This is a genomic window from Acinetobacter sp. NRRL B-65365, from assembly GCF_001605865.1.
Classification (GTDB): domain Bacteria; phylum Pseudomonadota; class Gammaproteobacteria; order Pseudomonadales; family Moraxellaceae; genus Acinetobacter; species Acinetobacter vivianii.
This window is the reverse complement of the sequence record NZ_LRPD01000004.1, coordinates 115343-168085: the sequence shown is the minus strand read 5'-3', so window position 1 is coordinate 168085 and position 52743 is coordinate 115343. Positions and strand designations below refer to the sequence as shown.

Here is a 52743-nt window from a genome sequence, read left to right as displayed (position 1 = left end):
AAACTAGTTACAATACCGACTCAATTAACTAATCCGTTAATCACTCATTTGGAAAAAGCCTTGGCATTACATAAGACCAAAGCAAGTATCCATAAACAGTTTGCTGGCGACAATAGCAAGAGTGAACCACCTGATCCCTTCCCGAACTCAGAAGTGAAACCTCTTAGCGCTGATGGTAGTGTGGCACTTGCCATGTGAGAGTAAGTCATCGCCAGCTTTTAAATCTAAACACCCCTAACCTTACGGTTAGGGGTGTTTTTTTGCGCGTAGAAAAATAAGATTTGAAGCTTTATTCTTGATTCAGTTCTTTCAAAATAGCTTCATTAAACTGCGGGATATCATCTGGACACCGTGAGGTGATAAGAGGCCAGTCATTGGTATTACAACGATGTACGGCTTCATTTACCCAGTGTGCACCTGCATTTTCTAGATCTAAACGGATACTTTTATAGGAAGTCAGATTTTTATCCTTAATCCGTTCTGCATTTATCAGTGCCCAAGGCGCATGGCAGATTGCAGCAATAGGCTTGTTCTGATCAGTGAAATATTGAATGATGGCATGCGCGTTTTTATTTAGGCGCAATGTATCGGCATTTACCGTACCACCTGGAATAATCAAAATATCGTAGTCTTCTACAGAAACCTGATCTAATGAGGCTTGTGGGGAGTAACTTGGCCCTAATGCCTTATCACTTTTCACCGTTTGCACAGCGTCAAATGTTTCTGCGGCATGGATGACTTCAATGCCTTTTCCTTTTAAAAACTCAAGTGGTTGAATCAATTCATCATGTTCAACGCCTACATTTGATGTGATGATCAATGCTTTTTTAACCATTGTTACGACCTCAAAATCATTTTTATTTTAGGTTAACAAGCTAAAAACATGAAAAATGTAGGGCTTTCTGGAGCAGATTGTATCTTGTGGGATACGATGTCAAGTTCTGTTACATGCTTTAAATAGGCAAAAAAGAAGCCCCATCATCCTGACGGGGCTTCTTCGTATTCAGCTTATGTCGTTAATATCCTATTAACGACCACTTCCTGTGTGTCTTATTATTCTCAATGAGACTTCCTGTCTCTCTATGCTTTGTATATTAAAGATAAAGCAGAGTAGAGAATAGAGGTGAATGTAGCTTGTCTATGTACGCTTAGGCTTACGTCTACACAACATTATATTTCTGTAATTTGCTGATAAGTGCAGCCAAGCCTTTGACCTCAAACTCATTGGCTTCAAACGTTTCTTCTTTATTACGTTTAAAAATATCACGGATTTCAAGAACAGCATTGCTGTCAACCAAGCCGATATAGGTCGCGACCTGACGGAGTTGATCAATTGAGCGAGAGCCATTGGTGGCACCGTAGCCTACGTAAGCAGCAGGCTTGCCTTGCCATTCCTTAGCCACGTAGTCCAATGCATTTTTGAGTGCTGGGCTGTAGCCATGATTATATTCAGGACTAATAAAGATAAATGCATCGGCTGCCGCAATTTTATCAGCCCATTGTTGTTGCTTCGGTTGGTCATAAACACCTGTCGCTGGCGGATGAGCGCCTGCAAATATCGGTAATGCCCATTCTTGCAGATCCACGATTTCTGTTTGAATATCAGCTAATGAAAGTTCATTGATGGCTTGATTGACCCAATTGGCGATTTTAATTGCAGTTCGACCTTCACGGATGCTGCCGACGATAATATAAATGAGCATATTTGTATTCCTATGTATTATTGCTTTGAATCAAAAATGAATGTCTTTTAATGATCTTATACTTTTATTCAGGGTTAAAAAAAAGCTCTCATTTGAGAGCTTTTGTGTTACATCAATTTAATGCCTTGCTGTCCAGCAGGGGTGACCTTAAAGATTTCCACTTCAAAGGTAATATTTTTACCTGCCAGTGGATGATTAAAATCGATTTCAGTGGTGTCATCATTAACCGATTTTACAATTCCAAATAAGGTTGCTTTGGCTTTATCTTCAAATTCGATCATATGACCAACGATTGGACGTTGTTCAAACTTAACCGTATCGAAGATCTGGATATTTTCAGCATTCCAAGGCCCAAAAGCATCTTCAGGTGGTAAATGTACGGTACGACGATCGCCGGCACGTAAACCAAATAAAGCTTTTTCAAAGCCTGGTAACAGATTACCATCGCCAATGACCAGACTTACTGGTTCTTCACGACTACGTGTGTTATCGATTTCAACACCATTTTCGATTGAAACCGAAAAGTGTAAGTCGACTTTTGAGCCGTCCTGAATACGAATTTCTTCGTTTGGGTGGATAATTTCGTTCATCTTATACATCCGCATTTTGGTTACGTTTCTTCTCTAAGAAGAAAGTATCGATCAGCAGCAAGATCGTTCCCAAAGTAATGGCACTATCTGCAAGGTTAAATGCTGGGAAATGGCTGTTCTGGTAATAGACATGGATAAAATCGACCACATAACCTAAGCTGACACGATCAATCAGGTTGCCAATTGCTCCACCGAGAATCAACGCAATCGCCATAGGCAAAACGATCATTTTCTTTGGCATACGCATGAGCCAGAACACAAAAATAACCGACACAATGCCTGCTAGAGACGTAAAAAGATAACGTTGCCAGCCACCCGCATCAGATAAAAAGCTAAATGCTGCGCCATGATTGTGAAGTAATGTCCAGTTTAAAAAAGGCAGAACTGGAACAGGATCAGCATAATTTAAATGTGAACTTGCAATCCATTTGGTCCATTGATCCAGCACAATGGCAAGGACAGAAAGTCCAAGCCACATTAAGTTGTGCGGGTAAAACTGGAATAAGCCTTTTTTTGCGGGGCTTGTTTGCACAGAATTATGCATATTTTCTCACTTCGCCACTGCCAGTGACATTGATAATACAACGAGCGCATAAACCAGCATGACCAACGTGTGTATTTACATCTGGCAGCACATGCCAGCAGCGTACACATTTTTCACCATCCGCAGCTGAAACCTGAACACGTAACCCTGCAAGGTCAGTGCTTTCACCTTGTTCAGCATAAGGATGCACAATGACTTGAGAGGTGATCAAGACAAAGCGTAATTCATCAGCCAATTGGTTCAACAATTTCTGTAATGCTTCATCTGCCCAAAGTTCAACTTTTGCAGATAAGTTACTACCAATCAGTTTAGCGTTACGTGCTGCTTCAATCTGTTTATTTACTGCTGATTTTACGCTAATCAATGTTTGCCAATCTGCTTCAGACAGTAAGTTTGCTGTTGATGCCGTTGGAATGTCATACCATTCAGCAGTAAACACATATTTTTCAGTTTGTTCTGGAATTAATGGCCATGCTTCTTGCGCGGTAAAGCTGAGAATTGGTGCCATCCAGCGGACAAAGGCCTGAACGATATGGTACAGCGCTGTTTGCGCAGAATGACGTGCTTGTGAATCTGCCTTGGTGGTGTATTGACGATCTTTGATGATGTCGAGATAGAAACCACCCAAATCATTGATACAGAAGTTGGTGAGGGCATTGGTCACAATATGGAAGTTCATCTCTTCATAGGCTTGCTGAATAGTTTTTTGAACCTCAGCAGCACGTTGAAGGATGTATTGATCCAATGCAATCAACTGGTCCACTGGCAGCGCATCTGTTGATGGTTTGAAGCCATTTAGGTTTGCCAGCAAGAAACGCAAGGTATTACGGATACGACGGTAACCATCTGAAGCACGGCTAAAGATTTCTTTACCAGCTGTCATTTCATAACGGTAGTCCGCAGAAGCGATCCAGAAGCGTAAGCCATCTGCACCCATATCTTTAATAATGTCTTGTGGGGTAATGATATTACCTAATGATTTAGACATTTTACGGCCTTTCTCATCGACCACAAAACCGTGGGTGAGCAAGCCTTTATATGGCGCACGTTCATTGATTGCAATTGATGTCAGCAATGAAGACTGGAACCAGCCACGGTGTTGATCTGAACCTTCAAGATACAAGTCAGCAGGATCTTGCAGGTCTTCACGTTCACGTAGCACAGCATAGTGTGTTGTGCCAGAGTCAAACCAGACATCAAGCGTGTCACGGATTGCATTGTAGTTCTCGGCATCTGCACCAATGAAGTCACTTGCTTCACGGTTATACCAGCCATCGATCCCTTCTTGCTCGATCAACTTAGCCACTTCTTCAATCAGTTCAGGCGTGCGAGGATGCAATTCATTGGTATCTTTATGAACGAAGAATGGGATTGGCACACCCCATGTACGTTGACGTGAGATACACCAGTCAGGACGACCTTCAATCATGGACTGAATACGGCTTTGACCCCAATCAGGCACAAATTCGATGTCATTTTCAATCGCGTTTAATGCATTTTGGCGTAGACCATTGGCATCCATGCTGATAAACCATTGTGGTGTCGCACGGAAGATAATTGGTGTTTTATGACGCCAGCAATGCGGATAGCTATGCTTGATTGGCTGATGCGCCCATAAACGGCCCACTGCACCCAATGCTTCGATAATTTGTGGGTTGGCTTTATAGATGTGCTCGCCTGCAAAAATTGGCGCAGTTGGTAAATAAACACCATTGCCGCCTACAGGATTTTCAACTTTTAATTGATAGAGCAAGCCAACTTTATAGTCGTCTACACCGTGGCCCGGTGCGGTATGTACTGCACCTGTACCACTGGTTGCAATCACGTGCTCGCCTAAAATCACAGGCACTTGACGATCAGTTAAAAGCGGATGTTGCAAAAGAAGATTTTCGATTGCAGCACCTTTGAAATCAGCAAGTACAACTGGGTTTTCAAGCTTATAACGCTCGATTGCTGATTCCACCAGATCTTTGGCAAGAATAAAGTTTTGCGTACCACGGTCAGTCGTAACCTGTACCAGTTGATAGTCGATTTCAGCATGTAATGCTACGGCTTGGTTTGCAGGCAAAGTCCACGGTGTCGTGGTCCAGATCACGATATCAGTCGCATCTTTAACCTCGACATTCAAACGTGTGCTGAGATCTTTCAGATCAACCACGGTGAAGCCGACATCAATGGCATCTGATTTTTTATCTTCGTATTCAACTTCAGCTTCAGCCAGAGAAGAACCACAGTCCATACACCAGTTTACTGGTTTTAAACCCGGCTCAATATGACCTGCTTTGGCAATAGCACCGAGTGCACGTACGATATCTGCTTCTTGTTTGAAATTCATGGTGAGGTATGGATTGTCCCAGTCACCAAACACGCCCATACGTACAAAGTCTTTTTTCTGTAATTCGACTTGAGTGTATGCATATTCACGGCATGCTTTACGGAAGGTAGATGCATCAACTTTGACGCCAACTTTACCGACTTTTTCTTCTACTTTAAGTTCGATTGGTAGACCGTGACAGTCCCAACCTGGCACATATGGTGCGTCAAAGCCATCTAAAACGCGGCTTTTAATAATGATGTCTTTTAAAACCTTATTAACAGCATGACCTAAATGGATTTGACCATTGGCATACGGAGGGCCGTCATGAAGTACATATTTTTTCTTGCCAATACGCGATGCACGAATCTGCTGATAAATGTTGTCGGCATACCACTCTTCTAACCATTTGGCTTCACGCACAGCCAAGTTTGCCTTCATGGCAAATTCAGTCGCTGGCAAATTGAGTGTGGCTTTATAATCCACTGCATTTTCAGGAGTTTGCTTATCGCTCATGCAAGTTTTCTTCCAGTTTGATCAGTTGGTAAACTGACATGTTTTACATTAGGATTTGTGAAGTATTAACAAACCCTACTATTTAAATTTAAAAGGAAATTCTGGTGTGCTGCTACGATAATCTCGTAACTTTTGCACATCATCATTAATTCCGGCTTTGAGGGCTTCAAGCGAAGGGTAATTCAGCTCACCATGTAAATAGTGAAGGAAGGTTACCCGCATCAATAAGCCATACAGATTAGCAGAAACATCGGGGAAATGTACCTCTAATCGCCATTCAGGTTGGACTTGTTTGATGGCTGGGCGTGTCCCCACATGACCTGCGCCAAATAAACTGTCGGCTTGATAGCCAGAGATGCCATTAAGAGCAGGATCTGCATGTTTTATTTTTGCCGTAAGAGAGGCATCTTCACACACCACATCGACTGCATAAATCCCGTTTAAGCACGGTTTATGACGGTTTAAACGGACATTAATCGTTGGAAAATCAAGGGTGCGACCAATTTGATCGCCATACTGGACACGGCCAGTGATGCTATACGGGCGACCTAGTAATTTTGCAGCTAAAGCCAGATCAGCTGCTTGTAGGACCTGACGAATACGGGTTGAACTCACCCGTTCACCATTCAAGGCGATGGTATTTAAATTGGTCACATCAAAGCCATAGTTGCGTAGAAATTCGCTGTTACCTTGACGATCTTTACCAAAATGGAAGTCATCTCCAAGAACGAGACTTTGTGCATTGAGTTTTAATTTGAGTAAATCTGCAAATTCAGTGGCATTTAAGCTTCTGAAATATTGATCGAACTTCGCGACCGCAATGTAATCAACACCAAGCTCAGTTAAATATTCTACTTTTTCACGTAATGAGCTAATACGTGGCGGAGCATCATAACCTTTAAAAAATTCAAGCGGTTGCGGCTCAAAAATCATCACCAATGTTTTTAAGCCTTGAGCAGAAGCCAACGTTTTGAGTTGAGCAATCATCGCTTGATGGCCGAGATGGACACCATCAAAATTGCCGATCGTTACCGCAGTCGGAGGTAACTGAAAATCTGGCGATAATGCGTTGAGACGAAGCAACTTCATGGGCGTTAAATACAGTGATTTTTGCAAAGGCTATATATTGCCATATTCTCAGCGTTTCGTCTTGTTGTTGTGTTTTTACACAGAAAATTTTCAGGATTTAGAAGTTTTATATCAATTAAATTGATTCATTAAATAAAAATAAATCAATTTTTCTTATTTTAGAACTCAACTAAAATCGCTTTATAGTTGCTTTACATAGAGATCGAGATGAAAAAGCCGTTTTATCAGCTGGAACAGACGAAAGATGTGATTCGTTATTTTACCCCGAACTGGTTTACTGCCACCATGGGCACAGGTGTTGTTGCCATGATTTTAACACAGCTTCCTTTTGCTTCGTCTCTTATGTTCACACTTGCGACTAAATTGTGGCAATTCAATATTCTGTTATTTACAACTTTTACTGTTTTGTATGGCTTGCGCTGGATCTTGTTTCCACATGAAGCGAAACAGATTTTTAGCCATCCCAATATGAGTCTGTTTTTGGGTGCGATACCCATGGGTTTAGCAACAATTGCCAATGGTTTTCTCAGTTTCGGAACACATTTATATGGTGATATTGCCATACAGATTGCGACTTACCTTTGGTACATCGATGTAATTCTTGCCGTTGTAATCGCTTGGGTGGTGCCATTTTGCATGTTTAGCTGTCAGGACCATCAATTACAACGCATGACCGCCGTATGGCTGCTGCCGATTGTGGCATGTGAAGTTGCTGCCAGCTCAGCAGGTCTGTTGTTGCAACATTTAGCAGCCGAGCAACATGCCTTGACGATTTTGATCACAGGCTATGTGTTATGGGGCATTTCTGTGTTACCTGCATTTGCGATCTTAACTATCCTGATGTTACGTCTTGCTTTGCACCAATTGCCCGAGAAAGAAGTCGCGATTTCTAGCTGGCTATGCTTGGGCCCGATTGGGACAGGGGCGTTAGCGTTATTATTACTCGGCGAGCAGGCACCACGGATCATGCAAGCGATGGGCTTTGAAGGCTTGGCTACCTTGTTGCCTGCTTTGGGAATCGTGGCGAGCTTGGTGTTATTAGGCTTTGGTGTGTGGTGGTTCGGTATTGCGATTTTGACTACATTACGCCATATGCGCACTGGCATTCCATTTAACCTAGGTTGGTGGGGACTCACTTTCCCGTTCGGCGTATTTATTCTGGCGATCTTAAATCTGGCGCATCAGCTGCATATCGGTTTTTTATATCAGGTCGCGGTTGTGTTAAGCGTGTTGCTGGTTGGATTGTGGGCGCTGGTGATGAAGAAAACTGTGGCTGGTGCATATAGCGGACAATTATTTTTCTCTCCCTGTTTGGTCGCCTTACAGCAGAAGATGCAATAATATCTAAGGTGTGCCTGAGCACACCTTTTTTATGTCTCTTTTTTATTTGAACGAGTCTTTTTATGAATGCTGATATTGCCCTGATTATGGCGTTGCCGAATGAATCCAAAGGTTTGTTTGAGCAAGCAGGAATAGAAGTCCATTACAGTGGAATTGGCAAAATTAATGCAGCATTTAAAGCGTTTGAGGTGATTCAAAAAACGGGCTGTAAAACTCTCATAAATTTAGGCAGTGCTGGAAGTTCTCACTTTGATGCACATAGTCTGGTTGAAGTTACGACTTTTGTGCAACGTGATATGGATGTTTCACCCTTAGGTTTTGCAGTCGGGGTCACACCAATGGATGACGAGATTCCTGCTGAAATCTGTACCCAACCCCATTTTGAGCTTTTACCAAAAGGGATCTGTGGTACGGGTGACTCATTCGAAACAGGGATTCCTAGAGTAAGTTGCAACCTCGTGGATATGGAAGCCTATGCTTTGGCAAAGGTGTGCCAAAAACTGGGCGTACGATTGATCTCAGTTAAATATATTACTGATGGTGCAAACGATACGGCTCATCTGGATTGGGAAGAAAATCTATTACTAGGCGCACAAAAATTATTGGCGTTGTATCAGGCACATTTTTAAATGCAAAGGTCTAACGTTGTAGTGTGTGCGGGCAAACTTTATATTATTATTAAACCATTGAAATAAAAGTGTTTTGTATTTAATTCGTATAGCGCCCATTATGTTAAATAGAATAAAAAGCCCCATAAATAGGACTTTTTAAATAATGTAATAATGACTTCACATCCAATCTAAAAAATTGGGTAATGTTGGTCCCTTTGCATTAGCATATCGACCATTGTAGGGGGTTTCAGTAGTCATGGAACAGTTGAATAAGTAGATTTGTCCAATATTACTAAAAAAAGGCAATTCAACCTTGAATGGTGATAAGTTAACAATTTCTAAGGTTATTTTCCCCTGATATCCAGGTTCAATTTGTCCATCATTACATGTAATTTGGACAAATAATCTTGCCAGAGTGCCTTTAGTTTGTACTAAACCAAAAACATTATTGGGAAATTTATAGTCATCATAACTACAAGCCAATATTTGTTGACCTGGCTCGAGAGTTATACTACTTCCTTCATCCCTTACTTCTTCATAATATTCATGATAGTTATAGTCATAAAATCCATATTTTATGGTAGGTGGAACTCCTCCATTTTCTTTAAATTTAAAATAGTTGCTAGATAACCTTATCTTTAGACAAAATGTTTCAATTAAACTTCTATCACATATTCCATAATCTTTGACTAAACCGGAAAGATTACTGTCGATTATAAGCATTTAGTACCTATCTACTAGTTTGGTTGGGAGTCTTTTTGAGGAGCGGTATGATGATCTTTATAAACGCCATATGCAAATGCTATTGCTCCAATTAGCATAGATAAAGAGGTTGCTATCGCAATTGTTAATTGTATTGCTTGTCCTACTCCTTGTTGCTTAAACCAGCTTCTAATTTTATTCCATTTACCTTGTTTAGGTATATTTGTATTTTCAGAGTTCGTTGCTTCTATTAGATGTGGAGTATGAGAAGTATCAAAAAAAATTATTGATGCAATTTTTTGATTTTTATTCAGAAAAACCTTCTTATTAGATGAATTGACTAACCTTAATTTGAGTATTCCAGAGTAGCCAGGTTCAACTTTTGCACTAGGTATTTGCACTCCTTCTTGCAAAAAAAGACTACCAGTGGATAAAACAATACCAAATTTATTATTTGGCATACGAATAGACTCTCTAATAGATACAACAACAGAGCCTTTTGGAGGTAAAACTATTTTATCATTTTCTATTAGAAATAACCCCTTATCATTGTAAGAGTAGTTTTCATTCCAAGAATCTCCAAGTGTAATGTCTAAAGAAAAGTCCTCAATATGTACATCTTTTGTTTCATCATTCCCATATCGGATCAAAATTTTGCTAGCAAATGATCTTTTTTGCTTCTCAAATTCTAGCACCTTATTTGTAACGTTTGCTTTTAAATAAACAATACTCATTTAAATTTGCTTCTCAATATTTGGTTGGGACACTCTTCCTTCATTCCATTGACCCCGATAGCTATTAGAATCCCCTTTAACTTCTGTAAACACGGCTGTAGCAAATCGAGCACCAATTTCCACTAAAAAATCTTGTTTTCCAATATTTGTTAAATTAAAAATCATTGGGCCAATGTAACCTACTGAAAGGATACTTGACTGGAATATTATCCCACTCCTAAAAAGAGTACTTCTAGGATAAAATTGACAACTTATTGAGGGTGTCAAATTAAATATTTCTGATGTTTTTACTAAGTAGCTTTTCCCTGGTTTTAAATGCAGATAACCATCCATATTAGGAGTTACTAATTGAGAAGATGGTGTTTTTCTAATTTCTTTCCCTAAAATAGCTTCTTCATCCTGTATTTCATAGATTTCTGCAATAGCAAGATCTAGCCCTACACCTTCAGAGTTGTTAATTTCTCTCGAATTCACATTACTAATAATGCCCTTTTCTAAAAAATAGGATAAATGAGATTTAATTGCTAGAATCATATGAATTACTGCCAGATCTACTATGGAAAGCATTTTATTCTATTTACAAAACAAAGCTATTCAAAAGTTGTTCAATTATAAAATATATTCATTAGGTTATTTATGTAGAAAATTCAAGGTTTTCTAAAATTAACATAATACACCATTATACGGAATTATTGATATTTTATATTTAGTATCAATATCTTAGTGAATGATGTTTCCGTGTTCTGCACATGAAACAGTTTTTCCGTGACTTTTCATGTTGCATAATTTTGTTTTGACAAACTTAATAACATTCTCATGTACTGAATGAAAAAGCGACGTTTTCAGTCGCTTTTTCATGTATTTCAATCACTAAAATTAAGGCTTTCAACGTAAGAAAACTTAACGTGGCAATACGCCGTATAACATCATATGTACAGTATGTTCGATTGTACGTTGAAACATACTACGATTACGTAAGGTTTTCCCTGTGACCATTTCAATCTGGGTTGAGAAGTCCGCGTAATTCTGTGTAATGGCCCAGATATTCAGAATTAAAAGTTCTGGATCAATCTCTGCTGATAATTTGCCTTGTTCTTGCCAGGTTTGAATGACTTTAGCTTTACGTTTAAACAGCTTTTTCAAAGGGCCTTTTAAGATCGGCAAAATATGTGGTGCACCTTGAATGATCTCAAGTGCAAATAAACGTGAGGCCTTAGGCTGGTCACGTGAGCTTTCGATTTTTTGAATTAAATAATGCGTGAGTGCTTCTGTGGGTTCAAGTTCTGACTCCAATGTCTGTAAAGGCGCCAGCCATTTTTGCAGAACGGTGGTGAGCACTTCGACATACAATGACTCTTTATTTTCATAGTAGTAGAAAATATTGGATTTATGCATATTTGCGAGCTGTGCAATCTCATCCAGACTTGCGCCACTAAACCCATAGACGGAAAAAACATCTAGGGCAGCATTCAGCAGTTGATTGCGCTTTTGTGTACTTTTTTTCTGTTCCATCTGCGAGCTTGATTCAAAAAATGTCATTGACATTGTAAGATAAATTGTCGGATTTGTGCACAGTAACACAATTTTTTTATCGAAAAAAATATACTTTTCAGGCCAATGCTAGGGATGTATTTGATAATTATTGAAATCTAAAAACGGCCATACATATTTTGTAAATAATTCATATGCTGGTCGTCAATTTGAATTGGTATTTTTGATGATTTGACGCCTTTTTTAGAAAAAAATAATGCGGTTTTAGGTCGCTAAAACCGCATCAAGGACTTGCTGTTCGAGTTGTGCAAAAGCAATACTCTTTTTACGTGGACGGGGTAAATTTACCTGAAAACTATGCGCGATATGACCTTGATCTAAAAGAATAATTCGATCAGCCAACTGGACTGCTTCACTGACATCATGCGTGACCAGAATTGCGGTAAAGCCTTGTTCTTTCCAAAGACGTTCAATCAGGTTTTGCATTTCCAAACGGGTCAGGGCATCTAAGGCACCTAAAGGCTCATCCAAGAGCAAAATACGTGGTGAATGCGAGAGGGCGCGTGCCAGAGCTGCACGTTGACGTTGCCCGCCTGAAAGCTGTGCAGGCCATTGCGTTGCCTTTTCTTTTAAACCGACTTTCTCCAGTAAGGTCGCTGCGAGTTGGTGCTGGTCTTTTGGTAAACCCAGTTGAACATTTTGCAGAACACTTTTCCACGGCAATAGGCGAGGATCCTGAAACATTACCCGAATGTCTGCATTGGTGATGCCCTCACGAAAATGGCGTGCAGACTGGAATTTGATTTCACCATAACTGGCTTTTTCAAGTTGGGCAATGAGACGGAGCAGGGTGCTTTTACCACAGCCACTGCGTCCGACAACGGCAACAAATTCACCTGCCTGAATATGCAGATCAAGATCTTCGAGAACCTTGACCTCACCATAAAACTTATACAGTTGCTCAATCAGAATATCTGCGCCATTGGCAGGTGCCTGAGCTGTTTCTGGTTCAGTGACAGGTTGAACCAGATTATTGTCATAGAAATTTAGATTTAAATTACTCATCTTTATCTCCCTTTTATTTCTGGTAGCCAGCATGCCAGCGTAATAAATAACGTTCTAAACCTTGAGCCAATACATCTGCTAATTTGCCCAGCAGTGCGTAGAGTAAAATACCGACCAGAACAATATCGGTCTGTAAAAATTCGCGTGCATTCATGGTCATATAACCAATTCCTGATTGTGCAGAGATCGTTTCAGCCACAATCAAAAGTACCCAGACCAGCCCTAAAGAGAAACGTAGGCCGACTAAAATGGAAGGCATTGCACCCGGTAAAATAATTTCTTTATAGAGCTGCCAACGGCTTAGCCCGTAGCTTTTCCCCATTTCAATCAGTTGCGGATCGACAGAACGAATGCCGTGATAGGTATTGATATAGATTGGGAAAAACACCCCCACAGCAACCAGAAACAGTTTGGCAGTTTCATCAATACCGAACCATAAAATGACCAATGGAATCAGCGCCAATGCAGGGATATTACGGATCATCTGCAAGGTGGTATCGAGCAGGGTTGAAGCAATCCGTGATGAGCCATTCAATAGGCCTAAAATCAGCCCCAAGCCCCCACCAATGAGTAAACCAAGTAGGGCACGACCAGCACTGACTTTAACATGCAGCCAAAGTTCACCACTGAGGAGTAAGTGCCAAAAAGCACTCACCACAGCAGTTGGGGCTGGTAACACCCGATTTTGTAGTAAACCTGCGCTTGAGGCAGCTTGCCAAATCAGAATCAGTAAAATTGGAAATAGCCAAGGCAATAAACTTCTGCCTATTTTTTGTGTTCCACGTGAAACATTATTGACGGAAACTTTGCTACTCATGCGGTCTCCTTAGCCAAGGTCTTAGGTTCCTTGACTTCAGGCACATAGTTATTGGCAATGATTTCACCAAATGGGCCTGTTAAATGTGGCTGTGCCAGTTTCTCTCGGGTTTTAAGTGGTAATAATGGGAACACCAGTTCAGCAAAACGAATGGATTCTTCCAGATGCGGATAGCCTGAGAAGATAAAGGTATCAATGCCTAAATCGGCATATTCCTGAATACGTGCCGCAACAGTTTCAGGATCGCCGACCAAGGCGGTTCCTGCACCGCCGCGCACAAGGCCAATGCCTGCCCAGAGGTTAGGTGAGACTTCAAGTTGGTCTTTACGTCCGCCGTGAAGTGCAGCCATACGTTGCTGACCGACTGAATCCATTTGAGCAAATTTTTTCTGCGCCGCGGCAATGGTGGCATCATCCAGATATTGAATCAGTTCATCTGCTGCAGCCCAAGCCTGCTCGTTGGTTTCACGGACAATCACATGTAAGCGGATGCCATAATTAAGCGTACGACCTTTGGCCGCTGCTTTGGCACGTAAATGTTCAACTTTTTCTTTTACCGCAGCAGGGGGCTCGCCCCAAGTCAAATAAGTATCGACCTGTTCTGCCGCCAATTCGGTTGCTGCTTCTGATGAACCACCAAACCACAGTGGGGGATAAGGTTGCTGTACAGGTGGGTAGAGCAGTTTGGCGTCATCGACACTGAGGCGTTCGCCGTGAAATGTAAATGATTCACCAGTATGTGAGCGAGTCAGGATTTCACGCCAAATTTTCACGTATTCAGAGGCTGTCTGGTATCGGGTACTGTGATCTTCATATAGACCATCACCCTTTAATTCCTGTTCATCACCACCCGTTACGAGGTTGAGCAAAATACGGCCATTAGAAAGACGGTCAAAGGTAGCAGCCATGCGTGCAGCAAGTGCTGGAGTGGTAATGCCGGGACGAAGTGCGACCAGAAATTTAAGCTGTTTGGTGGCATCAATCAGACTGGCAGCAGTAATCCACGGATCTTCACAGGAGCGACCTGTCGGAATCAGAACCCCTGCATAACCAAGATTATCCACGGCAACGGCAATTTGTTTCATATAAGCATGATCGACCTGACGAGCACCCTTGCTGGTGCCTAGATAACGACTGTCACCATGAGTGGGAATAAACCAGAAAATATTCATGTCGATGTTCCTTATGAAAATGAAATCAATGTTTATTGGGCAGACCAGACACTATGCTGGATATCAATCTGCACAGGGATAAGCTGCTCTTGTTTAAATAAATCGGCGATTTGTTGCTGACTCTGTATGACCTCTGGTGTGAGGATGTGTACAGGTGATGGTTTTGGACGTTTGTCTAAAACACGTTGCGCTACGGGAAGGCTCAAGCCGGTACTTTGTGCGTAAATCTGTAGCGCCTGATCTTGATGTTGCACGATCCATTGATCAGCAAGGTTGATGCTTTTGATGAGCTTTGGCGCAGAATCAGGATGCTTTTTAATATAGTCAGGATTACCAATATAAAAAGAATACGTGGTTGGAAAAGCAGAGCCATCTACCAAGGTTTTGGTATGACCTTGAAGTTCGGCTGTACCCAAGTAGGGCTCCCAAATGGCCCATGCATCAACAGCCTGTTTGTCAAATGCTGCGCGTGCATCGGCAGGCGGTAACCAGATAGGCTGAATATCTTGCCAAGATAGACCCGCTTTCTGAAGGGTTTTAGCCAGCAATTCGTGTGCACTTGAGCCTTTTTGTACCGCGATACGTTTGCCCTTTAAATCTTGTAAAGTGCTGATTTTATCGTTGGCATGTACCAAAACAGCCTGTCCCGTCGGTGCAACCACTTCATAAGCTACATAGCTCAATGGTTTAGCCGCAGCCTGAGCAAAGATCGGTGGCGTATTGCCGACATAACCAAAATCAACTGCCCCGACTGCAAGTGCTTCAAGCATCTGTGGGCCCGCAGGGAATTCACGCCATTCAATTTTGGCATTCGGAAATTCTTGCTCAAATAGCTTTTGTTGTTTGGCAACCAACAAACTGAGAGAAGATTTCTGGAAACCGATCGAGAGTGTTTTTACGGCTGTATTTTCAGTTGTTGAAGTTGCTTTCTCCGTATGCTGTTCGGGTTTCTGGCAACCACTCAGCGAAAATGTAGAGATCAGCACACCCAGAACAGAAACTTTAGATAACAACTTCATGGTGATCCTCAATTATTTAACTTCGTTCTTCAATAAGGCATCTTGGATCACAAGCTGCTTTGGAATCAGTTTCTGGGCAAAAAACGCATCAGCTACATATTGCTGTTCTTTGGCGACCTTTTCAGAAATAGGTTGCACCCCAAAACCCATACGTGAAATTGACGTTTTTAAAATGTCGAATTCAAGTGCGGTCGGTTTTTCTAACAGTTTTGCAGCATCGTCAGGATGGGCCTTCACCCAGTCCGTTGTTTGATTGAGTGTCGTTACTACGGTATTTAATACCTGCGGATGACTTTCAGCGAACTGGCGATCAGATAGATAGAATTGATGGTTACTTACAAGATGCTCACCATTGGCAATGACACGTGCATGAATCTGATGTTCAGCCGCAGCCAAGAATGGATCCCAGATCACCCATGCATCGACAGCACCTTTTTCAAATGCCGCACGTGCATCCGAAGGCGGCAGATAAACAGGCTGGATATCATTCAAGGTGAGATTATTTTCTTCTAGCAACTTGAGTAACAGGTAGTGCACGTTGGAGCCTTTATTTAGGGCAATGCGTTTACCTTTTAAATCCTGAACGGATTGAATCGGAGAGTCTTTTTGTACAATCAAGGCTTCTGCGCTTGGTGCAGGTGGCTGGTTGGCAACATAGATCAGATTCGGATTGGCGGCTTGCGCAAAGATAGGTGGGGCTTCACCAGCCTCACCCAATACGACGCTGCCAACATTCAAGCCTTCTAATAATTGGGGGCCAGCGGGAAATTCGACCCATTTAACTTGTACACCTTGAGCAGCAAGGGTTTTTTCTAATTCACCTTTTGCTTTGACGATCGGCAAGATGCCATACTTTTGAAAGCCGATATTTAATGTTGTGGTTTCTTGTTTTGTTGTAGCTTGCTGCTCAGGTTTTTTTGCACAGCCTGTCACACCCATTAGACTGGCAAGACTTGCCGCAATGAGAGTAGATGTTGCCCATGAGCGATTGATTGAAACAGCCATGTTAGGTGTGCTCCCCGAAAAATCAAAAGATTTAAATAAGATGAGCAACTAAGCTAAAACTTTTTTTATTGCATAAAAAATAACTAATCGGGCTTTGCTTATGATGAAAAGTGCAAAATAGAAGATCGAATAATCTTATCTGTAGATTGAATAAGAGAAAGTGATTTATTTCTAACTAAGATTATGTTTTTTAATTAAATTTTAGATATTTTAATGATTGTTCAAATTTTTATCGAAATTGTCTTAAGCAGAGATCGTGATAATAAGGAGATATTCTTATCAAAAATAAAAATATCTCCAATGGCCTTATTTTGCAGGCAAGGTTTTCTTAAAGACCAGTGAATTACGCTGATAGTTATATAACTCTTGGCGGGCATTGGGTAAATCATCCACACTGGCAGGGCTAAAGCCTTGTTCCAGAAACCAGTGAGCGGTTCGGGTGGTGAGTACGAAGAGCTGTTGAATCCCTTGTTGCTTGGCTTTGCTTTCAAGGAATTGCAAAATCTGGCTACCACGATTTGATTTACGATAACTGGCATCGACAGCCACACAGGCAATTTCAGCAGAACGGATTTCATTAGTTTCCGCAGGAATTGGGTACAGTGCTGCACAAGCCAGAATCATACCGTCACGCTCAATCACCGCAAAATGTTCAATTTCACTTTCAAGACGTTCGCGTGAGCGATAAACCAGAATGCCTTCCTGTTCGAGTGGGCGTAACAGATTGATCAAGCCACCAACGTCATTGATATTGGCAATACGGACTTCTTCATAGTGGGCATCGGTAATCAAGGTACCGACACCATCGCGGGTGAACAGTTCTTCAATTAGTGCGCCGTCATAGGCATAAGAAATCAGGTGTACGCGATGTACGCCTGACAAGGATGCTTGTTGAGCCTGTTTGAGGTGTAAGGCAAATTCTGGATATTGTTGTTGGTTCTGTTGAATATATGGTTCTAGTTGATGCGGATTTAATTCACGTAATAGCTGTTGCTGCTTATTCATCAGTCCTTGCTTTTCGCCTAGGAAAATCAGCTTATCCGCTTTTAACGCAATAGCCGTTTTGGTCGCAACTTCTTCTGCCAGTAAATTAAAGACTTCCCCAGTGGTTGAATAGCCGGTGGGGCCGAGCAGGACGATGTTGTGATTATCGAGATGGCGTTGAATGGCATCGGTATCTACAGAACGGACTTCACCAGTGAGCTGGAAGTCGATCCCATCACGAATACCATAAGGTTTGGCAGTCACAAAATTACCAGACACGACATCAATGCGAGCGCCATACATAGGTGAATTCGCCAATCCCATAGATAGCAGGGCTTCAATTTCTAAACGGATCGAACCCACAGCATTCATGACGCCACGTAAAGATTCGCGTGTGGTAATACGATGGTTTTGGTGAAATGGGGTCTCAATATGACGTTCAAGCAAATTCTGGTTGATTTGCGGTCGTGCGCCGTAAACGAGAATCAAGCGGATGCCCAGCGAGTGCAACAGGGCAATATCATGAATAATATGTTGGAAATTTTCGTGCTGAACCGCTTCGCCCGCAAACATCAGGATAAAGGTTTTATCACGATGGGCATTAATATAAGGTGCGGAATGGCGAAACCAATGTACATAATCTTGTGTTGTACTATGTAAAGTTTCAGTCATTTGGGGCGCCATGTGAATCTCAGAGATGTACCAATTGATCTGATTTTAACGAAAAAAATGAAAAGATAAATCTATTATGAAAACAACAACCCAACTTTAATATCATTCGCCTTTTAAAAAGTGCTTAGAAGCCCATGATACGGATAATACTGTTATCCTCTGAGTTGACTAAAATATAGTCGTTGTTGATCTTGTACCATTGTTCGTTACGGCTCGGTCGAGGAAGGTTATTGTCTTTGTAATCGACTTTATAACCATTACCACGATAATGCTGTGGCATGACATAACCTGCCTGCCAACGATGTTGTTTTAGGCGCTCCACACCACGTTCTTCGCGCATACGGCGTTCACGTTGACGATTTTCACCATCTGGACGATCAAAGCCACGACCATTTTGCCAGCCGCCACCACGCGAGTCTTCGTCACGATCATGCGGACCTGCAAAACTCCCCATGCTACTGAACAGGGTCGTCGAACCTAAAACCAAGATAATGAAAAATTTTTTCATGATGCACCTTATTGACTTCGGATGTCTCTCATGTGAACTACTGTACGTTAAAAATGCAGAGAAACTGTGAAGATCAATTCATTGTTCCATTAAAAAGATGAAGATTCTTCGCCCATTTCTCTGAAAAAAGCAGTTTTAACGTCAGTGTCCAATGTTATTTAGAATTATTTTAATGTGTGAATTAAGCTTGAGCATCAATACTTTGGCCATTCATCTCCAGACTATCGTCACCCATCAGGTACAGGTAGGCTGGCATAATGCTATCTGGTGTTGGAAGTACTTTTGGATCTTCCTCCGGATAGGCCTTGGCACGCATCGCTGTACGTGTGCCACCTGGATTGATGCAGTTAAAACGAATATTTGGATAAGTATTTTCTGCGGCAAAGATTTTGCTCATAGCTTCAGTTGCAACTTTAGACACTGAATAAGCGCCCCACAATGCACGTGCTTCTCGGCCGACACTTGAGCTGGTGAATACCACAGAGGCGTGTTCAGATTTCTCTAACAACGGCAATAAAGCTTGAGTAAGAGCAAAAGGCGCACGTAAATTGACGGCCATGACATCATCCCAGACATCGACTGGATATTCTGCCAGTTCAACACGATCGCCCAGCATGCCTGCGTTATGCAAGATGCCATCAAGACGACCAAATTGCTGTTCAAGCGTATTGACCAGAAGCTCGTAATCATGCGTTGACGCGGTTGAAAGCTGCAAAGGTAGAATTGCAGGTTGAGGTGCACCCAAACCTTCAATTTCGTCATAAATCACTTCAAGTTTATTCAAGGTACGACCGTGTAGCACAACGGTTGCACCATGAAGGGCATAACTCATAGCAGCAGCACGTCCAATACCGTCACCAGCACCGGTGATCAGGATAATACGGTCTTTCAGCAAATCTGGACGAGGTTGATATTCTGAATATTTCATTGTTATGCCTCCTGTTTTTATCATCAATATTTAACCCATCATACCCTGATTTTCTGACAAAACAGTGATTTTCTGTTTGAGCAGTTGGTGTAATTCGGGGATGGTGTGAATAATGGCATCTGCCTGCCATGCCGCCAGATCATCACGTGATTCTACGGGTAAATAGCCATAGGCTGCCAGAATGGTATACATATCTGCATTGCGACCTGCATCGATATCACGTGGATGATCGCCCACATAAATGATGTCTTTGGCATCAAGTTTGAGCTTTTGTGCAGCGAGATACATCGGTTCTGGATCGGGTTTAGTTTTGCTGACGTCTTCCGGACAAACCAAGACTGCACAACGCTCTGTCAGGTTTAATGCTGCGAGCAACAACTCACTTAAACCGCGAGGTTTATTGGTCACAATACCCCACGGAATTTGATGTGCTTCGAGTTCTTCCAGTAAAGGGTACATGCCTTCAAACAGTTCGGTATCGACAACAATATTGGCACCATAGGTATCTAAAAAGCGCTGACGATGTGCGAGGAAAACCTCATCGGTGATCTCTAATTCTGGATAAACCAATTTCACCATGGCACGTGCACCTTCAGACACCTGAGTGCGAATGGCTGCAGCATCTATGACAGGACGTTGTTCATCACGGCACATTTGTTGAATGATACGGATAAAGTCTGCAGCGGTATCGATCAGCGTACCATCAAGATCAAATAAAACAGCTTTCATCATGCACCTGTATTTGTCGTATGAACCATATAATTCACATCAACATTTGGCGCTAACCAGTAATGTTTGGTGATCGGGTTGTAATGTAAACCTGTCATTTCTTTCAGGCTAAGTCCTGCATTGCGGATATCGTGTGCCATTTCTGAAGGACGAATGAATTTATGATAGTCATGCGTTCCTTTTGGCAATAAGCGAAGTACGTATTCAGCACCGATAATGGCAAATAAATAAGATTTTGGATTACGGTTAATCGTCGAGAAGAACACATGACCGTCTGGCTTAACCAAAGCCTGACAGGCTTTGACGATTGAAGCAGGGTCAGGTACATGTTCCATCATTTCCATACAGGTCACGACATCATATTGACCTGCCTGTTCTTGTGCCAGTTGCTCAACTGGTATCTGACGGTATTCAATATTTTCAACATTGTCCTGCTGTGCATGCAAACGTGCAACAGCAAGTGGCGCTTCGCCCATATCAATGCCGAGTACATCCGCACCACGACGCGCCATGCTTTCTGCCAGAATTCCGCCACCACAGCCAACATCGAGTACTTTCTTGCCAGCCAGACCGCCAACACGTTCATCTACCCAGTTTAAGCGTAAAGGGTTGATTTGATGCAACGGGCGGAATTCAGAATGTTGATCCCACCATTTGGCAGCCAATGCTTCAAATTTTGCGATTTCTTGCGGGTCAACATTCAATTGCGACATAGTGTCACCTCTATATAAGGATGATTATTTAGGTTTAATCTGTTGGTAGTGTAGCGATTCTGGCAAAAAAAGCGATAAATCCAATAAAAAACTTCACAGAAGCAAAACGAATTGCTCGTGTTTGTTTTATATTAAGCATATAAACTTACGAAAAATGCTTAGAGGAAAAGCAAAGTCAATGAAAAAGTTAGTATTAAGTGGTTTGAGTGTAGCTGCATTGGCATTTTCAATGAATGCGATGGCAGCAGATTTTGTGGCTGGTAAAGACTATACCGTTATTGCAAATCCAGGTAAAACGGTTGCGCCAGCAGGCCAGCTCGAAGTGCGTGAGTTCTTCTGGTACGGTTGCCCGCACTGCTTTAAGCTTGAACCACATATGCAAGCATGGTTGAAGCAGATTCCAAAAGACGTTTATTTCCTTCGTACACCAGCAGCAATGAATAAAGTATGGGAACAAGGTGCCCGTGGTTATTACGTTTCTGAAGCATTAGGTGTGCGTAAAAAGACCCATATTCCACTTTTCCATGCGATTCATGAAGGTGGTCAGCAAATCTTTGATCAGGCTTCTCAAGCAAAATTCTTTGCGCGTTACGGCGTACCTGAGCAAAAATTTAACAGCATGTTTAACTCTTTCCCAATCACTGCAAAAATTGCAGAGTCAAATAAACTGGCGCAGCAATACCAGTTGACGGGTGTTCCTGCTGTGGTTGTGAATGGTAAATATGTGGTTCAGGGTGAAGATGGTAAAGTCACTCAAGTGGTGAATTACTTGTTAGAAAAAGAGCGTAAAGCGAAATAATTGATGCAATTTCAAATAAAAAGGACTGCCGTGACAGTCCTTTTTTATTTAGTCTTGATCTAGCTGGAAGTCTTTTAAATCAATCTGAACTTTCTGCGTCGGAAGAGATAAGGCCTGATTGACATACAGGTTAATTAACTTTTCACGTGAACCAATCGAGCGCTGGTAATAGCTTGAATTCAACAATAATGCTGCGCCGTAGGTCAGGGACCAGATATAAGAAAGATAATCACGAATCGACATATCATAATTCTGTGATTTTAAATATTTTTCAGTCATGTCTTTTAACGACACGATACGTTGTTGACGGATCGAGTAAAGCTCATCAAATAGATGCTTTAACTTGGATTCAGTCATGGTCAAATGTTCTTCTAACTGATGCAGCAGAATGGTACGGCTTGGTGAGGTTAGATGATAGAGCATGTAACGTGGCGCATACTCTTTGACATCTGTGTTGTATTTATCTGAAATTTTTAAGATTTCTTTTTCATTCTGGATAATCAGTTCCAGCAATAATTCATTTTTGCTACGGAAATGTTTATATAAAGTGCCTTTGGCAATATCCAGTTCAGCAACCAGTTCATCTAAGGTCATTTCTTGGTTGTTTTCTAATAACAGCTTTTCTGCAACCTGCAAGATTTTTTCTTTACGAATTAAGAACTGAGTATGACGATCTGGATTCATGATGCTTATAAGCTCCTCATAGTGTTCCACACTGCATTTGCATTAGTGTCCAATGCATCATAACGCGAAGCAATGCTTTTATATATCAAACTTTGGTTTGGATATGGTCAAGCGTTTTCTGGTTCCCAGTTGGAAATCCCACTGAATAATAAGCGCACTTGGGTCGCTGCATTATCAATAAACAGGTTTTGTTGTTCGAGTAAATGATCAATCGTGAACTGTTTTGGCAAATTGATCCAAGTCATGGCCCACGTAAATGACATATTAATCAAAATCGTAGAAAGGACCTGTAAATGCTTGGCTTCCTTGATGTGTTTGAAGGTTTCAAGCTTGCACAGATCAATGGCTAGGTCTTCGATCAGAAACTCAATTTCCCGTGCAATCGCAATACGTACGGTTTCAGATCCACCCCAGCGTTCTGCAATCATAAATTGCCATTGCTGCGGGCTGTGATTAACCGCCTGTACGAATAACTCAATGCTGGTGCGGGTTTTGGCCGAACCACTGTGTAACAGGTAGCTTTGCCCCAATTGATGAATCAGGCTTTTTAAATGCAAAGAGACCTGATCAACCAGCTCTTGTCCAAGCGCATCCATATCTTGAAAATGACGATAAAACGCCGTTGGTACCAAACCAACTTCACGTGCAACTTCACGCAAGCTAATGCTACTAAATGAGCGTCCTGCGGTACTCAGGTGGAGGGCTGCATCCAGTAAAGCCTGTCGACTCTGTTGTTTTCGTTCATCTCTAATCGACATGAATAAGATCCATTAAAACCATACCAAAGAGTCTAGCAAAAAAAACAGAAACTTTTTAGTCTTCGTACATTGCTAAATACAGATGTTTTTGATCTTTATAGGCGCAACAGATGTGCAAAAGATAAGCAGAATCTAAGAGAGGCGTTTTATTTTCCTCGTATTTTGAGTGGCTTATAACGAGTATAAAAAATATTCAAAAAATTAGTGAACAAGTGTTGACTCAGTGAACACAAATAAATATAGTGTACACATGTTCACTACATGAACATTTGTTCACTCAAAATAAATAGCCAGATACAAAACGAGGAACGTATGAACGCAGAGTTAAGTTATCAGCCACATTGGATTCGAGAAGATTTCGTTGATTTTATCTTGCAAAAGATCAAGCCAACCTTCGCCTGGAAACGCATTCTTGCGCAAGTCACTGCTGTGCAGCCGCTGAGCGAAGATATGGTTTCACTCAGCTTAAAGCCAAATCATAATTTTGAGATTCGCCAAGTTAAAGCAGGCCAAAGCGTTTTAATTACCCTCATGATTAATGGGGTATATCAACAACGTAGCTATTCCATTATTGAGGTCACGCCACAAGGTGACATCCGTCTAGGCATTAAAGTTCAAGGTTTAGTGTCTAAAGCAGCACAACAATTGCGTGTTGGAGACAGCTTCGAGATTTCTCAGCCGCAAGGGGATTTCATCTTACATCAAGGTCAGCAACCTGCATTACTGATTGCTTCAGGTTCTGGTATTACTGCAATTTATTCTTTATTAAAACAAGCATTACAACAGCAGCTTGAACAAGTGCATGTGGTGTATTTTAACCGTGCTGAAGTATTGCATCAGGACATCTTGGCCTTGGCTGAGCAATATCCACAACTGAATTATCATTTCTTTAATACGGCGCAGCAAAAACAGCATTTAGATGCAGCATTGTTAGAGAAACTCGTCCCTAATTTTAAAGATATCCAAGCCTATGCCTGTGGTCACCACAGCATGATGAAACAGGCACAACAGATTTATACGCAGCATGGGGCGGTGGAGAACTTTCATCAAGAATTTTTCCAACCCGTACAAGTCGAGCATTCCAGTGAAGCTCAACCGATTACGTTTCGTCGTGCGCAACAAAATTTTATTGCAACGACCAATCTCCTGAGTAGTGCAGAGCAAGCAGGTTTACGTCCACAACATGGTTGTCGTATGGGCGTGTGTAACCGCTGTAGCTGTACCAAAGTCAGCGGTGTGACCCAGAACGTCCTTACTGGCGAAATTGATGATCAACCGAACCGTCCAATCAAGTTATGTGTGAGCCAGGCGTTAAGCCCAGTCACGATTGACCTATAAAAACAAAGATATTTGAGGATCAACACAATGAATATGGCATTAGAATTTAAAACCGTATCAAAGTCAGCCCATTTAACCCCTGAACAAGTCGAGGAGTTTGGTCGCCGTGTCGAGCAAATTCGACTGGAAGTGATGCAAAACCTTGGTGAGCAGGATTCAAAATATATTTATAAAGTGCGTAATTTCGTGCGTTATACCGAAATCGCATCCCGTGGCATGTTGATGTTCGGTGGCTGGATTCCACCCGTATGGTTGTTGGGAACCGCGATGCTGGGTGTGTCTAAAATCGTCGAGAATATGGAATTGGGCCATAACGTGATGCATGGTCAGTTTGACTGGTTGAATGATCCAAGTTTACGTGGTGAAGATTACGATTGGGACAATACCTGTTCGGGCAATGACTGGCGCTATACCCATAACTATATGCACCATACTTATACCAATATTGTCGGTAAAGATCACGATGTGGGTTATGGCATTTTACGTGTCACAGAAGACCAGAAATGGGAAGTACGTCATTTGGCAAATATCCCATTGGCACTTCAGCTCATGTTCTTTTTTCAGTGGTATGTGGGTGTACAAAACCTGCATCTGGAAGATGCGTTGGTTTATAAAACCAAAACATGGAAACAGGTTTGGGCAGATGCGGCTGAGTTCCGTAAAAAAGCCAAACGCCAAGTGTTAAAAGATTATGTGTTCTTCCCAGCGATTGCCACAGTAAACTTTATTCCAGTATTGGCGGGTAATGCAGTCGCAAACATCATGCGTAACTTATGGTCGTCAGCAGTGATTTTTAATGGTCACTTTACTGAAGATGCTGAAACCTTTGAAGCGGACAATACCGAGAATGAAACCAAGGCACAGTGGTACCTTCGTCAGATTCGTGGTTCAAGCAACTTCACAGGTGGGAAATGGATGCATTTTATGAGTGGTAACTTGAGCCACCAGATCGAGCATCATTTATTCCCTGATATGCCTGCCAATCGTTATGAACAGGTTGCACCACAAATTAGAGCATTATGTGCCGAATATGGAGTGAACTATAACGAAGCCAACTTCATGAAGCAGTTCTGGACGGTGTGGGTACGTTTGGCTAAATGTTCATTGCCGAATGATTTATCCGCGCAACTGGCACAAGCCTGGAGCAATCTGAAAGCGAAGTTTAGATTTGCTTAATTGGGTGAATTGTAACGAATAAGTAAAACTGAAAGCACGTGTAATTGAGCTATACTATGGCGCAATGATATTTGAGCCATAGTTTTAAGGAATCGTTATGCGTATTGACCAAAGAGCATTAGACCAATTACGTGAGGTAAAAATTACCCGTAACTATACCCGTTACGCAGAAGGCTCAGTTTTGGTTGAGTTTGGTCATACTAAAGTGTTGTGTACCGCGAGTATTGATAACTCGGTACCGCGCTTCCTGAAAGGTCAGGGTCAAGGCTGGGTAACAGCTGAATATGGCATGTTGCCACGCTCAACGCATACGCGTAGCGATCGTGAAGCGGCTCGTGGTAAGCAAACGGGTCGTACTCAAGAGATCCAGCGCCTGATTGGCCGTAGCTTACGTGCAATGGTGGATTTGAAGAAGTTGGGCGAGAACACCATTACCATCGACTGTGATGTGATTCAGGCAGATGGCGGTACCCGTACTGCGGCGATTACGGGTGCAGCGGTGGCTTTGGTTGACGCAATGAATGTATTGCTCAGCAACAAAAAGATTAAACAGGATCCATTAAAGAGTTTAGTGGCAGCAATTTCGGTGGGTATGTATAAAGACGAAGTACTCCTCGATCTATGCTACGAAGAAGATTCAAATTGCCAAACGGATTTGAATGTGGTGATGACACAAGCGGGTGAATTTATTGAAATTCAGGGAACGGCAGAAGACAAACCGTTCACCCGTCAACAGTGCAATGCCATGTTGGAGCTTGCAGAAAAAGGAATCGCGGAATTGATTCAAAAGCAACAGCAGGCACTCGGTTGGTAAGTTCCAGTTGATAGTGCGGGCGGTCTGGTGTGTTTAGACCGCCTTTTTTTTATCTTATTTTTCTGTCATCAAACTGCGATCAAATCATCATCTAAATGTCATTTATATTGTATTGACTATCTGCACTGATATTTTAACGGATAGTAAAATGCGAAATTTCTTTTTAGCGTTACTGAGTAGTAGCTGCTTTTTACTCAGTGCCTGTAATGATAGTGATAAAGGCGATAACAATAATTCCACGCCAAATCCACAGCCGCCAACCACAAGCTGCAAAATTCACTGTGCGCCCTAATGAATAAAAATAAGGAAGTTAATAAGATGAATCGTCGTGACTTTGTATTAAATTCAACCAAAGCGTTGTTTGGTACGGCTGCATTGACCAGTTTTCCAATGAGTATTCAAAAAGCACTTGCGATTGATGCCAAGGTAGAAACAGGCACCATCAAAGACGTTAAGCACGTGGTGATTTTGACTCAGGAAAACCGTTCTTTTGATAATTACTTTGGCACCCTGAAAGGTGTACGTGGTTTTGGTGACCGTTTCACTATTCCACTGAGCCAAGGCCGTAAAGTCTGGGAACAATACGACGCCAATAAGAATAAAGTCTACCCCTATCATCTAGACAGCAGCCGCGGCAATGCACAGCGTGTCAGTGGCACGCCACATTCATGGACTGACGGGCAATACGCGTGGGATCATGGTCGCATGGGCAATTGGGTGCAATACAAGCAACCACAATCTATGGGTTATTACAAACAACAGGAAGTTGAATTCCAGTTTGCCTTAGCCAATGCTTTTACGTTGTGCGATGCCTACCACTGTGCGATGCATACTGGCACCAATTCTAACCGTATGTTTATCTGGACGGGAACGAATGGCCCAACAGGGGCGAATGTTGCCAGTGTGGTTAATGATCTGGACTCGATTGGAACATCTCTCACAGGTTATGACTGGACCACTTATCCTGAGCGCTTACAGGAAGCGGGCGTGAGCTGGAAAGTTTATCAAAACATGCCAGACAACTTTACCGATAACCCATTGGCAGGATTTAAAAAGTACCGCCGTGCCAACGAATTATCAGGCAAGCCAGTCAATAACAGTACGATTTGTCCAGCTTATGATCCAGCCATTGATGCCAGACAACCCTTATATAAAGGCATTGCCAATACCATGCCAGATGGTGGTTTTCTCGGTTCATTTAAAGAAGATATTGCCAAAGGACAACTACCACAGGTGAGCTGGCTGGTGGCGCCTGCAACCTATAGCGAACATCCTGGGCCTTCAAGCCCTGTGCAAGGTGCATGGTATATTCAGGAAGTGTTGAATGCGCTGACTGAGCGCCCAGAATTGTGGAGCCAGACAGTTTTCCTGATTAACTTTGATGAAAATGATGGTTTCTTTGACCATGTGCCTTCACCAAGTGCGCCTTCGATGGATATTTCAGGTGAAGTCTATGGTAAATCGACATTAAGCAAGGAACAGATGTCTTATGAGTATGCGACGCATGCCAAAGCATCCAATGGACAACCGAATTTTACCGATCCGAAAGTGAGTAATGGGGTGGGGGTCTATGGGCCAGGGATTCGTGTACCGATGTATATCATTTCACCGTGGAGTCGTGGTGGCTGGGTCAATTCACAAGTGTTTGACCATTCTTCCGTGATTCGCTTCCTAGAACAATGTTTTGGCGTACAGGAACCAAATATCAGCCCATATCGACGTGCGGTATGTGGCGATTTAATGTCAGCCTTTAACTTTAAGACCCCGAATTTACTCCCAATGCCAGATTTGGCGGGGAAGAAGAGCAAAGCTGAAGCAGATGCCATCCGTAAAGCACAGGAGCGTTTGGGGCAGGTGAGCCGTCCAGAAAGTCAGACCTATCCTGTGCAGGACATGGGTATCCGTCCATCTCGTGCCTTACCTTATATTCTGCACACTAGTGCTAAAGTGGACGCTGCAGCGAAAACCGTCAAACTGATGTTCTCGAATACAGGTTCGCATGCAGCCGTGTTCCATGTCTACGATAAATTAAATCTGGATGCGGTGCCGCGCCGTTATATGGTTGAGGCAGGCAAGCAACTGGATGACATCTGGCAGACTCATGATAATCGTTATGATTTATGGGTATTGGGGCCGAATGGTTTCCACCGTAGTTTTACGGGCAATCTAGCTCAAGCAACACAAATTCAGGCATTGCCAGAGATTCGGGTCTGTATGGAAGAGTGTGATCCAAAGCTGTTCTTAAAAGTACGTAATGACGCAGCACAGGTTGCAAAACTGGTAATCAAGGCCAACGCTTATTTACCGAACAAGCTCTGGCAGATTGAAACAGCGGCAACTGAAAAAGAACTTGGCTGGGACATGAGCGAGTTTGGTGGTTGGTATGATTTCACCGTCACCATTGAAAATGATCCGAGTTATAGCCGTCGTTTTGCTGGACGTATTGAAACCAATGAAGACTCCATTTCTGATCCATATATGGGCTTTATTGAGCTATAAATTGTAGGATTAGATGAGAAAAAGCAGTCTAGGTGGGTACTTAGGCTGCTTTTTAGATTAAATTAGTGCAATAAAAAATAAAGACACAATATTATCAGTAGCATCAAACTGAAAAAACCAGCCACAAATACTTCAGTACTGTCAAAATCCACCCGTTGCCCAAGACGATAACCGCGGACTACTCCATAACCGATGCAACGGATTAATCCTTCAAAAATAATTTCAAAGATTACATTAATAAATACAAAGCGGAAAAACTTAAAAAGTAAGTGGAATAAAGCCTCAAATATGCTGTCCATCATTATTATTTTAATCAATAGTGTTGCTGAGCATTATGAGCTTACACAGATCGAAATGAAAGCAAACATATAGCTATCATCTTCAACAGAATCTCACTGAGTGTTTTCATGCTGTTACATAGCACTCAGATTTGGCTCATGTTCGTTTGATACAGTGAGCAAAAATTGAAAGTAAGATATTTCGGGGTAAGGATGTTACAAGTTTTTCTTGTGTTATTAACCGCAGTAACTTTTGTTTTAATGGCGGCAGATCCACGACCAACTGATTCGACCGAAGCCAAATCAGCGTGGCAAGTTGAAACAACTGAAGTTTCTAAGAAAACAGAACTTTTAGCTTCACAAAAGCATGAGTCTCAAGACAAAGAGACAGATCAGGCTTAAGCGTTAAAACGCATGGATAAATCAACCGCTCTTACATCTTTGGTCAATACACCCATTGAAATATAGTCGACCCCTGTGGTCGCCACTTCACGTAAATTTTCGATGGTAATATTGCCAGATGCTTCTAGCTTGCAGCGACCTGCAACATGTTTAACCGCATCAATCATTTGTTGCTGACTAAAGTTATCCAGCATTACGATATCAGCACCAGCTTCAAGTGCCTGATTTAACTCATCCCAAGTTTCAACTTCAACTTCGACAGGTTTGCCTGGCGCGATTTGGTGTGCTTTGGTGATGGCTTGGGCAATACCGCCAGCAGCCATAATATGATTTTCTTTAATCAGGAAAGCATCAAATAAACCTAAGCGGTGATTTTGACCACCACCGATTGCTACGGCATATTTTTGCGCGATACGTAGACCTGGTAAGGTTTTACGGGTATCGAGCAGTTTGGTATTTAAACCATCGAGCTGTTTGACATAGCTAGCAGTTTTAGTCGCAACTGCAGACAAGGTCTGGATAAAGTTTAAAGCTGGACGCTCTACTGTGAGTAAGCTGCGCGCTGAACCAGCGAGTTTTAAAAATGCTTCATTTGCACCAACCACGTCGCCTTCTTGCTTTAACCACGTTACTTGCACGGTGTTATCATAGGCTTGAATCAAGGCATTCACCCACGGTTGACCTGCCAGTACCATCTCTTCACGACTAATAATGGTTGCTGTGGCTTGCTCATCGACTGGTGTAAGCATGGCGGTAATATCGCCGTCCCCAATATCTTCTTGTAATGCTTGTTGGATATTGATTTGAATAGATTGTTCAAGCAAAGATTGAGGAATACTCATACCAGTTCCAGTATATTTTTGACCAAAAAACGTGTGCGATATAATAGGGTCTATTGACATTTCAACCATGCATTGCGTTATTGGCTAAAACGACATAAACAAGGCATGAAATGTAGGCAATGGCGCCACCCTTGTCAAGTTTCATAACGCTGTTTATGGCGGGTTTAGCCATAACCCTCTGGGACAGGAATATTTTTTGCCGCTCCTGCGTTATAACTTGACTCATTTAGAATGACTAAATTTCGCAAGTCATGCCTTGTATCGTCTAAAAATATTCTCTGTCGCAAGCATCTGTGAAATGTTAATAGACCCTAATACCCTCCCTGTAAAAAATAAGTATTTCATCTCGATTATTCTGGATAAAGCATGGCAGAATGGCATCTATAAAGATTAAATTGCTGATTCGAGTCACAATGCAACACGCTAGATTTGCTCAAGTACAAGAGGGTGTATTGGTGGGAGCGACCCAGATTGCGTCGCCTAATTTCAATACACGTCCTGCTGGAACTGATATTCAACTGATTGTTATTCATAATATCAGTTTGCCGCCTTCCCAGTTTGGTGGGGGCTATATTCAGCAATTTTTTCAGAATCAATTAGACTGGTCGCTACATCCTTATTTCCAGACCATTGAAGGGATGCAGGTCTCGGCACACCTGTTGATTTTGCGGACAGGCGAAGTGATTCAGTTTGTGAATTTTAATGATCGTTCGTGGCATGCAGGACGTTCGAATTATCTTGCACAGAAAGAATGTAATGATTATTCGATCGGGATCGAGCTGGAGGGCAGTGATGATTTGCCTTTTGAGCCAGCACAGTATCAAGCATTGGTTGAGGTTGTGAAAACCTTACAACAGGCCTATCCAAAAATTCAAAATCATATCGCAGGCCATTCTGACATTGCGCCAAAACGTAAAACCGATCCAGGTGAACATTTTGATTGGCAATTATTTCGAAATTTGCTCGCTCAACAGAAGTTAGCCGAAAAAACATCGATAGATTTATAATTTCACAACGAAATCTGTTGGGACTTTCATTACAATAACGCTTTTTAAAAGATAAGCCGTAGGTGAATGCGATGGCATTGTGGCGATCGACTGTAATTGTCAGTGCAATGACAATGTTATCTCGGGTATTGGGTTTGGTACGTGATGTTGTACTACTCAATGTATTTGGTGCGGGTAAGGACTTCGATACCTTTGTTGTTGCCTTTCGTATTCCCAACTTTTTTAGGCGCTTATTTGCAGAAGGGGCTTTTTCTCAGGCCTTTATTCCTGTTTTAACCGAATATAAAACTAGCCGTGCCCATGCCGAAGTCCAGATTTTAATTAGTCGGGTATTTGGCTGTCTGCTTACGGCTATGTCATTACTGACCTTTGTGGCGATGGTTGCCGCACCAGCGATTATTTATCTCTACGCACCTGGTTTCCATAACGACCCAGAGAAGTTTGAGCTTGCGGTCGATATGTTCCGCCTGACCATTCCGTATCTGATGTTTATGTCCTTGACGGCTTTTGCCAGCAGTATTCTGAACAGTTACGGTTCTTTTGCCTCACCTGCATTTTCTCCAGTACTGCTCAATGTTGCGATGATTGCAGGGGCATGGTGGTTGACGCCGTATATGGCGGAGCCGATCATGGCTTTGGGTTGGGCTGTGGTTGCGGCGGGTGTTCTACAGTTGGCGATTCAGATTCCGGAATTATGGAAGAAGAATTTGCTGATTCCACCTAAAGTTGATTTTAAACATGAAGGGGTGGATCGCATCTTAAAATTGATGCTGCCTGCCTTATTTGGTGTATCCGTTACCCAGATTAACTTGTTGCTGAACACCATTTGGGCTTCCTTTATGCAGGATGGTTCGGTCTCCTGGTTATACAGTGCCGAGCGTATGACTGAGTTACCATTGGGGCTGATTGGTGTTGCGATTGGTACGGTCATTTTACCTTCGCTTTCTGCACGTCATGCAGAGCAAGACCAAGCTAAATTTAGAGGAATGATTGATTGGGCTGCGAAGATTATTATGCTGGTGGGAATTCCTGCGAGTATTGCGTTATTTATGTTGTCGACGCCGATCATTCAAGCGTTATTCCAACGAGGTGAATTTACTTTAGAAGATACCAGAATGACGGCTCTGGCATTGCAATGTATGAGTGCAGGCGTAATCTCCTTTATGTTGATTAAAGTCTTTGCACCTGGTTTCTATGCACAGCAAGATACCAAGACCCCAGTCCGTGTCGGCTTAATGGCAGTTGCGGCCAATGCCATTTTAAACGTGATCTTTATTGGCTTCTTTAAATTGATCGACTGGCATGCAGAACATATGGCTTTAGCTTTGGCGTCTTCGGGCTCTGCTTTGGTGAATGCGGGCATGCTGTATTTCTATCTGCATAAACGTAATATTTTCCGTTTTGGCGAGCATTGGAAGAAACTTGCATTTCAATATGCAGTTGCCAATATCGCGATGATTGCTGCACTCTGGTATGGCTTAACTTGGTACCAAGGCGATATTTCACAATGGTTGCGTATTGTTGAAGTGGCTGGCTTATGTATGGTTGGCGTGGTGGCTTATGTGATTGGGTTACTGGTGACAGGGTTTAGACCACGGCATTTAAAGGCATAAGTCAGTTGTAAAATTAAACCCTCCAAATGGAGGGTTTTTTATTATTTCACTTCAAGTAATTCGATATCAAAAATTAAAGTGCTGTTTGGCCCAATGGCATCGCCTGAACCCACATCGCCATAAGCGAGATTGGCAGGAACAAAGAAGCGGCTCTTACCACCTACTTTCATCGTTTGCACACCTTCAGTCCAGCCTGCAATGACTTGGCTGAGTTTAAACTCTACAGGATGATTACGGGCGATAGAGCTATCAAACACTGTGCCATCTAATAGTCGGCCTTCATAATTCACTTTTACCGTAGAAGAGGCTTTGGGAGACTTTCCTTGACCTTGTTGTAGCACTTGATACTGTAATCCTGACTTCGTCGTTACGATATCGGCTTTTTTGCCGTTTTCCGCTAAAAACGCTTTGCCGGACTGATCATTTTTTTTGGCCTGCTCCTGAAACTCTACCAGTTGCTTGGCTTCTAGACGCTTTTTATATTGATTCAGCACATTGGCCATTTCTTCATCAGTTAAAGAGGCTGGCTTACCTTGCATGGCTTCTTGTAAGCCTTGTACAAAAGTCTCGATATTCAAATCTTTGAGTGTTTCTGCATTCCCTCGACCCATCAGATAACCATAGCTATAGCCGAGTTGTTCTTTCTGTGGACTTTTTGTGGAAATGGGAGCTGCTTGAACCGTTCCGATGGTCGAGGCAATTAAAATCAGGCCTAATCTTTTCATTCTATCTTCCAAAAAATAAAGGAGGACACTAGCCCTCCTTAAATCATTTATTTTACAGCGATTAATTCTACATCAAATACTAGTGGGCTATTTGGTGGAATTGAACCTGGGACACCTTGTTCACCGTAACCTAGATTTGCAGGAATATAAAGCGTTGCCTTACCACCTTCTTTCATCAGCTGTAGACCTTCAGTCCAACCTGGAATCACTTGATTCAGTGGGAATTCAATTGGCTCACCACGATCATAAGAGCTATCAAACACTTTGCCATCAGGAAGTTGGCCTTTGTAATGCACTTTTACGATAGAGCTTGCGGTCGGTTGCTTACCTGTACCTTCTTTGGTGATTTTATATTGCAAACCAGAAGCTGTTGTTTTCACACCTTCTTTTTTCGCATTTTCTGTCAAGAAGCTGCTATTGGTTGCTTCAACTTTTTTGGTTTCATCCATTTGCTTTTGTTGTAGTTCCTTTTGGAATTCTACATAAGCTGCCTGTAACTCTTCTTCTGTATATGCAGCAGGTTTTTGCGCATGGGCATCACGGAAACCTGTGATAAATGCGCTTGTTTCTAATTCTGGTGGTGTTTGCTTAGCAACTTCATAGCCGAGTGCGTAGCTGATTTTTGCGACAGGCGCTGCATTTTTATCAGCTTTTGCCCCAAGTTCAGTCGCTGGGTGTTGAGTTGCATAGTAGACAGGAACGAGTGCTGCACCGCCTAATACGGCTGCGACAACGAAAGGTAAAGCTTTACTCATGAGATGTCCCAAAGTGAGATTGGAATAAAAAATATGGCAATGATCTTAGCATGTCTACGCTTAAGCATTGAATAATTAAGCGCAAAAATGCGTGGGTTTTTTATAAGATTTATGTGTTTAAATAAAAAACCAGATCACGGGATCTGGTTTTTTAACAATCAATTTAAAGTTTGCTTAGTCATCTTTATTGGCTTTATAGGCATATGCATAGTTATAGCCATAACCATAGCCAGCACTTGAGCGTTGAATGTCATTCAGAATGAAACCATTCACTTTCACATTGGCTTGCTCAAAGCGATTTAGGCTTAGTTCAAGCTCTTTCATTTGTGATTTAGCATAACGCGCAACCAGTAAATTCACGCCTGCATATTGAGAAATAATAATACCATCGGTCACTGCCAGGATTGGTGGTGTATCGATAATGATGTGGTCATATTGCTGGCTCAACTGTTCCATCAAGGCTTTAAACTGTTCTGAACTGAGCATTTCAGACGGATTGGTTGGATTTTTACCACGTGCAATCACACTGAGTCCAGCTACATCGGTTTGATGGATGACTTGGTTTAAATCTGCAAGATTACTTAAATATTCTGCTAAACCAGGTTTAACCTCTAAATTAAAGTATTTATGCATATAGCCACGACGCATATCGGCATCAACCAGCAATACTTTTTTATTACTTTGAGCAAGGATAGTAGCTAAATTGGTAGAAATAAATGATTTACCAACTTCTGGTGATGGTCCCGCAATCATGATGATATTGTTTTTGGCATTTGATAATGCAAAATGGATCGCAGTTCGGATACTACGTAAACTCTCTACCGCAATATCATCATTATGTTTAACCGCCAAAATAGGAATAGATTTCTTTTTCTTCAAGATACTCATACGGGTTTCTTGAACAGGAGAGCGCGGTACAGTCGCATACACTGGTAAATCAAATTCATTTTCGATTTGTCCAGAATCTTTCACTCCGGTACGTAACATATTACGCAATAACGCAATTAGGGTTCCTAAAAAACCACCTAAGAAAATAGAAAGTATTAGAATTTGCAGTTTTTGTGGCTTAATTGGTTGAACAGGTTCTACTGCGGTATCGACAATACGTACATTACCAATTTCACCTGCTTTAGCGATACGCAATTGCTGATACGAGTTTAATAGGGCTGTATAGAGCTGGGTTTTAACTTCAACTTCACGGTACAGTTGTAAGTATTGACGTTGAACATCTGGTAACTGTTTCAAAGTACTATTTAGCGCAGCGATTTGCTTATCTAATGCAGTAATTTGTGCATTAATTTCACGCATGGCTGGATGTTGAGCCGTATATTTGGCTGCCAGATCAGCTTGTTGTTGTTGTAACTCAATCTTTTTGGTTTCCAAAGTGATGCTTTGAGTTAAATAGAGTTCAGACTCTTTAGTGACATCAACAGTATTATATTGTTGACGGAACTTATTAAACACACGTTCCGCATCATCCAGTTGTTTTTTCAGGTCTGGCAGTTGTTCATCCAAAAACTTTAAGGTTTGTGCTGTTTCAGCAGAACGGCGCTCGACATTTTGGGCACTATAGGCTGCCAAAATTGCATTCAGTACTTTGGTAATGTGTTCTTTGTCCTGACCTTGATAATTTAAGCCTAAAATTCCAGTGAGTTTACCTTTTTCTGCTACAGAATAGTTGGCATTAATCGCTTGCGTGGCTGCGGGTAGAGAGCTCTTTTTTACGAAATAATGTGTATCAAAAGTATCTTTAGTAAAAATAGCAAGCTTCCAAACACCATAACGGGTACTGATTTGATTCAGCTTATTCAAAGGTACTGTTAAGATTAATTCATCAGTTGCAGGGTCGATTAAGCTAAAATTTTGATCCTTAAAACTTAAGCTCAGTGTTTTATCCAGAAAGTAGTTTGGTACTTCAAATTGATGGATATCAAAAGATTTTTCTTCATCATGAAAAGTAACCGCTTTAGGGTTATATTCAGTCGCGTAATCGGCTTTATTAAATAAACGATGTGAAAAAGTATCTTCTGGACTTGAAATATCTAGATTGAGATGGAGGGCTTCTATGACTGAACCCAGTACCAAACGTGATTTTAAAATTTCGATTTCAGACTGTGCTGGTGACTTCTGTTCTATCATTTGTGATAGATCACCCAGTAAAGCGGCAGAAGCACCTTTGCTATCTTCTACTTGAACCAAGGCATCAACTGAATAAGTGCTTGGCGTTGCACGTAAATACAGTAAAGCAAGCACCAAGCTCAAAATAATACACAGTGCAATGAGTTTCCATTGGGCAATCAAAGCAAAGAACAGCTCTTTCAGGTCAATCGTATCTTCGGTTTTGGTATTTTGGCTCATAATCTTAATCTAAAAAGTTAAATATAATTTTTCCAGTCAGCTACGCACTGTTGAATCAACTGACAGGTATTATCAAAATAGGCCTGATCGTGTTGGTATGGATCAGGTACATTTTTATTTTGCCAATGCCCCAGACGAAAAACTTTGCCTTTGGCAAAGGGCCAAGTTTGCTCGATATGTTTTTGCTGATTATGGCTCATGACTAAAATTAGGTCTGCTTGCTTTAGGTGATCTGCATTGAGTTTTTGAGCAATATGAGGAGTCATATCAATATTTAAACGTTGCATACACAATTTGGCTTTGTCATCGGCTGGATGACCAATTAATCCAGAAAGACCTGCAGATTCAATCTGCAGGTTAGGGTGTTGCTGTTTAAGTAGATACTCTGCCATCGGACTACGACAGATATTGCCCACACAGACAACCAGAACTGTTTTAATCTCCATATTAATTATTGCCCCAAACGATCTATATTATATAAGGCGCTTGAGAATGGAATAATCTGGTTGACAACACGTTGCCAGCGCGTCAGACCAGTCGCATCGACATAGACAATATCATTACTGCGTAATCTAAACTGGTTGGCCAGACCGAAGTCACCCAGACTTATTAAATTAAGGTGATAGAGTTCAGTATGGCGATCTTGCGGATTGGTACGAAGCACATAGATCCGGCTGGCACTAGCAGAAAGAGGATTAATCCCTAAGCTCTCGCCTAAAGCATCACTCAAAGTCATACCTTGATCACGCATGGGTAAGGCTTGGTTTTTACCGGACTCACCCATCACATAAATTTTCTGGTTTTCGCGGTTACCTACAAAAATTGTATCATTGGGTTGAACCAGCAGTTTATGCAACGAATAGCCAGCTTTTTCCAGCGCGATAGTATTCAAATCATAAGTTTGTCCATTACGTATCAGTTGAATAAAAGTATTGTCACCTTTATCGGTAACACCGCCGGCCATTCCTAAAGCAGTGTAAATACTGATGGGCTGGTCACTTAGGAAAAATTGACCACCTTTGAGCACGCTGCCTTGAACTGAGTAGCGCTGCCCTTGATAAGAAAGCACACGAACAATGACGTCTGGATTTTTTAGATATCGGGAAAATTGGCTACGAAGTTCAGTGTTGAGTTGTGCTAGCGTTTTTCCTGAAGCTTTATAACGTCCAACCAAGGGAATTTGTACATAGCCATTGGAGTCAATCGGATAACCATTTGCCTGTACTGCTTGTTCATTCGAAATATTACTATTAGGTGGCGTGATTTCGGGATATGCCCACAGCTGGATGGAGAGAATATCACCTGAACTTAAGCGATAAGCTGGTTGTTGTTGTTTAAATAGAGTTGAATAATTATTACGGTAATCAATCTGAGCAGGTTGAATTGCAGGTAAATTGTCTTGGGTAATTTTGATTACATTAACATTAGTTCCCTGGTCAGTGGTGTAAATGCCTTCACTTGGAATATCATGTGTTTGTAAGCCAGAAGTCACAGCACAGGCTGTTGCACTTAGACTAATCGCAAGAATGGAAAAAAGTTGATAATGCTTCACACTTGACCCTTAAATAGTTATATCTGTTGTCACACAACAACATATCTTTGGACTTAGAATTGAGGCCATTCTAGCTGAAAAAATCTAAAAAAGCATAGCAGAAACATTTCGGTTTGTATGTTTAGTTTATCTGAAAATATGGATGAAAGAATGCTCGAAAGGTGTATCGGTAAACCTTTAAGTATAGAAGAGAGTAGGTTGTTAAAAACAATCATACAATTCAAATGGGGGCAAAATTAAAAACCTGCTATAGTACGCCCGATTTGCTGAGATAGAGGAATAACCTTGCTTTCATTAACGTGATAAGGGTGCTTGAAAGGATTAGTAAGTGAGACATTCCTAACATGCTGATTAAAAATTAAGTCACTACAATGTATTAGAAAGGTTAAAGAATTTTGCTTTGACACATTGAAGTGATAGAAGTTAAACGGCAGAAAATAAGGCTTTATCTATAGATAGAGGCTAGTGTTTGGATATAACCTGTGATCTGTCTTAAATCTTTATGCAAATAGATTTATTGATTAAAGCTCAATTTCTACATCGTCGTTGTTAAAAAATGAGATGATATAAATTGGACCATCAGAATGAAAAATTTTATGGTTTAAATATTTAAACTATAAATGGAAAGTGATCATAAAAGGGTGAATTGGGTGAAAAAGGTTTTATTAGTATTTGGTACACGGCCAGAAGCAATTAAAATGGCACCTTTAGCATTAAAATTACAAGCAAATAATCAGCACTTTGAAACTAAAGTTTGTGTAACTGGACAGCATCGACAGATGCTGGATCAGGTGTTAGAACTTTTTGATTTAAAACCTGATTTTGACTTAAATTTGATGAAACCAGGACAAACACTTTCGGATGTGACCTCTGGTGTGCTTAAAGGTCTGGAGCAGGTGTTCGAGCAATGGCTGCCAGATGTAATTTTAGTACATGGTGATACTGCGACTACATTTGCCGCATCCTTAGCTGCCTATTACCATAAAATCAAAGTAGGGCATGTTGAGGCTGGGCTACGTACAGGTGATTTATATTCGCCTTGGCCAGAAGAAGCTAATCGACAATTAACCGGTGTATTGGCAAATTATCATTTTGCACCAACACAATCCTCTTATGACAACCTCATTAAAGAAAATGTGAATCCAGCGACTATTGTTGTGACCGGTAATACCGTGATTGATGCGCTATTGCAAGTCAAACAAAAGGTTGAGCAAGATCAAACACTGGTCGAACAATTTCAACAGCAGTTCTCATTTCTCGAGATAGAGAAGAAACTGATTTTGGTGACGGGCCATCGTCGCGAGAACTTTGGTCAGGGATTTTTAAATATTTGTAAGGCCTTAGCGAATCTGGCAAAAAAATATCCGGATATCCAGATTGTGTATCCGGTGCATTTAAATCCCAATGTACAGCAACCAGTGAACGCACTTTTGGCCGATATTGACAATGTTTATCTGATTGCGCCACAAGACTACTTACCTTTCGTTTATTTAATGAATCGTAGTTACCTGATTCTGACCGACTCTGGCGGGATTCAGGAAGAAGCTCCTTCGTTAGGTAAACCTGTTCTGGTGATGCGAGATACCACCGAAAGACCTGAAGCTGTCCAGGCTGGTACAGTGCGTTTAGTGGGGACAGAGATCGCCGCAATTGAACAATCGGTAGCAGAATTACTTGAGAATCCAGATATTTATGCTGAGATGGCTGAAGCCCATAATCCATATGGAGATGGTAATTCATGTCAGCAAATTATTGACTTTCTTAAAGTGAATTGAAGCGAAATTTCCATTTATTTTGATTTAAAAGTATAGAGTATGAGCAATTCATTCAAGCATATTTGTGTTATAGGGTTAGGTTATATTGGTTTACCAACGGCTGCGACATTTGCTGCTCATGGAGTGAAAGTTACTGGTGTTGATGTTAATCAGCATGCTGTAGATATAATCAATCAAGGGAAGGTTCATATCGTTGAACCAGATCTAGATGCATTGGTACGTGATGTTGTTGCGCAATCCAAATTATCCGCACAAACGGTTCCAACAGAAGCAGATGCTTATATTGTTGCAGTTCCAACTCCTTTTAAAGATGATTATCAGCCAGATCTAAAATATATAGAAGCTGCTGCAAAAGCTTTGGCGCCATTTTTAAAGTCAGGTAATTTGGTCATTCTTGAGTCGACATCACCTGTAGAAGCGACCGAGCAGATGTCGGCTTGGTTAAGTGAAGCAAGACCAGATTTGAGTTTCCCACAGCAGAAAGGTGAAGAGGCTGATATTTTAGTTGCGCATTGCCCTGAACGTGTATTACCAGGGAAAGTCTTGCAAGAATTGATTAGTAATGACCGTATTATTGGTGGAATGACACCACGTTGTTCAAAAGCTGCATGTGAACTTTACAAAATCTTTGTAAAAGGTGAATGTATTGAAACTAATGCCCGTACAGCAGAAATGTGTAAATTGACAGAGAATTCATTCCGTGATGTCAATATTGCATTTGCAAATGAACTTTCAATTATTTGCGACAAGTTAGATATCAATGTGTGGGAACTAATCTCACTAGCTAATCGCCACCCACGTGTCAATATTTTACAACCAGGTCCAGGTGTTGGTGGACATTGTATTGCTGTTGATCCTTGGTTTATCGTTGCTAAAACACCTGAACAAGCACGTTTAATCAGGACTGCGCGAGAAGTGAATGATGCAAAACCTAAATGGGTGATTGATCAGGTTAAGATCAAGATTGCTGAGTTTTTACAGGCGAATCCTACTAAAACAATTCAAGATGTTACGGTGGCATGTTACGGCTTGGCATTTAAATCTGATATTGATGATTTGAGAGAAAGTCCTGCGTTAGAAATTATTAAGCAGTTAGCAGAACAAAACTTAAATATTTTAGCTATTGAGCCAAATATTGATTTTTTGCCAAGAAATATACCATCAAATATTAAGCTAGCTGATAAAATTGAAGAAAGAGAAATTGCTGATATACACTTGGTATTAGTGGGCCATAAAGAATTTAAAAAGCTACTATTTAAGTCGTCTGATACTATTGATCTAATTGGTGTATTTGTATGAAGCTAACGGGGCTGATTTCTGTGGCCCTCTTTAGAGGGCTTACAGCTTTAATAGCTTTTGCTTTAATTCTATTACTAATGCAATATCTTAATATTGGAGATTTTGCTAGCTTCTCATTTTATTACACATGTTTTACCTTGTGTAGTGTTTTGCCAAATATAGGTGTTAATAATTCTGTAGTATTAAATAATGAGGATACAACGTTTATTAACAAAGCAGTAAACGTACGGTTATATCAAATTTTGTTTTCTTTGTTTTTTGCTCTTGTATTTTTCTTGGCAGAAATAGTAGATAATCTTTTGATATTTGCATGTTTAGCTGGGATTTTGAGCTCTTTTTTTGATCTTCAGTTGAGTTTTAAACAAGCTTCAAAAGACTTAAAAAAATTTGCATATTTTATGCCTGTAAAAACTAGTATTGTTTTTATAGTTGCATTAATTACTTTAACTGTATCAAATAATTTTATTGAAGATGTTTTTGTTAACTTAAGTATTGTCTTTTTTCTGCTTTCAATTGTTTGGTTTTATAAAAAAATAAATATCAGTATAAAAGATATAAAGAAAAATTTGATGGTTTATAAATCTAGTAGAGATATCTTTATATTTGAAGTTTTAGCTTTATTAATGGCTAGGGCTGAAGTGTTTATATTGACTTTTTATAATAATAAAGAAGTGGTTATAAAGCAAGATATTGCAAATTTTTGGTCTTCTTATAATTTTATATTAGTAATATCCATGCTTGGTACTACTTTGTCAAGCATAATGTTGCCTTACATGAAAGAAAGTGTAGGTGATTATCGGAAGATAAATAAAATATCAAATTTAACATTTTTTTTAATGGTGTTATTAATATTTATTGTTGTTGTATCTTCGTATGTGCTGGGAAATTACTTTTTGACTCAATATAGCGAGATTTATAAGTTTATTTTCTTTATGGGCATAGGTGTTTGTTTTAGTTTTATGTCAAATATTGACAGAATGAAAATCGTATCAGGGGTGGGTTCTAACAATCGAGCAAATATCATAGTTGTTACGCAGTTTATTCTTTCAATAATATTAAATATTATTTTAATCTATATTTTTGGTATATGGGGCGCTATATTTACATTTGTTTTTATTCGTGCTTTTGCTTGGTTCTTAATGCATTGTGAGGTTAAAAATGATACGAAACATATGGAATAAAATATTTTGGAAGTCAGGAATAAATATTAAAGGTGACCAAGTTTCTTTGAAAAGAGGTATAATATTTCAAAAACAAAACTTAGTAATAGAAAATTATGTTCATCTTGGCCCAAACTATTATATTCATGCAGGTGGTGGGGTTCATATAGGTAAAGGTACTATAATCGGGCCTAAATTGAAAATATGGACGGTCAATCATGATTACTCTTCTATGGAGATTTTACCATATAATAAAAATGTTATAAAAGGTACTGTTGAAATAGGAGAGGGATGTTGGATTGGTTTAAATGTATCTATTTGTCCGAATGTGAAAATTGGTAATGGAGTAATAATTGCCATGGGTTCTGTCGTAACAAAAGATATACCTGATTTCGCAATTATAGGTGGAAATCCAGCAAAAATTCTTAAATATAGATATGAATCTGAAGATCAGTATTTAGTTCTGCAAAATAGTATTAGTCAAGAGAAATTTTATGGAAAAGCATATTTCTAATCAAAAGTATGATGTCATTATTAAAGGGGCATACGGTGCCGCTAATTTTGGCGATGATGCTTTAATTTATTCTATATTAAAGAATTTTTTCTTAGATAAGAAAGTTGCTGTCATTGGGAAAAAAAATACTTATTGGAATAAGCTTTTTTCTGATGTTGAATATTTTTCTTTAGATTCCGAAAAAAATATTCAAGCAGATTTTTTAATTTATGGAGGTGGCACGCAATTCTTTAATTTTAAAAGTTTTAGATATTTTTTAAAAAAAATTATATTTGCTTTTAGTAATCCTATGTTGCTTAAAAATAAATTTCTAAAGAAAAAAGGACTAGTTGTATCAGCAAAGGAAGAGATCTATTTAGGTATAGGTTTGGGACCTTTTAACGATGAAAAAGCTGGAGAATTTTTTTTAAAAAAACTTCGTATTAAGAAGTATGTTTTTGTGCGTGACTTTTTAAGTTTAAATTATATGAAAGGTGGTGCAACAAAAGTAGATGATTTATGTTTAATGGATTATAAAAGATACCAAGATAGTTCTACTGGTAATAAAAATAATAAATTATGTATTATTATTCGTGATTGGGATTTTGATAATAATCACAAGCATGTTCAGAAAATTATTGATTTTTATAAGAATACTACTAAATATGAGTTAGATTTTATTTTTTTTGGTAATGATAAAGAGTGTAAAAAAAAGCTTAGAGAAAATAATATTTCATTTGTTGAATGGAATCCAGAAAAAGATGATTTGCTAGCATTTTCAAGTATGTTGTCAGAATATAAGCTTATAATCTCTTCAAGATACCATGGTATAATTTTTGCTCAGATCCATGGTGTTCCATCTATAGCAATTAATATTGAACCAAAGTTAATGCAAGTTTCAAAAGAATATTCTGGTATCAAGCTATGGGGAGCGGATTATTGTATCGATGATTTGGATCGGTTAATACAAGATTCATTGAGCTCTTCTAATTGTATAAGCTGGGACCATATTACTGATATTAATAATATTAGTAATACATTAAATACAATTGTTTCTTCAGTTTGAGGCTCTATATGAAATTTATCTTAATCTATTCTAAAATTTTTAATTTGAAAGATAATGATATCTTATCTCAAATTGGTGGGGTTCAAAGATATATGTATGAGCTCGGGAAATTGTTAAAAAATAATTTTAATGAAAGGGTCGTATTAATACAGTTCGGTGATGAAGATAAATTTTTAAACTATGATAACTTGGAAATTCATCAATACAAACTTAAAAATGTAAAACAATTAATAGATAGTTTGAGGGTGAAGAATTTTATTGATAAGGATGATATTATTATATGGGGTTCTGATACTCTTAGTATTAAAACCGAGTATAGATCTATTTCTATACAACATGGTATTGCTTGTGATTACTTTAGTAGAGAAAATAAATTACAGAAATTCTGCTATAGGATTCCTCTATTGGCTTTAGGGTATAAAGTTTTACAACTTTTTAAAAGTTATAGTGTTTTTGAAAACACTAAATATAGAGTCTGCGTGGACTATAACTATTTAAATTGGTATCGTACCATAAATATATATAGACATAATATGAGTAATATTCATGTTATACCTAATTTTACCAAGATTCCAGAATTTAAAGAAAAGGAGAGAAAAGAAAAACTTATAATTAGTTTTGCAAGACGTTTTCATCATAGACGGGGAGCAAAGCTGTTATGCGAAGTTGCTGACGATTTATTAAAAGATTTTACCTCTTTAGAGTTTTGGTTTGCTGGTGAAGGGGAGGAAATGAATTATGTAGAGAATTTAAAAGAAAAATATCCATTAAATGTTAAGTTCACAAAATTTTCACAAAATTTAACTTTTGATTACCACCAAAAAGTTGATATTGCAGTTGTTCCAACCATAGCTTCTGAGGGAACATCTTTAAGCTTATTAGAAGCAATGGCATGTAATTGTACTGTCATTTGTACAAATATTGGGGGAATGACTAATATTATTTTAGATGAATTCAATGGTTTATTAGTTAACCCTGAATATGAAGATTTAAAACAAGCATTAACTAAAGTAATTAATAGTTATGAGCTTAGAAATAAATTAGGTCATAATGCTTATTTAACAGCCAAAGAAGGTTTCAGTTTAGAGTTATGGGAGAAAAAATGGTTGGCACTAATTCATAAGGTCATAATTAGTCATGATTAATTTTTTAGTTGCTATAAATGCTTTTTTTCTATATGGCGGCTATTATGCTATATTAATGGTGTTGTTTAATTTTCAACTTATTGATTCAGTAGGAACTATTTATAGTATATTGGTAAGATTTATAACTGTTGTTGCATTATTTTTATTAAGTTTGAAGATTTTTTCTAGAAAATTTAGTGTGCTAGATATTTTTATCCTTTTTTTTGTATTGGGTTTTTCTTTTTTATATCTCATAAAAATTATTACTATTGATGCTTCTGGTTTTTTATATGGTAAGTCCCAATATATATTTTATTTTTTGAGTTATTGTTTCTTTCCATTTGTCTTATTTTCGTTAATAAGTGTAGAGCGAATATATGATAAATTTTTTGATTGGATTCAAAAATCTAATTTTGTTTTTTTGGTTCTAGCTATAATTTTTTACGGGAAATATTTATTAGAAGGGGTAGGTCGTTTAAACTCATCTACAATTGGTACTGGTGAAGAAGTTATTAGTCCATTAGTCTTATCATATGTTTCCTCTTTAGCAGTTTCCTTAGCATTTGTTAATATTTTTTTAAGACCCGAAAAAAAATCATATAACTATTTAATCCTTCTGCTGGCAATTCCTAGTTTTTTATTAGGAGCTTCCCGAGGTTCACTATTAGTTTTATTTTTTACGGCTTTCATTCTTATGTTTTTTATTGATTTTAAAACTAGGATTAAGTTTTTAGTGGGTGGTGTTTTATTTTCTATAGCTTTATATATTATTTCTGTTTCTACTTCTAGTTCTATTTTTACTCGTTTTGTTAATATTTCAGATGACGTCTCTAGTAATAGTGATAGTGCTGTTAGACTATTGATGTGGAAAGATTCATTAACTGAGTTTAGTTCTAACTTTTTATTTGGTGGGGTTATTGAAATAAATAAGATTTATCCACATAATATTTATATTGAATCTTTGATGTCAACAGGTTTAATTGGATTTCTATGTCTTGTATTATCTATAGTTTTGGTTTCCTATAAAATATTTATTTTGATTAAATTTGATAAGAAATACGTTTTATTAGCTGTTCTTTTTGCGAATGCTATTATTCAGTATTTTTTTTCGGGTGCTTTATATTTTTCGATTTTATTGTTTTCGTCTTTCGGTATTGCAACAGGTATTTATCTATCTAGTAAAGAGGGGGAAAAATGTCATCTTTAATATTTATTAGTTCTGCTTTGCAACAGCCAAGACATCAGAAGCGTATTGATCTCTTGTTAGCTCAATATGATTTAAAAGTGTTTTATTTTTTTAGAGATAAATACTTGGATAATTATAAGCATTATACTGATAATGCAGAGAAAATTGGTGAGGTAAAAGATGGTAAGTATTTTTCTAGAATTTATCTTCTTTTTAAGTTGTTTTTTCTCTTAATTAAATCATCAACTAAAAATGTTTATTGCACTTCCCCTGATCAAGTTTTAATAGCATTATTAGCTCGAAAAAAAGTTTTTTTCGAAGTGGGGGATTTATATCAAATTGATGGTCGAAATAAAATTTATCAGATTTTAGATTATTTTATTTTACCAAGAATTTCTGGTCTTATATTAACCTCAAAATATTTTTATTCGGGTTATTTTAATAAGTTTGAGAAGTTCCTTAAAAATAAAGTGGTAATTGTTGAAAATAAACTTGCTCCTAGCTGTAAGGACTTAATTGCTGAATATAGAGTAAAAAATAAATTTAGTTCTTCTAAGGGGGTTTTTAAATTTGGTCTAATTGGTAGTTTGGCTTTTGAGAAATCTTTATTGAAGATCAAGGAGTTTATGGTTAATAATCCTCAGTTTGAGTTGCATATTTATGGTGGGGGGTTAGTTAGTATTTTTAATGAAGTTCCTAACTGTTTTTATCATGGTGTTTTTAAAAGCCCCGAAGACTTGTCTTCTATTTACAATAATGTGGATATTAATATTATACTTTATGATTATGATAATAACAATGTTAAATTAGCTCTACCTAATAAATTATATGAATCTATAGCTTTTACTAAACCTATTATTTGTGCAAGAGATGTAGCTCTTGGTGAGTATGTTGTTGATAATCATCTAGGAGTCGCTGTTGATGATTTTAATTTGAAAGATTCTATCGAAAAGATTATTGATGAGTATGAAACTTATATAGAAAGTTTGTTAAATATGCCTTCAAGTTCATATTTATGCTATGAGCAAGATGATATTTTGGAATTGTTGAAAGTTAATTAGGTGATATTGTGTTTAAAGATAAAGTTTTATTAATTACAGGTGGTACTGGTTCTTTTGGTAATGCTGTTTTAACTCGATTTTTAGAAACAGATATTAAAGAAATTCGTATCTTTAGTCGCGATGAAAAAAAGCAAGATGATATGCGTAAGAAATATCATTCATCAAAGCTCAAATTTTACATAGGTGATGTGCGCGACTATACCAGCATTTTAAATGCTACCCGTGGTGTTGACTATATTTACCATGCAGCAGCTTTAAAACAGGTACCATCTTGCGAGTTTCATCCAATGGAAGCTGTAAAAACTAATGTATTAGGTACTGAGAATGTACTTGAAGCAGCTATTCAAAACCATGTTAAACGTGTTGTATGTTTGAGTACAGATAAAGCAGTTTACCCAATTAATGCCATGGGTATTTCTAAGGCTATGATGGAAAAAGTTATGGTGGCAAAATCACGTAACTTAGAAGGTCGAGATACAGTTATCTGTGGTACTCGTTATGGTAACGTAATGGCATCACGTGGTTCGGTAATTCCTTTATTTGTTGATCAAATTCGTCAGCGTAAACCTCTTACAATTACTGATCCTAATATGACCCGTTTCATGATGACTTTGGAAGATGCAGTAGATTTGGTTCTATATGCTTTTGAACACGGTGAAAATGGAGATATTTTTGTACAGAAAGCCCCAGCTGCCACAATCGCAGTCTTAGCTGAAGCTTTAAAAGAATTATTAAATGTTAAAGATCATCCGATTGCTATTATGGGAACTCGTCATGGCGAGAAAGCTTTTGAAGCATTATTAAGCCGAGAGGAAATGGTGCATGCTTTTGATCAAGGTGACTATTTCCGTGTTCCAGCCGATCAACGTGACTTGAACTATGAAAAATATGTTGAAGATGGTGATTTAAAAATTACTGAGTTTGAAGATTACAACTCACATAATACTACTCGTTTGGATGTAGAGGGCATGAAACAATTATTGCTTAAACTTGATTTTATTCGTGCGCTCACAAGGGGCGAATATATTTCACCAGAGGCTTAAGCATGAAAGTTTTAGTTACCGGTTGTAATGGTTTTATCGCACAAAACCTTATTCAGTTTTTATCAGAAAAACCTGAAGTTGAGATTTTAAAAACACATCGTGAAACAACAGATCCGGAGCTTGCGCAAGCAGTTCTCGCTTCGGATTGGATAGTGCATTTAGCGGGAGTGAATCGTCCTTTAAATGAAGAAGAATTTGCTGAAGGTAATACCAACTTAACTGAAAAAATCTGCCAGATTTTGCAGCAAGCAAATAAAAAAACTCCTGTTATTTTATCGTCTTCTATTCAGGTTGAACGTGATAATTCTTATGGTAAAAGTAAACTAGGTGGAGAGCAGGCTCTGGTAGCCCTCAATCAATCACAAGGTAATCCCGTTCATATTTGCCGTTTAGCTAATGTTTTTGGTAAGTGGTCGCGTCCTAACTATAATTCAGCTGTTGCAACTTTTTGCTATAACGTTGCAAATGACTTACCGATACAAATTCATGATGAAAATGCTGTGATTCGTCTGGTGTATGTCGACGATGTAGTTGAAACATTCTGGAATATTATAAATGGTCAGCAGGTTGAGCAAGTTTTCCAAGTTGAACCTGAATATCAAATTACAGTAGGTGATTTGGCTAAAGTTTTAAATGGTTTTAAAGCATCTCGCGATACGCTTATCACAGATTGTGTAGGGACAGGTTTAACTCGCGCACTCTATTCAACATATTTAAGCTTTTTAAAGCCAGAGCAGTTTGACTACAGTGTTCCAAAGTATGGCGATGCTCGTGGTATATTTGTTGAAATGCTAAAAACACCAGATGCAGGGCAGTTTTCGTACTTTACTGCTCATCCAGGTATTACTCGTGGTGGACACTATCACCATACAAAAACTGAAAAGTTTCTTGTTATTAAGGGTAAGGCACTATTTAAGTTTAAGCATGTTGTGACAGGTGAGTTTTATGAGCTTGAAACACATGGTGATGAGCCAAGAATTGTAGAAACAGTGCCAGGCTGGACACATGATATTACTAACATTGGTGATGAAGAGATGGTAGTAATGCTATGGGCAAATGAAATTTTTGATCGTAATAAGCCAGATACTTATGCGATGCCAATAACAAATTAAGAGTAAAGAGTAGTGAAAAAGTTAAAATTAATGACAGTGGTGGGCACACGTCCAGAAATTATCCGCTTATCTCGTGTAATGACTGCGTGTGATGAATATTTTGATCACGTCATTGTCCATACAGGTCAAAACTATGATTATGAATTGAATGAAATTTTCTTTACTGATTTGGGTATCCGTAAACCTGACCATTTCTTAAATGCTGCTGGTGCGACAGGTGCAGAAACGATTGGTAATGTCATTATTGCAGTTGATAAGATTCTAGATGAAGTAAAACCTGAAGCTTTACTTGTTTTAGGGGATACGAATAGCTGTATGGCTGTATTACCTGCAAAACGCCGCAAGATTCCAACTTTCCATATGGAAGCTGGAAACCGTTGTTTTGATATGCGTGTTCCTGAAGAAATTAATCGCCGAATTGTTGACCATACTGCTGATATTAATTTAACGTACAGTACTATTGCACGTGATTATTTGCTGGCTGAAGGATTACCTGCTGATTTAGTAATTAAAACAGGTAGCCCAATGTTTGAAGTGCTTCATCACTACAAAGCAAAAATTGAAGCTTCCAATGTACTTGAACGCTTGAGCTTAAAAGAGAATGAATATTTTATTGTGAGTGCTCATCGTGAAGAAAACATTAATTCAGATCAGAACTTCCTGGATTTGGTAGAAATGCTAAATGCAGTTGCGGAGAAGTATAAATATCCGGTAATTGTTTCTACGCACCCTCGTACCCGTAAGCGTATTGAACAGTTAAATGTTGAATTTCATCCTTTAATTCAACTATTAAAGCCACTTGGCTTTAATGATTACAATAAGTTACAGCTTTCTGCAAAGGCTGCATTGTCTGATAGCGGAACGATTAACGAAGAATCATCAATTCTAAATTTCCCTGCACTTAACTTACGTCAAGCACATGAGCGTCCAGAAGGAATGGAAGAGGCTGCTGTAATGATGGTGGGCTTAAAAGCGGAACGTATTTTACAAGGTTTGGCAATTCTAGAAGGTCAGACTAGAGGTGAAGATCGTCTTTTACGTCTAGTTGAAGACTATAGTATGCCAAACGTAAGTGAAAAAGTTGTGCGTATCATTATGAGCTACACAGATTATGTAAATCGAGTGATTTGGAAAAAATATTAAGAAATGAAAATTCTTCTTTTAACGCAGTGGTTTGATCCAGAACCTACCTTTAAAGGTTTAGCCTTTGCAAAGGAATTACAACGGCAAGGACATGAGGTTGAAGTCCTTACAGGTTTTCCCAATTATCCTGGAGGGAAAATTTATGATGGTTATAAGTTGAAGTTATATCAGCGTGAGCAAATTGAGGGAATTTCTATTCTACGTGTTGCATTATATCCTAATCATGATAGTTCTGCGTTAAAAAGAATTCTAAATTATATTAGTTTTGCTTTTATGGCAATGCTATTTGGTATTTTTATGACTAAAAAAGCAGATATTATTTATGCTTATCATCCACCTTTAACAGTTGGAATAGCAGCTATTTTTATTAAATTTTTTAGAAAAATTCCAATAGTTTATGATATTCAAGATATGTGGCCTGACACTTTAAAAGCAACGGGTATGTTAAATAATCAAAGACTTTTAAATATTATTGGAAGAGTTTGTCAGTTAGTTTATAAATTCGTCGATCACATCGTTGTATTATGTCCAGGTTTTAAAAAAATATTAATGGAAAGAACTGTTCCAGAAAGTAAGGTAAGTGTTATTTATAATTGGTGTGATGAGGAAAGTTTAACCAAAACTCAACCTTTAAAAATTGAATATCAGCAATTAATGAAAGATAAGTTTAATGTTGTATTCGCAGGAAATTTAGGCAAAGCTCAAGCTTTAGATAAAATTCTTGATGTTGCAAAAGAATTAAAAGAAGTACAGGACATTCAATTTGTTTTTGTAGGATCTGGCACAGAAACGGAACGGCTCAAATTACGTTTGGAACATGAAAAAATAAAAAATGTATCTTTTATCCCTCGTATGCCAATGTCTGAGGTTGGAGGAGTACTAATGAATGCTAGCGTATTATTAGTCCATCTGAAGAACGATCCTCTGTTTGAAATAACAGTGCCTTCAAAAACTCAAGCATATATGGCAATCGGAAAGCCACTTTTAATGGCTGTAGCGGGAGATGCCGCTGAAATCGTTAAAGAAGCTAAATGTGGACGTATAGCAATATCCGAAGATACGATTAGTATAAAAGAGTCGATATTAGATATATACCATTTAAGCAATGTGGAGCAACAACAATTAGGGCTAAATGCTCGTAATTTTTATGATGAAAAATTATCTCTAAAAAGCGGTGTTCAGCAATTTGTTGAAATTTTCGAAAGGGTGAAAAATGCTTAAACGATTACTGGATATCATTATCGCTTCAACTGCACTGATTCTGCTATCACCTTTATATGCCTACGTTGCTTATAAAGTGAAAAAGAATCTGGGTTCACCTGTATTGTTTCGTCAGATTCGTCCAGGCCTGCATGGTAAACCTTTTGAAATGATCAAGTTTCGCACCATGAAAGATGCAATCGATGAGCGAGGCAATCCATTACCAGATAGTGA

52 protein-coding genes and 1 rRNA gene (1 of these 53 running past the window's edge) are annotated in these 52743 nt (G+C 39.4%); 24 read left to right on the top strand and 29 right to left on the bottom strand.

The window, feature by feature from the left end; all coding sequences use genetic code 11:
• Window positions 1-102: 102 nt before the first annotated feature.
• Window positions 103-217, top strand: a 5S ribosomal RNA gene (gene rrf / locus AWW72_RS03120).
• 72 nt (window positions 218-289) lie between these two features.
• On the opposite strand, the gene AWW72_RS03115 is transcribed toward rrf, so the two are convergent.
• From AWW72_RS03115 to ribF, 6 genes are all read right to left on the bottom strand, one after another.
• On the bottom strand, window positions 290-835 hold the full coding sequence (locus tag AWW72_RS03115) for a type 1 glutamine amidotransferase domain-containing protein (protein ID WP_062846412.1): 546 nt from the start codon (window positions 833-835) through the stop codon (window positions 290-292).
• Window positions 836-1160: 325 nt separating this feature from the next.
• Window positions 1161-1703, bottom strand: a complete 543-nt coding sequence (locus AWW72_RS03110; protein WP_062846411.1) for an NADPH-dependent FMN reductase — start codon at window positions 1701-1703, stop codon at window positions 1161-1163.
• A 107-nt stretch (window positions 1704-1810) separates the two neighbouring features.
• Window positions 1811-2293, bottom strand: a complete 483-nt coding sequence (locus tag AWW72_RS03105) for an FKBP-type peptidyl-prolyl cis-trans isomerase (protein WP_005228218.1) — start codon at window positions 2291-2293, stop codon at window positions 1811-1813.
• Between the two features lies 1 nt (window position 2294).
• Entirely contained in the window at window positions 2295-2825 is a 531-nt protein-coding gene (gene lspA / locus AWW72_RS03100) for a signal peptidase II (protein WP_171067036.1), read from the bottom strand.
• A 4-nt stretch (window positions 2826-2829) separates the two neighbouring features.
• A complete protein-coding gene (ileS, locus tag AWW72_RS03095; protein ID WP_009516378.1) occupies window positions 2830-5667 on the bottom strand; it encodes an isoleucine--tRNA ligase in 2838 nt (945 codons plus the stop codon).
• Between the two features lie 78 nt (window positions 5668-5745).
• Window positions 5746-6756 (bottom strand): riboflavin biosynthesis protein RibF, encoded by a 1011-nt coding sequence (gene ribF, locus AWW72_RS03090; RefSeq protein WP_062846410.1) that lies wholly within the window; start codon window positions 6754-6756, stop codon window positions 5746-5748.
• A 207-nt stretch (window positions 6757-6963) separates the two neighbouring features.
• Here ribF and AWW72_RS03085 point away from each other — a divergent pair, with 207 nt between their 5' ends.
• Both AWW72_RS03085 and AWW72_RS03080 read left to right on the top strand, forming a co-directional pair.
• Window positions 6964-8097, top strand: coding sequence for a TDT family transporter (locus tag AWW72_RS03085; RefSeq protein WP_062846409.1), 1134 nt, complete (start codon window positions 6964-6966; stop codon window positions 8095-8097).
• Window positions 8098-8159: 62 nt separating this feature from the next.
• Window positions 8160-8726: a 5'-methylthioadenosine/S-adenosylhomocysteine nucleosidase family protein gene (locus AWW72_RS03080; protein ID WP_062846408.1), complete on the top strand. Its 567-nt coding sequence runs from the start codon at window positions 8160-8162 to the stop codon at window positions 8724-8726.
• A 159-nt stretch (window positions 8727-8885) separates the two neighbouring features.
• On the opposite strand, the gene AWW72_RS03075 is transcribed toward AWW72_RS03080, so the two are convergent.
• From AWW72_RS03075 to ubiG, 14 genes are all read right to left on the bottom strand, one after another.
• Window positions 8886-9431 carry a dCTP deaminase gene (locus tag AWW72_RS03075; RefSeq protein ID WP_062846407.1) on the bottom strand — a complete coding sequence of 182 codons (546 nt, stop codon included), beginning with the start codon at window positions 9429-9431 and terminating at the stop codon, window positions 8886-8888.
• 14 nt (window positions 9432-9445) lie between these two features.
• Complete coding sequence (locus tag AWW72_RS03070; RefSeq protein ID WP_062846406.1) at window positions 9446-10144, bottom strand: dCTP deaminase domain-containing protein; 699 nt, start codon at window positions 10142-10144, stop codon at window positions 9446-9448.
• Window positions 10145-10678, bottom strand: a complete 534-nt coding sequence (locus AWW72_RS19290) for a dCTP deaminase domain-containing protein (RefSeq protein WP_171254667.1) — start codon at window positions 10676-10678, stop codon at window positions 10145-10147.
• Between the two features lie 366 nt (window positions 10679-11044).
• Window positions 11045-11656: a TetR/AcrR family transcriptional regulator gene (locus AWW72_RS03060; protein WP_062846422.1), complete on the bottom strand. Its 612-nt coding sequence runs from the start codon at window positions 11654-11656 to the stop codon at window positions 11045-11047.
• A 243-nt stretch (window positions 11657-11899) separates the two neighbouring features.
• Window positions 11900-12700, bottom strand: coding sequence for an ATP-binding cassette domain-containing protein (locus AWW72_RS03055; RefSeq protein ID WP_062846404.1), 801 nt, complete (start codon window positions 12698-12700; stop codon window positions 11900-11902).
• A 13-nt stretch (window positions 12701-12713) separates the two neighbouring features.
• Window positions 12714-13517, bottom strand: a complete 804-nt coding sequence (ssuC, locus tag AWW72_RS03050; protein ID WP_004773424.1) for an aliphatic sulfonate ABC transporter permease SsuC — start codon at window positions 13515-13517, stop codon at window positions 12714-12716.
• Window positions 13514-14689 (bottom strand): FMNH2-dependent alkanesulfonate monooxygenase, encoded by a 1176-nt coding sequence (gene ssuD / locus AWW72_RS03045; protein ID WP_004773423.1) that lies wholly within the window; start codon window positions 14687-14689, stop codon window positions 13514-13516. Before ssuD ends, ssuC begins: the two co-directional genes overlap by 4 nt.
• 32 nt (window positions 14690-14721) lie before the next feature.
• Window positions 14722-15708, bottom strand: a complete 987-nt coding sequence (locus AWW72_RS03040) for an aliphatic sulfonate ABC transporter substrate-binding protein (RefSeq protein WP_062846403.1) — start codon at window positions 15706-15708, stop codon at window positions 14722-14724.
• A gap of 12 nt (window positions 15709-15720) precedes the next feature.
• Window positions 15721-16713, bottom strand: coding sequence for a sulfonate ABC transporter substrate-binding protein (locus tag AWW72_RS03035; RefSeq protein ID WP_062846402.1), 993 nt, complete (start codon window positions 16711-16713; stop codon window positions 15721-15723).
• Between the two features lie 306 nt (window positions 16714-17019).
• The gene (gene argA, locus AWW72_RS03030) at window positions 17020-18381 is read right to left on the bottom strand and encodes an amino-acid N-acetyltransferase (protein WP_062846401.1); all 1362 of its coding nucleotides are present in this window, start codon (window positions 18379-18381) and stop codon (window positions 17020-17022) included.
• Window positions 18382-18493: 112 nt separating this feature from the next.
• Window positions 18494-18877, bottom strand: coding sequence for an RcnB family protein (locus AWW72_RS03025; RefSeq protein ID WP_004773416.1), 384 nt, complete (start codon window positions 18875-18877; stop codon window positions 18494-18496).
• 181 nt (window positions 18878-19058) lie between these two features.
• Window positions 19059-19805, bottom strand: a complete 747-nt coding sequence (locus AWW72_RS03020; RefSeq protein WP_004773414.1) for a YciK family oxidoreductase — start codon at window positions 19803-19805, stop codon at window positions 19059-19061.
• A gap of 30 nt (window positions 19806-19835) precedes the next feature.
• Window positions 19836-20537: an HAD family hydrolase gene (locus tag AWW72_RS03015; protein WP_171254666.1), complete on the bottom strand. Its 702-nt coding sequence runs from the start codon at window positions 20535-20537 to the stop codon at window positions 19836-19838.
• A complete protein-coding gene (gene ubiG, locus AWW72_RS03010; RefSeq protein WP_062846399.1) occupies window positions 20534-21247 on the bottom strand; it encodes a bifunctional 2-polyprenyl-6-hydroxyphenol methylase/3-demethylubiquinol 3-O-methyltransferase UbiG in 714 nt (237 codons plus the stop codon). The genes AWW72_RS03015 and ubiG overlap by 4 nt, the downstream gene beginning before the upstream one ends.
• Window positions 21248-21425: 178 nt before the next feature.
• On the opposite strand from ubiG, the gene AWW72_RS03005 reads away from it, so the two are divergent.
• The gene (locus AWW72_RS03005) at window positions 21426-22046 is read left to right on the top strand and encodes a thiol:disulfide interchange protein DsbA/DsbL (RefSeq protein WP_004773408.1); all 621 of its coding nucleotides are present in this window, start codon (window positions 21426-21428) and stop codon (window positions 22044-22046) included.
• A 48-nt stretch (window positions 22047-22094) separates the two neighbouring features.
• Here AWW72_RS03005 and AWW72_RS03000 read toward each other — a convergent pair whose 3' ends face one another.
• Together AWW72_RS03000 and AWW72_RS02995 are read right to left on the bottom strand one after the other, a co-directional pair.
• Window positions 22095-22730 carry a TetR/AcrR family transcriptional regulator gene (locus tag AWW72_RS03000; protein ID WP_004773406.1) on the bottom strand — a complete coding sequence of 212 codons (636 nt, stop codon included), beginning with the start codon at window positions 22728-22730 and terminating at the stop codon, window positions 22095-22097.
• 107 nt (window positions 22731-22837) lie between these two features.
• Window positions 22838-23488 (bottom strand): TetR family transcriptional regulator, encoded by a 651-nt coding sequence (locus tag AWW72_RS02995; protein WP_004773404.1) that lies wholly within the window; start codon window positions 23486-23488, stop codon window positions 22838-22840.
• Window positions 23489-23800: 312 nt separating this feature from the next.
• On the opposite strand from AWW72_RS02995, the gene AWW72_RS02990 reads away from it, so the two are divergent.
• The 4 genes from AWW72_RS02990 to AWW72_RS02975 all read left to right on the top strand — a co-directional run bounded on the left by AWW72_RS02990 (window position 23801) and on the right by AWW72_RS02975 (window position 29315).
• Window positions 23801-24826 (top strand): flavin reductase family protein, encoded by a 1026-nt coding sequence (locus AWW72_RS02990; RefSeq protein ID WP_062846398.1) that lies wholly within the window; start codon window positions 23801-23803, stop codon window positions 24824-24826.
• A gap of 33 nt (window positions 24827-24859) precedes the next feature.
• The gene (locus tag AWW72_RS02985; protein WP_171254670.1) at window positions 24860-26002 is read left to right on the top strand and encodes a fatty acid desaturase family protein; all 1143 of its coding nucleotides are present in this window, start codon (window positions 24860-24862) and stop codon (window positions 26000-26002) included.
• 97 nt (window positions 26003-26099) lie between these two features.
• Complete coding sequence (gene rph, locus AWW72_RS02980; protein WP_004773398.1) at window positions 26100-26816, top strand: ribonuclease PH; 717 nt, start codon at window positions 26100-26102, stop codon at window positions 26814-26816.
• 318 nt (window positions 26817-27134) lie between these two features.
• A complete protein-coding gene (locus AWW72_RS02975) occupies window positions 27135-29315 on the top strand; it encodes a phosphocholine-specific phospholipase C (RefSeq protein WP_062846396.1) in 2181 nt (726 codons plus the stop codon).
• Window positions 29316-29377: 62 nt separating this feature from the next.
• On the opposite strand, the gene AWW72_RS19810 is transcribed toward AWW72_RS02975, so the two are convergent.
• Window positions 29378-29614: a hypothetical protein gene (locus AWW72_RS19810; RefSeq protein WP_062846421.1), complete on the bottom strand. Its 237-nt coding sequence runs from the start codon at window positions 29612-29614 to the stop codon at window positions 29378-29380.
• A 192-nt stretch (window positions 29615-29806) separates the two neighbouring features.
• On the opposite strand from AWW72_RS19810, the gene AWW72_RS02965 reads away from it, so the two are divergent.
• On the top strand, window positions 29807-29995 hold the full coding sequence (locus tag AWW72_RS02965) for an ABZJ_00068 family colistin stress protein (protein WP_004773394.1): 189 nt from the start codon (window positions 29807-29809) through the stop codon (window positions 29993-29995).
• Here the strand turns inward: AWW72_RS02965 and nadC are convergent.
• Window positions 29992-30837, bottom strand: coding sequence for a carboxylating nicotinate-nucleotide diphosphorylase (gene nadC / locus AWW72_RS02960; RefSeq protein ID WP_062846395.1), 846 nt, complete (start codon window positions 30835-30837; stop codon window positions 29992-29994). The genes AWW72_RS02965 and nadC overlap by 4 nt on opposite strands.
• Window positions 30838-31250: 413 nt before the next feature.
• On the opposite strand from nadC, the gene ampD reads away from it, so the two are divergent.
• Entirely contained in the window at window positions 31251-31844 is a 594-nt protein-coding gene (gene ampD, locus AWW72_RS02955; protein ID WP_062846420.1) for a 1,6-anhydro-N-acetylmuramyl-L-alanine amidase AmpD, read from the top strand.
• A gap of 62 nt (window positions 31845-31906) precedes the next feature.
• Window positions 31907-33457: a murein biosynthesis integral membrane protein MurJ gene (murJ, locus tag AWW72_RS02950; RefSeq protein ID WP_171254665.1), complete on the top strand. Its 1551-nt coding sequence runs from the start codon at window positions 31907-31909 to the stop codon at window positions 33455-33457.
• Window positions 33458-33498: 41 nt separating this feature from the next.
• Here murJ and bamJ (AWW72_RS02945) read toward each other — a convergent pair whose 3' ends face one another.
• The 5 genes from bamJ (AWW72_RS02945) to AWW72_RS02925 all read right to left on the bottom strand — a co-directional run bounded on the left by bamJ (AWW72_RS02945) (window position 33499) and on the right by AWW72_RS02925 (window position 38847).
• Window positions 33499-34182, bottom strand: a complete 684-nt coding sequence (gene bamJ / locus AWW72_RS02945; protein WP_062846393.1) for a BamJ family beta-barrel-assembly machinery protein — start codon at window positions 34180-34182, stop codon at window positions 33499-33501.
• 47 nt (window positions 34183-34229) lie between these two features.
• Window positions 34230-34937: a BamJ family beta-barrel-assembly machinery protein gene (gene bamJ, locus AWW72_RS02940; RefSeq protein ID WP_062846392.1), complete on the bottom strand. Its 708-nt coding sequence runs from the start codon at window positions 34935-34937 to the stop codon at window positions 34230-34232.
• A 174-nt stretch (window positions 34938-35111) separates the two neighbouring features.
• Entirely contained in the window at window positions 35112-37295 is a 2184-nt protein-coding gene (locus AWW72_RS02935; RefSeq protein WP_062846391.1) for a polysaccharide biosynthesis tyrosine autokinase, read from the bottom strand.
• 17 nt (window positions 37296-37312) lie between these two features.
• Window positions 37313-37741, bottom strand: a complete 429-nt coding sequence (locus AWW72_RS02930) for a low molecular weight protein-tyrosine-phosphatase (protein WP_062846390.1) — start codon at window positions 37739-37741, stop codon at window positions 37313-37315.
• Between the two features lie 5 nt (window positions 37742-37746).
• Complete coding sequence (locus AWW72_RS02925; protein ID WP_062846389.1) at window positions 37747-38847, bottom strand: polysaccharide biosynthesis/export family protein; 1101 nt, start codon at window positions 38845-38847, stop codon at window positions 37747-37749.
• 650 nt (window positions 38848-39497) lie between these two features.
• On the opposite strand from AWW72_RS02925, the gene wecB (AWW72_RS02920) reads away from it, so the two are divergent.
• The 13 genes in view from wecB (AWW72_RS02920) to AWW72_RS02860 are tightly spaced (at most 39 nt apart) and all read left to right on the top strand, a layout consistent with a single transcriptional unit that may run on beyond the window.
• Window positions 39498-40622, top strand: coding sequence for a non-hydrolyzing UDP-N-acetylglucosamine 2-epimerase (gene wecB, locus AWW72_RS02920; protein WP_062846419.1), 1125 nt, complete (start codon window positions 39498-39500; stop codon window positions 40620-40622).
• 39 nt (window positions 40623-40661) lie between these two features.
• The gene (gene wecC / locus AWW72_RS02915; RefSeq protein ID WP_062846388.1) at window positions 40662-41921 is read left to right on the top strand and encodes a UDP-N-acetyl-D-mannosamine dehydrogenase; all 1260 of its coding nucleotides are present in this window, start codon (window positions 40662-40664) and stop codon (window positions 41919-41921) included.
• The gene (locus AWW72_RS02910) at window positions 41918-43102 is read left to right on the top strand and encodes a polysaccharide biosynthesis protein (protein ID WP_062846387.1); all 1185 of its coding nucleotides are present in this window, start codon (window positions 41918-41920) and stop codon (window positions 43100-43102) included. The genes wecC and AWW72_RS02910 overlap by 4 nt, the downstream gene beginning before the upstream one ends.
• Window positions 43080-43595: an acyltransferase gene (locus tag AWW72_RS02905; RefSeq protein ID WP_007478205.1), complete on the top strand. Its 516-nt coding sequence runs from the start codon at window positions 43080-43082 to the stop codon at window positions 43593-43595. The genes AWW72_RS02910 and AWW72_RS02905 overlap by 23 nt, the downstream gene beginning before the upstream one ends.
• Window positions 43576-44640 (top strand): polysaccharide pyruvyl transferase family protein, encoded by a 1065-nt coding sequence (locus tag AWW72_RS02900; RefSeq protein WP_062846386.1) that lies wholly within the window; start codon window positions 43576-43578, stop codon window positions 44638-44640. The genes AWW72_RS02905 and AWW72_RS02900 overlap by 20 nt, the downstream gene beginning before the upstream one ends.
• Window positions 44641-44648: 8 nt before the next feature.
• The gene (locus AWW72_RS02895; RefSeq protein WP_062846385.1) at window positions 44649-45785 is read left to right on the top strand and encodes a glycosyltransferase family 4 protein; all 1137 of its coding nucleotides are present in this window, start codon (window positions 44649-44651) and stop codon (window positions 45783-45785) included.
• Window positions 45778-46971, top strand: coding sequence for an O-antigen ligase family protein (locus AWW72_RS02890; RefSeq protein WP_062846384.1), 1194 nt, complete (start codon window positions 45778-45780; stop codon window positions 46969-46971). Before AWW72_RS02895 ends, AWW72_RS02890 begins: the two co-directional genes overlap by 8 nt.
• On the top strand, window positions 46959-48011 hold the full coding sequence (locus AWW72_RS02885; RefSeq protein WP_062846383.1) for a glycosyltransferase family protein: 1053 nt from the start codon (window positions 46959-46961) through the stop codon (window positions 48009-48011). The genes AWW72_RS02890 and AWW72_RS02885 overlap by 13 nt, the downstream gene beginning before the upstream one ends.
• An 8-nt stretch (window positions 48012-48019) precedes the next feature.
• Complete coding sequence (locus tag AWW72_RS02880) at window positions 48020-49054, top strand: polysaccharide biosynthesis protein (protein ID WP_062846382.1); 1035 nt, start codon at window positions 48020-48022, stop codon at window positions 49052-49054.
• A gap of 2 nt (window positions 49055-49056) precedes the next feature.
• A complete protein-coding gene (wbjC, locus tag AWW72_RS02875; RefSeq protein ID WP_062846381.1) occupies window positions 49057-50166 on the top strand; it encodes a UDP-2-acetamido-2,6-beta-L-arabino-hexul-4-ose reductase in 1110 nt (369 codons plus the stop codon).
• Window positions 50167-50178: 12 nt separating this feature from the next.
• Window positions 50179-51309: a non-hydrolyzing UDP-N-acetylglucosamine 2-epimerase gene (wecB, locus tag AWW72_RS02870; protein WP_062846380.1), complete on the top strand. Its 1131-nt coding sequence runs from the start codon at window positions 50179-50181 to the stop codon at window positions 51307-51309.
• 3 nt (window positions 51310-51312) lie between these two features.
• On the top strand, window positions 51313-52530 hold the full coding sequence (locus tag AWW72_RS02865; protein ID WP_062846379.1) for a glycosyltransferase family 4 protein: 1218 nt from the start codon (window positions 51313-51315) through the stop codon (window positions 52528-52530).
• Window positions 52523-52743: the start of a sugar transferase gene (locus tag AWW72_RS02860; protein ID WP_062846378.1), read on the top strand. 391 nt of this gene lie beyond the right edge of the window; only the first 221 of its 612 coding nucleotides appear in the window; its start codon is at window positions 52523-52525; the stop codon falls past the right edge of the window. The genes AWW72_RS02865 and AWW72_RS02860 overlap by 8 nt, the downstream gene beginning before the upstream one ends.

Bases quoted from the DNA above. Each gene is read 5' to 3' on its own strand.
- bamJ (WP_062846392.1), bottom strand. From the start codon at position 34,937: ATGAGTAAAGCTTTACCTTTCGTTGTCGCAGCCGTATTAGGCGGTGCA.
- wecC (WP_062846388.1), top strand. From the start codon at position 40,662: ATGAGCAATTCATTCAAGCATATTTGTGTTATAGGGTTAGGTTATATT.
- ssuD (WP_004773423.1), bottom strand. From the start codon at position 14,689: ATGAATATTTTCTGGTTTATTCCCACTCATGGTGACAGTCGTTATCTA.
- AWW72_RS03060 (WP_062846422.1), bottom strand. From the start codon at position 11,656: ATGGAACAGAAAAAAAGTACACAAAAGCGCAATCAACTGCTGAATGCT.
- argA (WP_062846401.1), bottom strand. From the start codon at position 18,381: ATGGCGCCCCAAATGACTGAAACTTTACATAGTACAACACAAGATTAT.
- wbjC (WP_062846381.1), top strand. From the start codon at position 49,057: ATGAAAGTTTTAGTTACCGGTTGTAATGGTTTTATCGCACAAAACCTT.
- AWW72_RS03080 (WP_062846408.1), top strand. From the start codon at position 8,160: ATGAATGCTGATATTGCCCTGATTATGGCGTTGCCGAATGAATCCAAA.
- ribF (WP_062846410.1), bottom strand. From the start codon at position 6,756: ATGAAGTTGCTTCGTCTCAACGCATTATCGCCAGATTTTCAGTTACCT.
- ubiG (WP_062846399.1), bottom strand. From the start codon at position 21,247: ATGTCGCAATTGAATGTTGACCCGCAAGAAATCGCAAAATTTGAAGCA.
- ampD (WP_062846420.1), top strand. From the start codon at position 31,251: ATGCAACACGCTAGATTTGCTCAAGTACAAGAGGGTGTATTGGTGGGA.
- AWW72_RS03035 (WP_062846402.1), bottom strand. From the start codon at position 16,713: ATGGCTGTTTCAATCAATCGCTCATGGGCAACATCTACTCTCATTGCG.
- nadC (WP_062846395.1), bottom strand. From the start codon at position 30,837: ATGAGTATTCCTCAATCTTTGCTTGAACAATCTATTCAAATCAATATC.
- AWW72_RS03075 (WP_062846407.1), bottom strand. From the start codon at position 9,431: ATGCTTATAATCGACAGTAATCTTTCCGGTTTAGTCAAAGATTATGGA.
- AWW72_RS03015 (WP_171254666.1), bottom strand. From the start codon at position 20,537: ATGATGAAAGCTGTTTTATTTGATCTTGATGGTACGCTGATCGATACC.
- AWW72_RS03085 (WP_062846409.1), top strand. From the start codon at position 6,964: ATGAAAAAGCCGTTTTATCAGCTGGAACAGACGAAAGATGTGATTCGT.
- AWW72_RS03000 (WP_004773406.1), bottom strand. From the start codon at position 22,730: ATGAATCCAGATCGTCATACTCAGTTCTTAATTCGTAAAGAAAAAATC.
- AWW72_RS02975 (WP_062846396.1), top strand. From the start codon at position 27,135: ATGAATCGTCGTGACTTTGTATTAAATTCAACCAAAGCGTTGTTTGGT.
- ileS (WP_009516378.1), bottom strand. From the start codon at position 5,667: ATGAGCGATAAGCAAACTCCTGAAAATGCAGTGGATTATAAAGCCACA.
- AWW72_RS02895 (WP_062846385.1), top strand. From the start codon at position 44,649: ATGAAATTTATCTTAATCTATTCTAAAATTTTTAATTTGAAAGATAAT.
- AWW72_RS02995 (WP_004773404.1), bottom strand. From the start codon at position 23,488: ATGTCGATTAGAGATGAACGAAAACAACAGAGTCGACAGGCTTTACTG.
- AWW72_RS03070 (WP_062846406.1), bottom strand. From the start codon at position 10,144: ATGAGTATTGTTTATTTAAAAGCAAACGTTACAAATAAGGTGCTAGAA.
- AWW72_RS03110 (WP_062846411.1), bottom strand. From the start codon at position 1,703: ATGCTCATTTATATTATCGTCGGCAGCATCCGTGAAGGTCGAACTGCA.
- AWW72_RS02965 (WP_004773394.1), top strand. From the start codon at position 29,807: ATGTTACAAGTTTTTCTTGTGTTATTAACCGCAGTAACTTTTGTTTTA.
- AWW72_RS03040 (WP_062846403.1), bottom strand. From the start codon at position 15,708: ATGAAGTTGTTATCTAAAGTTTCTGTTCTGGGTGTGCTGATCTCTACA.
- AWW72_RS02910 (WP_062846387.1), top strand. From the start codon at position 41,918: ATGAAGCTAACGGGGCTGATTTCTGTGGCCCTCTTTAGAGGGCTTACA.
- AWW72_RS03105 (WP_005228218.1), bottom strand. From the start codon at position 2,293: ATGAACGAAATTATCCACCCAAACGAAGAAATTCGTATTCAGGACGGC.
- AWW72_RS02935 (WP_062846391.1), bottom strand. From the start codon at position 37,295: ATGAGCCAAAATACCAAAACCGAAGATACGATTGACCTGAAAGAGCTG.
- AWW72_RS03020 (WP_004773414.1), bottom strand. From the start codon at position 19,805: ATGAAATATTCAGAATATCAACCTCGTCCAGATTTGCTGAAAGACCGT.
- AWW72_RS03005 (WP_004773408.1), top strand. From the start codon at position 21,426: ATGAAAAAGTTAGTATTAAGTGGTTTGAGTGTAGCTGCATTGGCATTT.
- AWW72_RS02885 (WP_062846383.1), top strand. From the start codon at position 46,959: ATGTCATCTTTAATATTTATTAGTTCTGCTTTGCAACAGCCAAGACAT.
- AWW72_RS02985 (WP_171254670.1), top strand. From the start codon at position 24,860: ATGGCATTAGAATTTAAAACCGTATCAAAGTCAGCCCATTTAACCCCT.
- rph (WP_004773398.1), top strand. From the start codon at position 26,100: ATGCGTATTGACCAAAGAGCATTAGACCAATTACGTGAGGTAAAAATT.
- AWW72_RS02865 (WP_062846379.1), top strand. From the start codon at position 51,313: ATGAAAATTCTTCTTTTAACGCAGTGGTTTGATCCAGAACCTACCTTT.
- bamJ (WP_062846393.1), bottom strand. From the start codon at position 34,182: ATGAAAAGATTAGGCCTGATTTTAATTGCCTCGACCATCGGAACGGTT.
- AWW72_RS19290 (WP_171254667.1), bottom strand. From the start codon at position 10,678: ATGATTCTAGCAATTAAATCTCATTTATCCTATTTTTTAGAAAAGGGC.
- AWW72_RS02990 (WP_062846398.1), top strand. From the start codon at position 23,801: ATGAACGCAGAGTTAAGTTATCAGCCACATTGGATTCGAGAAGATTTC.
- AWW72_RS02905 (WP_007478205.1), top strand. From the start codon at position 43,080: ATGATACGAAACATATGGAATAAAATATTTTGGAAGTCAGGAATAAAT.
- AWW72_RS03115 (WP_062846412.1), bottom strand. From the start codon at position 835: ATGGTTAAAAAAGCATTGATCATCACATCAAATGTAGGCGTTGAACAT.
- AWW72_RS19810 (WP_062846421.1), bottom strand. From the start codon at position 29,614: ATGGACAGCATATTTGAGGCTTTATTCCACTTACTTTTTAAGTTTTTC.
- AWW72_RS03025 (WP_004773416.1), bottom strand. From the start codon at position 18,877: ATGAAAAAATTTTTCATTATCTTGGTTTTAGGTTCGACGACCCTGTTC.
- AWW72_RS03055 (WP_062846404.1), bottom strand. From the start codon at position 12,700: ATGAGTAATTTAAATCTAAATTTCTATGACAATAATCTGGTTCAACCT.
- ssuC (WP_004773424.1), bottom strand. From the start codon at position 13,517: ATGAGTAGCAAAGTTTCCGTCAATAATGTTTCACGTGGAACACAAAAA.
- AWW72_RS02930 (WP_062846390.1), bottom strand. From the start codon at position 37,741: ATGGAGATTAAAACAGTTCTGGTTGTCTGTGTGGGCAATATCTGTCGT.
- AWW72_RS02890 (WP_062846384.1), top strand. From the start codon at position 45,778: ATGATTAATTTTTTAGTTGCTATAAATGCTTTTTTTCTATATGGCGGC.
- AWW72_RS02900 (WP_062846386.1), top strand. From the start codon at position 43,576: ATGGAAAAGCATATTTCTAATCAAAAGTATGATGTCATTATTAAAGGG.